Raw genomic sequence first — 57,671 nt, 5'->3', positions numbered from 1 at the left:
ACCGTGCCGAGGCCCCGGGAGCCGAGAACCAGCAGTTCCGCGTCCTCTTCCGCTGTCAGCAGGGCCGTCACGGCCGCCGTCTCGGCCCGCCGCGTCGTGACCCGCAGACCGGGGTGGCCTTCCGTGAGCCGGGACTCCGCCTCGTCCAGCAGACGCGCGGACCACTCACAGTGCGCCTCGATCGCGCCCGGCGCGGGCACTCCCATGTAGGGGACGTACAGGGAACTCACCGTGTCCGCGGCGTGGACGAGACACAGTCGCGCCCCCCGCTGCGTGGCTTCGCGAGCGGCCCAGTCGGCGGCGGCCAGGCTTTCGGGCGAGCCGTCGAGACCGACGATGATGGCGGGCATGTGCGGACCTCCTTCAGGGATGCGCCACCAGTCTGCGAGCCGCACGCCGGTCGCGGCAGGGACCGGAGGTCCCCGCCCGGGGCCGATCGGCCCCGGGCGGGCGCCGGCCTTCGGCGGGGTGGGCCGGGAGCACGGGTCCTCGACCCGCGAACACGCCGTCCGCCGAACGCGTCGGGAACGCAACGCGGTCGTCCGGCGAAGGCCGCGTCGCACCCTGCTCGGCCGCCACGGCGACGTCCTGTGCGCCCGGCGGCGCACCAGGCGGCCGGCAGGCCCGTCGACGGCGGTGGTGAGGGCGCGTGTCGAACCCACCGCCGACACGAGCGGTACCGCGCTCCGTTCCCGGAGCTCCGGTGTGGGACGCGTCCCCGTCGCGTCCCCCTCTCCGTGTCCTGGAGGTGGCGGAAAGGACCCGCCCGAGGTGAATGAGCGGCTGTCGCAGGCCGTGGACCGCGCAATCAGGAGCCGCGAGAAGCGCGTGGAGTCGTTGCCGCCCGGGAAGCAGGGACGGCTGACGGCACCGCTGACGCGTCGGCGTCCGTCCCGCGCCCCGTCTCGGCCCCCACGGCCTCGGCGGCGGTCGCCGTGCGCCTGCGGAGCTACTCCTTGCGCGCCGGCACCCGCCATGTCAGCGCGGTGCCGCCGCCCTGGGGGCTGCCCAGTTCCAGCCGGCCGCCCAACTGCTCCGCGCGCTCGGCCATGTTGCGCAGCCCGCTGCGCCGGCCGCCGGCGGGAATGCCGGCGCCGTTGTCCGTGACCGACAGCCGTACCTGGCGCCCGTCGGTGGCCAGCAGTACGTCGGCGCGGTTTGCGTGAGCGTGCCGGGCGATGTTGGTCAGGGCCTCGGAGAGCACCGCCACCACGTGATCGGCGATGTCCTTGGGCACGTCGGTGTCCAGCAGGCCCTCCATCCGCACGCTGGGGGCGAAGCCGAGGACCGCAGCGGCCTGTCCGACCACCCGTACGGCCCGCGCCCGCAGCCCGGCCTCGCCCGTGCCCTCGCGGGTACGCAGGCCGAAGATCGTCGATCTGATGATCTTGATCGTCTCGTCGAGGTCGTCGACCGCGCGCACGACGCGTTCGGCGGCCTCCTCGTGCTCGATGAAACGCCCGGCGCTCTGCAGGGTCATCCCGGTGGCGAACAGCCGCTGGATGGCCAGGTCGTGGAGATCTCGCGCGATGCGGTCGCGGTCCTTGAGCACCGCGACCTCTTCGGCCTCCTCACGGCGCTCGGCCAGCTCCATGGCCAGGGCGGCCTGCCCGGCGAAGGCCTTGAGAGGATCGGTCTCCGTCGCCGTGAACGCCGGCTGGCCGATCTTGCGGGCCAGTAGGACAACCCCTCGGGGACCGGCGGGCCCGGTGCCGATGGGCACGGCCACGGCCGGGCCGAGCCCTTCGAAGCGCGGCGGCTCGGGCGAGATCCGCTCGTCTCCGCCGACGTCGGCGCTGGAGACCGGCGAGGCGCCGGAGAAGGCCAGCCCCATCAGACTGTTCTGCAGGGGCAGGACGAGGCCCCGGTGCGCCTCCGCGTCCATGCCGACCGCGATCTCCACAACGAGCGACCCGGTGTCCTGCATGGGCAGGGCGACCGCCGTCAAGGCCGATCCGGTGATCTCGCCGGCCCGCTCGGCGATCAGAGCGAGGACCTCCGTACGGTCACGGCCGGACATCAGGCTGTGGGTGATCTCCGCGTTCGCCCGCAACCAGCGCTCCCGCAGCCGGGACTCCTCGTAGAGCCGGGCGTTGTCGATCGCGACCCCGGCCGCCACGGCGAGCGTCTGCGTGACCGAGACGTCCTCCTCGTCGAACTGTGCGCCACCCCGCTTCTCGGTCAGGTACAGGTTGCCGAAGACATGATCGCGCACCCGGATCGGGACGCCGAGGAAGGTGTTCATCGGCGGGTGGTGCGCCGGGAAGCCGTACGAGGCCGGATGCTCGGAGATCTTCGCCAGGCGCAACGGCTCCGGGTGCCTGATCAGCTCGCCCAGGATGCCGTGGCCCTCCGGGTACGGGCCGATCTCGGCGATCTGCTCCGCGCTGACGCCGACCGTGTGGAAGGCGGACAGCCGCCGGCCGTCCGGACCGATCACGCCGAGCGCGGCGTACTCCGCGTCGACGAGCGAGGCGGCGGCCTCCACGATGCTGTGCAGGGCCTGCTCCAGATCCAGCTCCCTGCCGACCGACAGCACCGCCTCCAGCAGGCTGTGCACCCGGTCCCGGGTTCCGCGGGCCGCGTCCAGCCGCGCCTGCAGCTCCTCCAGCAGCTCGTCCAGCCGCAGCTGAGGCAGCCGTCCACGGGCCTCCTCGGGGCTTCCCACCTGCGTCCCTCCAGATCCCGACGCTCGGACGCCCACTGGTCCGTTCAGGTGTCACGTTAGTCTCCGGCCGGAGAGCGCGGTAGCGGATCTGTCGGAGTGGCCGGGGCTTTTCGCCTGCCGCGCGGCCGAATGACGGGAACCGGCGAGCCCGGGGCTCGCCGCTTCGAGGCTCCGGGGCTTCGAGGCTCCGGGCTCCGGTGCCGAGGCCGTGCGCAGCCGCCGGTCGGGAATGGACCGGCTCATTCGAACGCGGGAGGGGCGGCAAGGGTCGCCCGGCCGTCGCGACCGCGCCGTCCGGCCCCGATCTGCCGGGGCCCGGAGGGCCGATGCGCCCGAGACACGGGGCCTGTCGGCCCTGCTTCGGCCCGACGGCCCCGACGTGCGGCCCCTCGCCTGCTACACAGAGGACGTCACCCAGACGCCACGGCCCGAAGCGGCGCGGGTCGACTCACCCTTCACCCCTTCATGTCCCTACCCGGGAGGTTCCATGCTGTCCGCGGAATCCGCCGCCCTCGTACGGGCCACCCTGCCCGCCGTGGCCGGAGCGCTCGACGAGATCACGGCCCGCTTCTACGCCACCATGTTCCGCGACCGACCGGAACTGCTCGACGGCATGTTCAACCGCGGCAACCAGGCCAGCGGCGCCCAACGCCGGGCGCTGGCCGGGTCGATCGCCGGATTCGCCGGCGCGCTGCTGGAGAATCCCACGGCCCGCCCGGACGCGCTGCTGTCCCGCATCGCCCATAAGCACGCCGCCGTCGGCGTCACCGACGACCAGTACACGATCGTGCACAAGTACCTGTTCGGCGCGATCGCCGAGGTCCTCGGCGACGCGGTCACGGCCGAGGTGGCGGCGGCCTGGGACGAGGTCTACTGGCTGATGGCCGGCGCCCTGATCAGCCGTGAGGCCCTTCTCTACCAGGACGCCGGCGTTCAGCCCGGCGGGATCTGGCGGCCCTGGACGGTCGTCGAACGCCACGTCGAGACTTCCGACGTGGTGTCCTTCGTGCTCCGTCCGGCCGACGGCGAACCGGCGCCGCGGGCCCGGGCGGGTCAGTACGTGAGCGTCCGCGTGGCCGTGGCCGACGGCACGCACCAACTGCGCCAGTACAGCCTGTCCTCGGCGCCGGGCGGCGACCGGCGACGCCTCACCGTGAAGCGGATCGCGGGTGACGCCGACGGCCCCGACGGCGAGGTCTCCACCCTGCTGCACGACAACGTCCGCGACGGGGACGAGCTGTTGCTGTCCGCCCCGTTCGGCGACGTCTTCCTCGACGACCCGGCCGCCGCCACCCCGCTGGTGCTCGTCTCGGCGGGCATCGGCTGCACACCCATGACGGGCATACTGGCCCACCTCGCGGCCTGCGGCTCGCCCCGCCCGGTGCTGGTCCTGCACGCCGACCGCTCCCCCGTCGACCACGCCCTGCGGTCCGAGACGCACGACCTGGTCGCGCAACTGCCGCAAGCCCGCGCCGTCTTCTGGTACGAGCACCCGGGCGCCCAGGAACCCGACGCCCGCACCGGCCTGATGGACCTGGGCGGCGTCGAACTCCCCGACGACGCCACCGTGTTCCTGTGCGGGCCGCTGCCCTTCATGCGGGACGTGCGCGGCAGGCTGCTGAACGCCGGGGTTCCCGCACAGCGCATCCGCTACGAGGTCTTCGGTCCCGACCTGTGGCTGCCCGACAGCACGGCCTGAGCCGTGAACACCGGCCCGGTCGGCGGCGGTCCGCCGACCGGGCCGCCTTGCGCGGGCCGCCCGGCCCCGTCCGGTGACCGACGGCAGGACCGGTGCGGCTTCGTTCCGGTCGGGGACGGCGTACAGCACGCGCAGGGCGACGCCGTGCCGTGCGGCCTCCGCGGCTGCCTGGTCCAAGGCCGCACCGAGATCACGGAGCCGTCCACCCCGTCGGTGATGTGTCGTGACGTCAGGGCCGTCCCTTCCCCTTCGTCGCACGCGCCGGGACCCTGCCCGGTGGAGGCGCCGCGTGTGCGGTGGACACCGGCGTCAGGAACGACGTTCCTGCGCACCCCAAAGCCACAGGCACCCGCCGAACGGGCCGGCCCTGACGCTGCGGCCCTCGCCTCAGCGCCCGCTCAGCCGGGACGAACGCACCACCCCGGTGCCTGCGGGCCGCGCGGGCCGGGTACCGACGGTCCCCGGCCCGTGCGGGAAGGTACGCGGCCTCAGACCGTGATGCGGCGCCCCGTGACGGCGTACGGTTCGACGCGTACCCAGACGTCACGCCGGCCGCCGGCCCACGGCGTGCTGTGCGCCCGGCGCGCGAGCAGTCGCGCCTCGTCCGGATCGGTCACCCGGCGGCCGTGGCCGCGCACCAGCACGCTCCAACCCTGGCTGAAGGCGTCGTCGATGCGGTCGATCTCAAAGGCGACGGGGCAGCCGGCGGCGAGGGAGGGGGTGGCGCCCTGCGCGGTCCGGAAGACGATCGTGCCGTCGATGACGCTGTAGTTGACGGGGACGATCACCGGCCCGTGTTCCGTGGGAACGGCGAGCCTTCCGACGCCGTGGGTGGAGAGCAGGTCGCCGCACTCGGTTCTGCTCAGCTCGGTGAACACGGGCGAGTGCCCGGCGAGTCCGGGGCCGGGCGTGAGGTCGGCGTCCCCTCCGGTGAGCGACGAGAGCGTCGTCTCCAGGGCTGCCGCGAGTCGGAGCAGCGTGCCGTGGCCGGGCGAGGCGTCGGGGTGCTCCTCCAGGTGCCGCAGGTAGCCGGGGGCCATGCCCGCCCGGTCGGCCGTCTCCTCGCGTGTCAGGTTCAGCTGGGTGCGGCGGGTGGCGAGCCGGCGGCCCAGATCGCCCGCCGGCGTGCCCTCCGGCGCCTTCGCCGTGTGCTGTTCGGTCATGACCTCTCACGTCCTCTCGTCAGGCCGCCGGGACGGCGACCTCCTCGTGCGACGGCTCGCCGAGGACCACCTTGAGCGCGCCGGTGCCGGCGGCCCGGGCGAAGACGTCGTAGGCCTCCTCCATGCGGTCCAGCGGGAAGGTGTGGGTGATCAGCTGCGCGGTGGGGAGCCGGCCCGCGGCGGCCATGCGCAGCAGGGTGGGCGTGGAACGGGTGTCGACCAGACCGGTGGTGATGGTCACGTTCTTGATCCACAGGTCTTCCAGATGCAGCGTGGCGGGTTCGCCGTGCACGCCGACGTTGGCCACATGACCCCCGGGCCGGACCATTCGGGTGCACATCTCGAAGCTCTCGGGCACACCGACGGCCTCGATGACCACGTCGGCGCCGAGCCCGTCGGTGAGATCGGCGATCAGCTGCTCGGGGTCCTCCTGGGCGTCCGCCACCGCGTCGGCGCCGAGTCGCTTGGCCGCCTCCAGCCGGGACACGGCGAGGTCGACGGCGACGATCCGCTCGGGAGCGAACAGGCGCGCCGTGGCGATCGCCGCGAGGCCGATGGGGCCCGCTCCGACGATGGCGACCGTGTCACCCGGCCGGACCTGCCCGTTCAGGACTCCCACCTCGTAGGAGGTCGGGAAGATGTCCGCGAGCAGGACGGCGTCCTTGCTCGCCACCGCGCTGGGCAGAGCGTGCACGGACAGGTCGGCGTAGGGGACGCGGACGTACTCGGCCTGGACGCCGTCGACCAGATGGCCGAGGATCCAGCCCCCGCCGCCCCGGCACTGGCCGTAGGCGCCCTCCCGGCAGTAGCGGCAGCGGCCGCACGCGCTGATGCAGGAGACCAGCACACGGTCGCCCGGACGCACGGTCCGGACGTCACTGCCGACCTCCACGATCTCGCCCACCGCCTCGTGTCCGAGGACGGTACCCGGCCGCACCTCGGGCACGTCGCCCTTGAGGATGTGCAGGTCCGTGCCGCAGACGGTGACGGCGCCCACCCGCACGATGGCGTCGGTGGGCTCCTTGATGCCGGGGTCCGGTACCTCTTCCCAGGCGGACTCCCCTGGGCCGTGGAAGACGAAGCCTTTCATGATGCCCGTCACCGTCCCTTTCCGGTCGCCGAGATGACCCAACACCTCCAGACTGCCGTTTTTCCCGTGTGGTCCGCTTGGGCCGTCCGGCCCTCATCGCCTGTCCGGTCAGCCCCCGACCCGGCCGGCGGGCGGCCGGACCGGTGGACCGGCCGCGGAACTCCGGTTCCGCCTCATGGGGGCCTGGTCCGAGCGGCTTTCCGCAAGGGCGGCATTGCCCCCGGTCCGCCCTGCGCCCCGCCCGGTCGGCCCCTGTCACGGCACGGCTTCGGCGGTCACCGCGTCGTGCCCACCGTCCTGCGTCAGGGCCCTCCTCTCAGAGCCCTCCTCTCAGGGTTGCGTCAGCGCGTCGGCGACGCCTTCGGCCCACGTCCCGATCGCCGCGAAGTCCCGGAAGTCCCCGCCCTTGCCCGAGCTCAGGATCATCCCGGCCACCCGCCCTCTCGCGCCTTCCTCCAGGCACCCGCCGAAGGTGACGTGGTCGCGGACGTCCAGCCGGTCCATGGCACGGCGCACGCCCCGTACGGGCGCGATGTCCCGCTCGGAGGCGGAGGGGTCGAGCGGACCGCTGCTGAAGAACCACACCGGACGCCGCGCGAGGGCGACGCGGTGGCGGCGGACGAACCGCCGGGCGTCCTTGTGCCAGCGCCCCGCGTAGAGCGCGCCGCCGACCACTACGGCGTCGAAGCCGTCCACCCCCGTCACGGACCGGGCCGGCGCCGTCTCGACGCGCAGTCCGGCCCCGCGCAGGATGTCGGCGACGGCCTCGGCGATCTGCGCCGTGGATCCGTTCGTCGTTCCGTAGGCGATCAGCACGGTGTCGGTCATGGTGATGCGCCTCCTTTCACGGTCGGCTCACAGTCGGCGCGGCCGGTCGTCGGCCACGCCGTGCCTCGCACCCGGGTCGGGAACGGTCGCCGGGACGCGGACGACGTCCGTGGTCATCACGGCGGCGACCTTGTCGTGTCCCGCGGCGGTTCCCTCCTCAGCGCGGGCGGACCAGGCAGGGGCTCCGGGGGCGGGGCGGCAGCAGTCGGATGCGTGCGTCGAGCGCGGTGGCGCCCGCCGGTGTGCCAGGACGGGGTCGAAGTCGGCTTCGGCGAGTTGCCGCAGGTCGCCTCCAAGTCTTGACACACCTCGATCATCCTGCGCGGCGGAGGAAGAGCTCATGGGCTGTCCGGGGGCCGTTCCGGGCCGTTCGGCCTCGGACCGCCGCCGACCGGCCCCGTCCGCGCCGTGACCGTGGGCGGTCGCAACGCGTCAGTCGTCCGCCACGGGGGCCGTCAGGTCCAGGAGGCGGTTGGTGCGGCCCCACTCGTTGTCGTACCGGCCGAAGACCTTGGCCAGGGTGCCGTTGACCCCCTTCATACGGTCAGTGGCGGGAAGAGCGGCGGGTCAGCTGTTCCAGGTCCAGTCGGCGACCTCGGGCAGGTCGGTGCCGTGTTCGCGGATCCAGGCCTCGTGCCGGGTGCGTGCGTCGGCCATGTACTGGCGTATGGTGGCGCGGACCGCGAGTCCGGGGACGCGGTCGATGACGTCCATCACGAGGCGGTAGCGGTCGAGGTCGTTGCGGACGACCATGTCGAACGGTGTGGTCGTCGTGCCGGACTCCTTGTAGCCGCGTACGTGCTCGACGCCGGTCTGCCGCAGCCGGGCGCGCTCCGCGGCCACCCGCACGATGTCCTCGGCCCCGGGACGAACGGCGGGTTCGGCTTGACCGGCCAGTCTCCGTGGGCCGCGTGGATGTCGGTGTGGCACAGCCCCGACGCCTCCACCCGGACGCGGATCTGGCCGGGCCCGGGCTGCGGGTCGGGGCGTTCCTCGATGACCAGGGGCTCACCGAACGCTCGTACCACCGCTGCTTTCATGGTTCTCTTCTCCTCGCGCGCGACGGGAGCGCACCGGGACGGGTCAGCCGTGGGGGACGACGGCGACGGGGGCGGCGCCGTGGTGCAGCACGGCGTGCGTGACATGACCGATGTGGGCGCCCAGAGGGTTGCGGCGGATCCGCCGGCCCACGACCACGAGGGAGGCCCCGCGGGCGGCGTCCACGACGTGGACGGCCGCGCTGCCGCAGCGGGACTCCTCGACGACCTCCACGTCCGGGAACTTGCGCCGCCAGGGCCCCACGGCCTCGGCCAGGGCCCGGGCGTCGGCGAGGGCCAGGGACTCGTGCAGCGCGGGGTCGGCTGGCGTGCCGTAGGCGTAGTAGGGCGGCGGGTTCCAGCCATGGACGATCCGCAGGGTCGTCGCCCGGCGCCTGGCTGCGTCGAAGGCGAACTCGATGAGCGTCTCGTCCGAATGCTCGATGTCGAGTCCCAGGACCACGGGGAGGAAGGGTGTCGCGGCGGAAGGAACGCCGACCGGGTCCGGCTCGTGCTCGTCGGCGGCCCCCTCCAGTGCCCGCACCAGCACGACGGGACGATCCGCGTGCGCCATGACGGACAGACCGACCGAGCCGACCAGGAACCCGCCGAGACCACCGAGACCGCGCGAGCCGAGAACCAGCAGTTCGGCGCTCCTCGCCGCCTCGGCCAGCGCCTCGGCCGGATGACCGGACACCTGCTCGGTGCGCACCTCGACGCCGGGGTGGCGCAGCGTGAGACCTTGCGCGGCCTCCCGGGGGATCCGCTCGGTCCAGTGCTGGTGGGTCTCGGGTCCAAGGAACGGCGCCTGAGCCATGGGCTCCGGGACCGGTTCCCACACGTGGACGATCTTCAGGGGCAGGCCGCGCAGCTTCGCTTCGCGGGCCGCCCATTCCGCGGCGGCCCGGCTTTCCTGCGAGCCGTCGAGACCTACGGTGATGGTGCGGAGCATGATCTCCACCTCCTGGGGCGAGGGATCCGATTCGAGCGTCGTCTTCGGAAGCTTCCTCGTGCAGGGGCCACTGGTCCCGGATTCGGGCCGAGCGACCCCCGCGCGGCTCGGCGCGGCGGGCCAGATGACGGGCACCCGCGTCGGCGTTGTCAGCGAAGCCAGCTGTGGTCGCGGACGGCGGGCAGCCCGGCCCAGAGGCGACCCGCGCCCAGGGTGTCGCCGGCGGCGGCAGCGGCCACGACGATCAGGGCGACGGCGTAGACCAGGTGGTAGTCGACGAGCGGGTTCGTCGACATGCTCGCCGAGCCGTCGGAGAGGTGCTTGGCCGGCGGCCACTCGGCGACCCACATCAGCGCCATCATCGCGGTCCCGGCGACGGCGGCGATCCGCAGCGCGACTCCCGCGATCAGGGCGAGGCCGATCGCGAGCAGACCCGTCATGAACAGCCAGTTCGCCCACGGGTCGCCGGCCCATGAGTGGAAGGTGGACTTCATCGGCCCGACGGCGACGGACCCGAGGAAACCCTTCGTCGGGGAGCCTCCGTCGATCCAGCCCTTGCCGGAGGGGGTGGCGTAGCCGAGGCCGAAGGCCTTGTCGAGGAAGGCCCACAGGAAGACGAAGCCGGTGAGCAGACGCAGGGACGCGAAGGCGTAGGCCCGTGCGGTGTGCGTGTCGGCGCGCTCCGACACGCCGGGCCCGGAGGCGGGGGCAGTCCGGTTCCTGCGCAACGAGGCCAGGTGGAAGCCGGCACTCCGGTGCGGGTGCTCGTGAACGGCCATGGTGGGGGTTCCCTTCGAGGACGGTCGGGTCGTTGCCTGACGCGACTTACTCTGGTCCCGCGCACAGGCCGGCGCCGGATGCCGAAGGTCTGCGCCGGTGGGGCCGAACGTCCCTGTGTGCACGGGCCGTTGGGCTCGATCCGGCGCTGCGGACGCACCGGACCCGGCCAAAGGTCTCGGCAGCCGTGGGTGGCGCGATCCGCGTACGGCGGTCCCGACGTCGTCGGGGCGATCCGGGCGCCGCTGTGCTCGGCCAGGTCTTCGGCCGGGACGCCGCTCCTTCTCCGGGCGCTGAAGTCGTGGGCATTGCTGTGCTCCTTGCGCAGACCGCTGTGAACGGATCGGCGAACGATGCTTTGCTTCTGCGCCGTGCCGGATCGAGGCAGCGGCCACTCGGGCCCGCCGGGGCTCCCGGAGGTCCTGGCCCGGACGGGCGGTGCAGCCCCGACTCGCCTCAGAGACGGGCGAGGTGACTGACGGGTGGTGGTCGCACGCCTCGGCACGGCGTGTCCGATTCGGCCGATCGATGCCGAGTGGCCCGGTCACTGGACCACATGGCCCATGGTCCTCGCCGAGGGCCGAGCGCACGCTGGCACTGCACGTTCGAAGCCCGCAAGGGAGGCATGTCATGCTCGCCACTTCCACCCCCGACATGGTGCGCTCGCTGTCCGCCGAACACCGCGAGCGGCTCATGCGCTTCGCCCGCGAGGTCTCCGTCCCCCAGGGAACGCGACTGTTCGAAGAGGGCGAACGCGCCGACCGCTTCTGGATCATCCGCACCGGCATGATCGAACTCGACATGCATGTGCCGGGCCGTCGGGCCGCCGTCATCGAGCGCCTCGGCCACAACGAACTGGTCGGCTGGTCCTGGCTGGTCCCGCCGCACGCCTGGCAGATGGGCGCCGAGGCGATGACACCGGTCCGGGCCTACGAGTTCGACGCCACGGCCGTGCGGGCCATGTGCCACGACGACCCGGCCCTGGGTCACGAGGTCGGTCAGTGGGTGGGCCGCATCCTCGCCCACCGTCTGCGCTCCGCCAGGACCCGCCTCCTCGACCTGTACGCCCCGCACGGCGCCGGCGGCCTCATCTGAGCCGACCGATGCCGACGGACACCGAAGGAGAGGCCATGCACGGCGCCCCGCACATCGTCAGCGATGTCATGACCCCCACGGTCGCCGCCATCGGCCGCGGAGCGGCCTTCAAGGAGATCGTGCAGCTGATGCAGGACCGGAACGTCAGCGCCCTGCCCGTCATCGAGGGCGAGGGCCGGGTCGTCGGTGTCGTCTCCGAAGCGGATCTCCTGCCCAAGGAGGAGTTCCGCGACAGTGACCCCGACCGGTACACCCAGCTGCGCCGTCTGCCCGACCTGGCGAAGGCCGGGGCCGTGACCGCGGGGGAACTCATGACCTCCCCCGCCGTCACCGTGCACCCGGACGCCACGCTCGCCCAGGCTGCCCGGACCATGGCCCGCGCCCGGGTCAAGCGGCTTCCGGTGGTGGACTCCGCGGGCCTGCTGCAAGGCGTCGTCAGCCGGGCCGACCTGCTCAAGGTCTTCCTGCGCACCGACGACGAGATCGCCGAGGAGGTTCGGCGCGAGGTCGTGTCGTACCTCTTCCCCACCCCGGACTCGCGCGTACGCGTGGAGGTACTGGACGGCGTCGTGAACCTCGTCGGCCAGGTCCGGGACACCGCCCTGGTGCCGGTGGCGGCACGGCTGGTCCGCGCGGTGGAAGGGGTCGTGGACGTGGCGTTCGACCTCAACCGGATGCCGCCCTCGCAGGAGTAGGGCCGGTCGGCCCTGGTGCATTCGGCCCCGGCGCGTGATGATCGGACTCACGGGCAGGTAGCAGTCTGTCCTCCACCGGGGAACGAGGGGTCACCATGCCGGAGCAGCCGCGCGCCTTCAGCGAACAGAACCCGATCCGGGTGTTCCTGCTGGACGACCACGAGGTCGTCCGCCGTGGCCTGGCCGACCTCCTCGAGGCCGAACCGGACATCTCGGTGATCGGCGACGCGGGCACCGTCGACCACGCCCTCGCCCGGGGTCCCGCGCTGCGCCCCGACGTCGCCGTCCTCGACGTGCGGCTTCCGGACGGCGACGGCATCTCGGTCTGCCGGGAGCTGCGCAGCCAGATGCCGGAACTGGCCTGTCTGATGCTGACCTCGTTCGACGACGAGGAAGCCCTGCTCGACGCGATCATGGCAGGTGCCTCGGGCTACGTCCTCAAGCAGATCAAGGGCTCCGACCTCGTCTCGGCGGTGCGCACGGTGGCGTCCGGCCAGTCGATGCTGGACCCCGCGACCACCGCCCGCCTGATGCGTTCACTGCGGGCCGACCCGGCCGACACCCCCGCCGTGCCGTCAGAGCTGGCGAGCCTGTCACCGCGCGAGAGGGACATCCTGGCCCTCATCGGCGAGGGGCTCACCAACCGCGAGATCGGCAAGAAGCTCTACCTTTCCGAGAAGACCGTCAAGAACCACATCTCCCGCCTCCTGGCCAAACTGGGCGTGCAACGCCGGGTCCAGGCCGCGGTCATCGTCTCCCACCTGGAGCAGCCGCAGGCGGGCGAACACCGGACCGGGTGACGACGGGAAGTCCCGGCGAAGTCCGGCGGTCGGGCTGGGAGCCCTGCTCTCCGGCACCATGACGGCCGCCGAGCCCGGGGAGAAAGTGAACCCCCCGGGCACGCGGGGCCCATCCACGAGGGCCCGGCATGCCCACCACCGTGACCATGGCGAGCGGCCCGACGAGGCCGACCACACGCCGGCGCGCGCGGAAACGGCGGGCCCCTCCCCCGCAGCGCCGTCATGACGAGGCGGCGCAGGCCGCCGTGGCGGCTGGGACGCCGTGTAGGTGGGACGCCGTGTAGGTGGGACGCCGTGTAGGTGGGACGCCGTGGCGGGCGTGGCGGACGGGATGCCAGAGGGTGTGGAAGAGATCAGTCAGGACCAGGGTCCTGCCTGCCCGGCCGGGCGGACCCTTCCTCGTTCAGCTCCAGTGTGCAGGTCTCGCCCGGAGCGACGGTGACGGCCCGGTCGGGGAGTACGACACGGATGGACGACTCCTCCGAGTCGGGTACGCCGACCCGCAGACGTCCGCTCCGGCGCCGGACGGAAACGCCCCAGTGGCCGCGGTAGCGCAGCGAGAAGCCGTACTCGGAGAGCGCCGGCAGCGGCACCGGGTCGAGCCACAGGGCGCCTTCGCGCGTCTCCAGTCCCGTCAGGCCCCGCTGGACCAGGTCGAGGGTTCCGGCCATGGCTCCGAGATGAATGCCCTCCCCGGTCGTGCCGCCCTGGATGTCGGCGATGTCGGCCTCCAGCGCCTCCTGGATGTACCGCCAGGCGTCGGCTCGTCTGGCCCTGGCGAGGACGAGGCCGTGGACCAGCCCGCTGAGCGTGGAGCCGTGGCTGGTGCGCCGGAGGTAGTAGTCGACGGTCCTGCGCCAGACCTCGTCGTCCAGGTCGTACCCGAGACGCCGGAACAGGCCCCGTAGCTCGGCCGGTGAGAAGAGGTAGCCGAGCATCAGGACGTCGGCCTGCTTCGACGCCTTGTAGCGGTTGACCGTGTCGTTCTCCGCCTCCAGGATCCGGTCCAGTCGCCGGATGTCGTCGTACCGCTCCCGGTAGGCGTCCCAGTCCAGCTCGGCGAGCTCGCCGTAGCCCGCGAACTGGCTGATGACGCCCTCGTGGAACGGCACCGTCAGCCGCCGGGAGACGTCCTCCCACCTCGGGAGCTCATCGCCGTCCAGCCTGATGCGGCCGAGCAGTTCGTCCCTGCGCCACACGGGCAGGCGCCCCACGAGATCCAGGGCGCGCGCGAGGACCCAGGCGGCCATGACGTTGGTGTACGCGTTGTCGTCCAGGCCCGGCAGGGCGGCGCCGGGGTAGGAGTCGTGGTATTCGTCGGGGCCGACGACACCGCGGATGCGGTACCGGCCCGTGGCGGGGTCCTGGACCGCGATATCCGCCCAGAAACGGGCGATCTGCAAGAGCATCTCAGCGCCCTTGGTGTGCAGGAACTCGGCGTCTCCGGTTGCCTCGCAGTACTGCCACACGTTGTAGGCGACGGCCGAGCCCACGTGGTGCTGGAGCCGGGAGTGGTCCGGCAGCCAGCGCCCGGAGCGGGGGTTGAGATGCCGTTCCTGGGTCTCCTCACGGCCGTCGCTGCCGCTCTGCCACGGGTACATCGCGCCACGCCGGCCGACCGCGGCGGCAGACCGGCAGGCCCGTGTCAGACGCCGGTAGCGGTAGTTCAGCAGCTCTCGGGAGACTTCCGGGAAGTGCAGGTTGAGGTAGGGCAGGACGAACAGCTCGTCCCAGAAGACGTGGCCCCGGTACGCCTCGCCGTGCAGTCCCCGGGCCGGGACTCCCACGTCCAGGTCCGCGGTGTGCGGCGACAGCGTCTGCAGGACGTGGAAGAGGTGGAGGCGCAGGACGCGGCCGGCCCTGCCGGGCACCTCGATCTCCGCTCGCCGCCACAGCCGCTCCCAGGCCGCGGCATGACAGCTCAGCAGGGCCGGGAAGTCCCCCGCCGTGGACACCCGGTCGAGCGCTGCCTCGAGCGGGTCGCTGATGGCGGCGTCGCGTGAGGTGTGCAGTGCCACGGTCTTGTCCACGGTCACGGGGCGGCCCGGCACCACCGGGACCGCCAGGCGGTGCACGGCGCGGTGGCGGGCGGTCCCGACCTGCGACGAAGCGGGCGACGGTCCGCCGACGACCGTCCGGGCGGCCAGGGCGACGCCGACGTCCGAGGACCTGGTCCGGCAGGTCAGCCAGATCGTCCGGGGCTCCCGCGCCCCTGTGTGCACGCGGGTGACATGGCGGTTTTCGAGGGCGCGGTACCGGTGCACGTTGCCGTTGATCACTTCGGCGTCGAGGCCGGACTCGATCTCGATCTGGCCGGACCAGTTCTCGGCCGTGAACACCGTCCGCAGGGCTGCCAGATGAGGATCGGCCATGTGCACGATTCGGACCTGCTCGACGCCCAGCACGCGCCCCGCGTCGTCGCGGAACCGGAAGGTGCGCGTCAGCGTGGCCCGGCGCAGGTCCAGAACGTGCCGGTGGCCGGTCGGCCGACGGGTGTCGGGGGCGAACCACGGGCCCGCCGTCCCGTCGGCGGGGCGGAGGCGGAATCTCAGGAGGAGCCAGTTCGGGAGGTTCACCAGGTCCTCGTTGACCACCCGGCGTCCTGCCACGGTCGACTCCAGGCGGTCGTAGACCCCGGCGGCGTAGGTGGCCGGGTAGTGGGTCAGGCCCGCCCGGCACTCGGGCACCGCGCCGCGCGTGGCGAAGTAGCCGTTGCCGAGGGTGCACAGGGCTTCGCGCAACTGCTCGGCGGCGGGGTCGTACCCCTCGTACTCCCACGTCCAGTCCGACATCTCTCGCCTCGCCCTCTCCCCCACAGCGCGGGCTGAGGTTCAGGTGCACTGCGGGACGACGGCCACGGGGCATCACGGGGCGCCGGGGCGGCTCGTCCACGCGTGCGGCCTCGTCGACCGCCCGGTCCGCGGCCTCCAGGCCGGAACGGCCCATCGACACCCACCACCAGCGGGATCTCCCTTCTCCCCACCGCCTTCTTGCCCGAGGCCCGCGAAACCTCCTGTGAATACCGTCGCACCGCCCTGGAGCCGTCGCGACACGTGGGCCAGCTCGTCGTCGGCCGCAGCACCGCCCCTCAGGCGTCCCGATCGCCGTTCGTCCCCGTCGGATCGGCACCGGTGGAGGCCGGTCGGCACATGCGCGTCCTCCGCGCCGGGCGGAGAGTGGAGAGAGGAACGCACGCGAAATCAGGAGACGGAAGCCATGTGGCACCGCGACGGTGGGCGACTTCATGTCCACATCGGTCCCCCGGGTGAACCGGGACACCGGCTTCGAGGAGATCGCCAGGCAACTTGCCGAATACGACATCACCGCCGTACCCGTCTTCGACAGCGAGCGCGGCGTGGGCGCGGTCTCCGAGGCGGACCCGCTGCGCAAGGAGGCCGCACACCTGAACCCCGCCGGCCTGGTGCCGGCGGCCCCGCACGCGAAGCCCCTTCCCGCGAAGAGGCGGAGGCGACGACGACCGAAGGGCTGCTGAACAGCCCCGCCGTGACCGCAAAGGCCCAGTGGACGGCGGTGGAGGCGACGGCCGACTCGACACCCCGCTCCGGGCCGACCCCCTGAGCAAGAATCGGAGTTGATCGCCATGAGCCCTTCGGTCGCCAAGCCCGACAGTCCGGTCCGGGTCACCGCCCGGCTCGACGCACCGCTCTCCCGCTGGCTGTGGCTGGTGAAGTGGATCCTGGTCATTCCGCACTGCGTGGTGCTGTTCTTCCTCTGGATCGCCTTCACCGTCGTCACCGTGATCGCCTTCTTCTCCATCCTGTTCACCGAGCGCTACCCCCGCGCCCTCTTCGACTTCAACCTGGGCGTGCTGCGGTGGAGTTGGCGAGTCGCCTACTACTCCTACGGCGCACTGGCCACCGACCGCTACCCGCCCTTCAGCCTGGGCGAGGAGCCGGACTACCCCGCACGCCTGGACATCGCGTATCCCGAGCGTCTCTCGCGGGGCCTGGTCCTGGTGAAGTGGTGGCTGCTGGCCATCCCGCAGTACATCGTCGTCAGCTTCTTCGTCGGAGGCCGGCACCTCGGCTGGTGGACGGGCGGACTCGTGGACGTGCTCGCCCTGATCGCCGCCGTCGTCCTCGCCTTCACGGAGAAGTACCCGCGGGACCTCTTCGACCTGGTCACGGGCCTGAACCGATGGGTGCTGCGCGTCGCCGCCTACGCCACCCTGATGACGGACGTCTATCCGCCGTTCCGTCTCGACATGGGAGGCGCCGAACCCGACGACCCCCGGCCGCCGCGATGACGCACTGCCGTTCCACCGCACTCTCGCGGCGCGCCTTCACGCCACGCCGCCACCCACGGACCTGACACCCCGACACGTTCCATGGCACGGCATGGCGGCGTGGCACCGCCTATCCCTTCGGGCTTCGCGGGTCGAGGGACGGGTGGGCGACCGTACCCGCGCCTGCCGAAGCCCTCGGCGATTCGAGGACCGAAGTCCTCCGCGAGGACGCGAGGACGCGAGGACGCCGACGCGGTCGGGTGAGGACCGGGTAGACCGGCAGGTGGGCGGAGCGAAGGACCGGGTCGTCGAGGCGGAGGCGCTCGACGAGTTCAAGGGCGTTGAGGGCTTCTCGCAGGACGGGGGCGGCGCCTCCCGGGCCTTGTCGGGGGCGGCGGCCGATGGCGACCTGGCCGCCGTCGTGGCGACGTGGGCCTGTTCGGCGAAGTAGGTGAGGCCTTCGTCCTGGTGGCCGGGGGCGATGCGCGGCAACCGGCCGTTTTCGGCGGTGAGCAAGATGCTGCGGTCACCGAAGGGGGAGATGAGCGCCTGTTCCACCTGCCGCGGCACCGGGTCGCCCTCGTCGTAGGAGGCTGGGGCCCGTGCGACGGCGACAGCGTTGGCGTGGAAGAGGCGCAGGCCGAAGCGTTCGGCGGGTTCGGCGCGTTCAGCGAGGCGGCCGAGGTGGCTGCGGGTGGAGCGAGGATCCTCCCGAGACAGCTCTCCAGACCGATGCCGTCCTTGTGTCCCCGACCGCACCATGGAGACATGAGCGCAGCGACCCTCACCCACGCCCCCGCACGGGGCCGTCCGCCCGGTGCCACGGCCCCGTCGACGTCCGGCAGCCACCGCCACCGCCTCGGCGGCACCCTGCGGGCGATACGCCTCTTGGCGGGCGCCAGGCTGGCGGCAAGACGAAGTCCCTGCTCATGAGCCGAACTGTCCCGGGTCGCTGCCGTGGTCGACGCGTTGAGCCGCGCCCTGTTCTGCCCGCTACGCGCCAGGAGCCCGCGGGGTTCCTCCCGGTGCTCGCGCTGTGCGACCGGGTCGGGGACGGGCGCGGCGACCAACAACGGCCTTGGGTGTAGGGGTGTCGGGGGCGTAGCGGTCGCCTGCCCGGCGGCTCCGGTGTCGACGATCTCACCGCCTCGGCTCACACCTCAGGCCTGCTCACCGTGTCCGGACCAGCGATTTCCGCTCCGCCCACAGGGGGCACCCCGTTCTTCGCCACCGCGTCTGCTGCGATCGCAGTAGGCGCAAGTGTCTGCGAACGGCGAATGACGAGAGGCCGGAGAACTGCGAGCGTGAGAGTGGGCCGTGATCACCGGCCCGGTCGCATGGCATTTTCTGGAAAGGCACGTCGATGTCCCCTCTCGCCCGCTGGTGTCACAGGCACCGGCTCGCCGTCGTCCTGGCCTGGGTGGGCCTGTTGCTCGCCCTGGGGGCCGGGGTCGGCGCCGCCGGCAGCGCCTTCGGCAACAGCCCGACCTCGCAGGACACCGACTCGGCCAGGGCCACGGCCCTGCTGCAGCAGGCCTCCGACAGCGCCGCGGGCAAGAGCGGCCGAGTGGTCTGGCAGGTGGACGGCGGCGAGGTCACCGAGCCCGCCGCCGAGAAGGCGATGACCGGCACGCTCAACGGTATCGCCGACGCACCGGGCGTCGCCGCGGTGACCAGCCCCTACACCCCTGTCGGCAAGGGACAGATCAGCAAGGACGGCAGGACCGCCTACGCGACGGTCGCGTTCGACCAGGACGTCTCGGACGCCCAGATCGACCACGTGGAGGCACTCGCCACCGAACCGGAGACGGGGAGCCTGCACATCGCCCTCAACGGGCAGGCGTTCACCGTCAACCCGGAGCCGAACGCGCTCGCCGACGCCATGGGCATCGTCCTCGCCTTCATCGTGCTGCTCTTCGTCTTCCGGGCTGTCTGGGTGGCGGCGCTCCCCATCATCACGGCCATCATCGGAGTCGGCACCTCCGCGGTCACGGTGATGCTGCTCAGCCACCTCATCACGCTCTCCGACACCACGCTGACCCTCGGCTCACTGATCGGCCTGGGCGTGGGCATCGACTACGCCCTGTTCATCGTCAACCGCCACCGCGCCAACCTGATGTCGGGCATGAGCGTCGCCGAGTCGGTCGCCAAGTCCCTCAACACCTCCGGCCGGGCCGTGGTCTTCGCCGGACTCACCGTCGTCGTCGCGCTGCTCGGCATGCTCACCCTGAACGTGGGCATCATCAACGGCATGGCCATCGGCGCCGCCGTCACCGTGGTGCTGACCGTCCTGGCCGCCATCACCCTGCTGCCGGCGATGCTCGGCCTGATCGGTCCACGCGTCCTCAGCCGCAAGGAGCGCCGCGAGACGGCCGGCGGGACACAGCCGCGTTCCTCGGGCCGCGCCGGGGCGTGGGGCCGGTGGGCCGAGCGGGTGCAGGCCAGGCCCAAGACCCTGGGTCTCGTCGCTCTCGCCGTGCTGACGGCGCTCGCGTTCCCGACGCTCTCCCTGCGCCTCGGCGCGTCCGACGACGGCAACCTGCCCACGTCCTCGACGAACCGTCAGGCGTACGACATGATCGCCGACGGCTTCGGCCCCGGCTTCAACGGCCCGCTCGTCCTGGCCGTCCAGGCACCCACCGCCGCCGACAAGGCAGCCGAGGCGAAGCTGGTCACCGCGCTCGGAAAGGTCGACGGTGTCGCCAGTGCCAACGCCGCGCCCATGAAGGACGGGCAAACCGTCGGAGTGGTCTCCGTCGTCCCGACGACCTCCCCACAGTCCGAAGCCACCTCCGACCTGATCCACCACCTGCGTGACGACGTGATCCCGCAAGCCGAGCAGGGCACGTCGATGAAGGTCTACGTGGGCGGTGTCACCGCGAGCAACGACGACTTCGCGTCGGTCCTGATGGGCAAGCTGCCCTTCTTCGTGCTGGTGATCGCCGCGCTCGGCTTCCTCCTGCTGACCGTCGCCTTCCGCAGCCTGCTCATCCCGGCGGTCGGCGCCGTGCTCAACATCCTCAGCATCGGAGTGGCGTTCGGCGCGATCGTGGTCGTCTTCCAGTACGGCTTCGGCGCCGGACTGCTCGGACTCGGCGCCGGCGGACCGATCGAGTCGTTCGTGCCGATCCTGGTCGTCGGCATCATGTTCGGCCTGTCCATGGACTACCAGGTCTTCCTCGTCAGCCGGATGCGCGAGGAGTGGGCCCACACCGGTGACAGCCACCGCGCGGTCCGGGTCGGGCAGGCCGAGACCGGCAAGGTCATCGCCGTGGCCGCCACCATCATGGTCTGCGTCTTCGGCTCCTTCGTGTTCGGCGGCATGCGGGTGATCTCCGAGTTCGGGGTCAGCCTCGCGGTGGCGGTCGCCGCGGACGCCCTGCTGATCCGCATGATGGTCGTCCCCGCCCTCATGCACCTGTGCGGGAAGGCCAACTGGTGGCTGCCCCGCAGTCTCGACAAGGCACTGCCCAACGTGTCCGTGGAAGGCCCTGCCGACCAGCCGGCGCAGCCGCACGCGGTGCCGGAACGCACCACCGCCGGCCTGGCCAACTGACGGTCGGCACGACGGACCGGCTTCCCGCGCGCGGGTCGGCGAAATACGGGATGACCCCGGGGTCCGCCGGCCTGCGCTCCTTAGAGTGAGGGAATGGAACTGCCCATGGTGTGGCGACAGTGGCTGGCTCGTCATGACCGGATCAGAGACGCGCTGCCCGCCGTTCCGCTGATCGTGATCGCCGTGGCGGCGACCGCCGTCGGCCCGTCCCACTGGCACGAGCCACGGTGGGACGAGGTGGTGTGGACGGCGCTGACGTGCGTGCCGCTGGCCTTCCGGAGTCGCCGGCCCCTGGGCGTCGCCCTCTTCACCCTGGCAGGCGACCTCACACTGATGGCCGTCGCCTCACGCATCTCGCCGACACCGGGGGCGAGTCTCGTCGCCCTGTACACCCTCGCCCTCCTCGGCAACCGGCGCACCGCGTGGATCGTCGGTTCCTTGGCGGCCGTGGCGATCACTGGTGTCTACGCCGCGACCCACGCGCAGTCCGTGGTGGGGGGTCCCGGCCTGCTGCGGTTCGACCTCGCGATCGCGGCCACCGCGCTCGGCCGCACCGTCCTCAACCGCCGCCAGAACCTCGCGGCGGCCAGGGAACGCGTGGAACACGCCGAACGCACGCGGGAGGAAGAAGCCCGGCGCCGGGTCACGGAGGAACGCGTGCGCATCGCGCGCGACCTGCACGACGTGGTCACCCACCACATCACCCTGGTCAACGCCCAGGCTGGGGTGGCCCACCACCTCATGCGCGCCAACCCGGAACAGGCCTACGCGGCGCTGGCCCACATCAAGGACAACAGCCGCGCCGCGCTCGACGAACTGCGCGCCACCGTCGGTCTGCTGCGTCAGCCCGACGACGCGCCCGGCTCGCGTGCCCCCATCGCGACCCTGGCCGATCTCGATGCCCTGGTCAGCGGGTTCCGGGCGAGCGGGATGCCCGTGTCGGTGGCCCGCACCGGCGATCCGTCGCCAATGGCACCCGCGACCGAGCTGACCGCCTACCGGATCATCCAGGAAGCACTCACCAACACGCACAAGCACGCCTCCGCGACCCGGACCGCGGTGGTGCTGGACTACGGGGTGCACGCGCTCCGGATCACCGTCACCGACGACGGGCGGCCAGGCGCGCCCAAGGGCGCGGGAACCGGCCACGGGCTGATCGGGATGCGCGAACGGGCCACCGCCATCGGCGGTACCGTGACCGCTGGGCCGCGGCCCGAGGGGGGCTTCCAGGTCGTCGCCGACCTGCCGCTCTCGCTCGCCCCCGCCGCTGTCTGACCCCACGTGAGAAAAGATCACCCATGGCCATTCGCGTCCTGCTCGCCGACGACCAGGCTCTGCTCCGGGGCACGTTCCGGCTCCTCATCGACGCACAGCCCGACATGGAGGTCGTCGGGGAGGCCTCCAACGGGCGGGAGGCGGTGCGGCTGGCCCGGTCCGAGCGTGCCGATGTCGTGGTCATGGACATCCGGATGCCCGAGCTGGACGGCATCGAGGCCACCCGGCTGATCGCCCAGGACGAGGACCTGGCCGGAGTCAAGGTCCTCGTCCTGACCACCTTCGAGGAGGACGACCTCGTCGTAGAGGCCCTCCGAGCCGGCGCGAGCGGCTTCCTGGGCAAAGGGGTCGAACCGGCGCACCTTCTCGACGCCGTCCGGCTCGTGGCCGCCGGCGAGGCGTTGCTCTCCCCCGCAGCCACCAGGGGCCTCATCGCCCGCGTCCTGGCCCACCCTGCCCCCGGTGACCTCGTCGACCCCCGCAGGCTGGCCACTCTGACTCCCCGGGAACAGGAAGTGCTGACCCTGGTGGGCTCCGGCCTGGCCAACGACGAGATCGCCGAACGCCTCTTCGTCACCCCGGTCACCGTCAAGACCCACGCCAACCGGGCCATGGCCAAGCTCGGCGCCCGCGACCGGGCTCAGCTGGTCGTCATCGCCTACGAGACCGGCTTGGTGCGCGCGGGAGAACGACGGGGCTGAGGTGCGGTGCGGGCATGGCCGACGGCCTGCCCGCACCGCGCGCACGCGGGCCGGTCCGCCGCCGACCACCCGCCCGCCGGCCTCACTTCTGCTGCGCGGCGGCGAGCGCCGCCTCGGCCTTCTTGCGATGGACGGGGAGTTCCCGTAGCGCGTGACGAGGTGCCTGCTGTGGTGTGAGGTCTCAGGACTCGGTTGACACTTGTGACTCATCAGATCCTTGACAGGCTCAAGACTTGCTGGACATGACCGGCAGCCAAGGTGCAAAGCCGGTCGGCTGAGCCGGTGGCAGCGTTGTGGTGGACGAGATCAGGGCCCGTCCGGGTCGTCCGCGTTGGTCCGGAAGCGCGCGAGTTCCAGGAATCTGGGCAGCCCTTGGCCGCGAACCTACGTGCAGGTTGTGATTTCGTCGTCTTGTCGGAGCGGGTTCCGGAGCCTACGGCTGTTCTTCTCGGCCAGCCTGGGCGCGATTCGGCTGGCGGCTCCCGCGACCAGCGGCTGGAGGGGTGCGCGGCCGTAGTCGCTCGCCCTGCGGTCCGAACATGATCAGGTACTCGACCGGACCGCCGGGGCTGGCGTTCGCCACCCCGTGCGGGGTGCGGGTGTCGAACTCGGCGACGTCCCCGGCGGCCAGGACGAGGTCTTGGTCGCCGAGCGCGAGCCACAGCCGCCCGTACAGGACGCACAGCCACTCGTGGCCGTCGTGGGAGACCTGCCGCGGCCGCGCGGGCGGACCCTCGACAGTGGGCAGGACGTGCTTGTGGGCGTGCAGGCCGCCGACGTACCGGGTGAGCGGCACCACCGCCTTGTCGTCGCCGAAGCTCAGCGGCGCCGCGGTGCGCGGCTCGGCCGCGGGGGCGGGTGCGGTGCCGGCCAGCTCGTCCAGGGAGACGCCGTACTCCTTCGCCAGCTGCAGCACCACCTCCAGGGTGGGCTTGCGCCGTCCGGTCTCGATCCGCGACAGCGTGCTCGGCGAGATACCGGTCGCACAGCTGACACCGGTGAGCGTGGCACCGCGGTGCTCGCGTGCGGCCCGCAGCCGGGGCCCCATCGCCGCCAGCGTGTCGGCCACGTCGTCGACTGCCACCGTTCCTGCTCCTTCCGGTCGCGCCAGTCCATCCCCCTGTCCTGCGAGTTTGCCAGAATGGCAACGCTAATCGCGTCGGGCGGCCCTCGCGCCGCATGATCGACGAGCAGCCGCGTCCGCCCCGCGAACCGAGGAGAAGCCCATGCAGTCCGAGCCGTCCGCCGAGCTCCGCCACCGCACCATCGAGTGCCCGGCCGGACGCCTGCACCTGGTCGAGCAGGGGGCCGGCCCGCTGGTTCTGCTCGTGCACGGGTTCCCCGAGTCCTGGTACTCCTGGCGCCGCCAGCTCCCCGCCCTCGCCGCGGCCGGGTACCGGGCGGTGGCGATCGACGTGCGCGGCTACGGCCGCTCTTCCAAGCCGGCGACGACCGACGCCTACCGGATGCTCGACCTGGTGGAGGACAACGTCGCCGTCGTGCGCGCACTCGGCGAGCAGACGGCGGTGGTCGTCGGCCACGACTGGGGCTCCAACATCGCCGCCGCCTCCGCCCTGCTCCACCCCGAGGTCTTCCGCGCCGTCGGCCTGCTGAGCGTCCCCTACGCGCCGCCCGGCGGCCCCCGCCCCACCGACATCTTCGGCCAGATCGGCGGCCCCGAGCAGGAGTTCTACGTCTCCTACTTCCAGGAGCCCGGCCGCGCCGAAGCGGAGATCGAGCCCGACGTCCGGGGCTGGCTCGCCGGCTTCTACGCGGCTCTGTCGGCCGACACCATGCCCGCCCAGGGCGAACCCGACCCGCACTTCGTCGCCCACGGCGGCCGGCTGAGCGACCGCTTCCCCGCCGGCACCCTCCCTGGCTGGCTGGGCGAGGACGACCTCGACGTGTACGCCGGGGAGTTCGAGCGCACCGGCCTGACCGGCGCCCTGAACCGCTACCGCACCATGGACCGCGACTGGGAGGACCTCGCCCCGCACCGCGGTGCCCCGATCAAGCAGCCCTCCCTGTTCATCGGCGGCGCCCTGGACGCCTCCACCACCTGGTTGGCCGACGCCATCGAGGCTTACCCCACCACGCTCCCCGGCCTGTCCGCCTCTCATCTCCTGGACGGCTGTGGCCACTGGATCCAGCAGGAGCGCCCCGAGGAGGTCAACCGTCTGCTGACCGACTGGCTCGCCACCCTCCAGGGCTGAATCAGGCGGGCTACCTGGACCTGTACGAAGCGATCCCCGCCCGGCACCACCGCGAACGCGCTGTACGCGAACTACGCGACGTTGTGGCCGGCTGACGACTACGGCTCCCACAGTGGAAGGGCAAGCCCGGTCCCCTCGCAGTGAAGCACCGGCCGCCACCTGGTGTGTTGCAGACGCCGATGGTGCAAGCAGCGTTCTGGAAGTGCCGGGTGAGGCCGATGGTGTGCTCCGCGTGGATCGGGAGTTCCTGTCGTCTGCCGAGCGTGACGTCCAGCGCGACGTCGGGGGCGGGCGAACTGGGTGTAAGTGAGGCTGACGGTCAGGGTCTGGAGGAACTGGCCGGGGAGGTCGCGTGATGACCCAGAGTCCGCAGCCCAGTGGCGTCGGTCTGGCCCGCGTCGCACTGCGCGCCGCCAAGGCGGCAGCGCAGAAGAACGGCGGCGGCCGTACGGCGCAGCCCAAGCCGCGTACGACCCGGGTGGTCCGGCGCGACGGACGCGAGCCCTGCGCTTTTGGTGTGGTCGGGTAGCGCTGTAGTCGGCCCGTCCGGCCAGGCGGGCGGGCGCGCAGCTGGAGGCCCGCGCAGGAGAGCCTGGTCATCCAGGGGCCGGCCGTCGCTGGACTTCGGGTACCGGCTCGAATCCTTTGAGTTCCAGCTCCTCGACGGCGTCGCCCTCGAGCTTCGTGACGGCCTTGGCCAGTAGCCCCTGTGGTGGCCAGTGCCATGGACCCTCGGCAGTCGCCGGCCGGGACCCGCCATCCGTTCACGTGACCTCTGGGACATCGGCTTCCAGAACGCGCGGACCCCTCGCACGCCGGGCCGGGGCAGAGCGATGCCACCCCAGGGCTCCTGGAACTCCACGGCCCAGAAGCGCTCGCGCCGTCGTCCGACTGCGGAACCGGATCGGCCGGTATCAGCGGCGCGATCCGGTCCCACACTCTCATCAGTGATCGCTTGCCGGACAGGTCCGTCCGATCAACTGACCACCTATTGAAGAGACACGCTCCAGACTCAGCTCTTGATGTCGACAACCTTCAGGTTGGTCGGGTAGCCGCCACCGCAGTTGAGCGTCGCCGCCTTCTCCATACCGCGGGTGCGGTAGCCGGGGTCTCCCTTGTAGGGGCCGTGCGTGCTGCCCGGGCCGGCGCACATGGCCTGGACGTTCCAGGTGCCGCTGCCCGACGTGCAGAAGCCCACGGCCGTGTGGATGTTGGTGTGCGAGACGTACGCCGTGCAGCCGGACGGACCGCCGGGTGCGGCCTGGGCCGCCCCCGTGGCGCCGAGTATCATGCCTGCGGCCAGGAGGCCCGACGCCGACGTGGTGGTTACGAACTTCTTGAGTGTGCTGGTCATGCACCCTCCCCGTTTCGAATGGATCTTCCAACCCGCGCGAAGCTAGTCCAGTACGAGGATGGGCCGCGTCATGCCCAGGGATGACTAAGACAGGGCACCTGATGGTGTACGGCCGTCGCCGCTCGCCGCAACTGTGGCAGTCGACAACTGACGAACAGCCGTCACTACTTCAATGTCCGCGGGTGTTGAGCAGAGCCGGATGGACAGTGCACTCCGTTCTTCACGTCCCTGCATACCTCCCGCGGTGGGAAGTCGTGGCGGGCCGCCATGGAGGCGGATCATCTGGCTCTCCACCAGTGGCGCCGCCGGGATGAGACCGGGCCCAACGTTGAGGGCAGTACCTGGAACCACGAAGTGTCGTGCTCAATCAGTTCTACGCGTGGGCTGTCCGGCAGCGCTACGTCGCGGCGGCCCCGATCCCGCACCGCGCCCAACCGTCCCGCGCCGATGGGGTCGGCTCTCCGGTCCTTCGCCCCGTCCACGGTTCCGGCGACCTATACGCACGACGAGAACGGCGAACGCATCGAGTGGACGCCGCCGGCGACCTGCCGCCTCTGGCCGGACGGGACTTCGGGGCTACGGCCCGGACGGACTGCCCTCGAACCGGTTCCGCGGCCGGTGGGCAGCCCGCAACGCGACCTCGGTGGGTTCCTCCGCTCCGGGCCGCCGGCACGGCGGCCCCGCGCGCCTCTATAGGGCGAGAGCATGTGCGTGCGCTTGGTCGAGCAGGTCTCGCAGCCTTGAGGTGGTGGGTGCGACGGCGGTGGCGAGCAGCGCGGGGCCGCCTGCCAGAGGGGCGAGGACGGCGCATCCGTCCTTGGTGCCTTCGCCGCCGAGCAGGACGGGGTCTTCTCGGACGTCGAGGCGCGGGTCCACGATGAGGAGCTGGCCGACGGCGCGGTACCCGTTCAGGACGGCCGGGCCGTCCCAGCCGGGTTCCGGGGCTCCGTAGGCGGTGTGCTGGTCGAGGAGAGGGCGTCCTGCGCGGTGGACCAGGATCCGGGTGACGAGGTGGCCGGGTTCCTCGCCGGCCCGGCCCAGGAGCTGTTCTTCTCGCAGCACCAGGCGGGAGGTGGCGGCGAGTTCGACGGCGTACGTCTGGCGCAGGTTGCTGCCGGCCGCGCTGATCAGGTGCTGCGGCAGCCAGCGCAGACGGGCGTGCTCTCCGACGGTGAGGCGCACGTCGTAGGTGGCTGCGTCGGTGGTGGGGCCGCGCAGGGCAAGTGTGGCGGCGGCTGTGGTGATCTCCAGTTCGGCCCGGTCCTCGGCGGTGATGTCGAGGGTGAGCCGGTCGCCGCCCAAGGGGGCGCTCATCGCACTGATGATCCCCACGGTGGCGGCGTTGCTGGCGGTGCGCAGGCGCCGCAGGTGGAAGGGGCCGTCGCTGTGCAGTTGCGGGAGGGTGGTGACGCGTCCGTTGTGGACGGCGCGGATGCGGGCCGTGGCCCGTAAGCCGTCGGGGTGCCCGGCGGGCACCCCGACACCGGTCGGGGGCACATCGGGCTCGGACGTTGCCCGGGCGGCGGCGAGTTGGGAAGCAGGGCTCATGCGGCTGCCTCGGCGCGCCATCGGGTGAGGTGGGCGGTGACCCAGTCGGCGACCTCGCGGATTCCGTCGTCGCGGGTGAGGCTGGTGAAGATGACGGGCAGGTCGCCGCGCTGTCGTTTGGCGTCGATGGCCATGGTGTCCAGGTCGGCGCCGACGTGCGGGGCGAGGTCGGTCTTGTTGATGATGAGGAGGTCGGCGGTGGTGATGCCGGGGCCGCCCTTGCGGGGGATGTCGTCGCCGCTGGCTACGTCGATGACGAAGATCTGCACATCGACGAGGCCCCTGGAGAAGGTGGCGGTCAGGTTGTCACCTCCGGACTCGATGAGCACGAGGTCCAGCGGGTGGAGGGTCGCCTCCAGGTGTTCGACGGCTTCAAGGTTGGCGGAGATGTCGTCGCGGATCGCGGTATGGGGGCAGGCGCCGGTCTCCACAGCGGCGATCCGCTCGGGCGGCAGGACGGCTTCGCGCCGCAGGAACTCGGCGTCCTCGCGGGTGTAGATGTCGTTGGTGACGACGGCGATGGGCCAGCGGTCGCGCAGAGTGCGGCACAGCGCGGCGACGGTCGCGGTCTTGCCGGAGCCGACGGGACCGCCCAGGCCGACGCGTAGTGCGCGGCGGCTGCCGTCAGGCCGGCTCGCCGAGACGCTGGGGGTGTGCTGGTGAGGCAGGGAGTGGTCGAGGTGCATGGCAGCTCCGTTCTGTCTTGGTTGTCGGAAGGCTGGTCAGGAGGCGAAGAGTCGGGCGGTCCAGGCGGCGTGCTGCTCGCCGGTGATGTCCAGCAGGGGCGAGGAGGCCGACGGCAGAACATTGAGGCCCTCGGTCAGAGCGTGGGTCGCGGCGTCGGCCGCAGCGTGTGCGACGTCGTCGGTTTCGGGGCCGAGTCGGGCCAGCAGCCCGGAGGCGTCGAGCGGGTCGAGGCTGAGGAGGCGCACCGCCGCGGTGGCCGGGCCGCCGATGCTCTCGTATGCGGCGGCGTAGGCGGCGTCCAGCGGGGTGAGCCCGGCGGCCCGCGCGGCCAGGCCCAGCACGAGGGGCTGGTGGGCGCCCTGGGGACGTGCGGCGGCCAGGTGGTCGAGTGCGTCGGAGGGGAAGGTGGCGCGGGCGGCGCGCATCATCTGTCGGCCGAGCCTGCGGGCGACAATGCGCAGTGCGGGGGCGGGGGTTCGTGCGTCGGCGGCGGCATCGAGCAGCAACGGGTCGTATCCGGCTGCCGCTGCGGCGGCCAGGGCGGCCGTCGTCAGACCGGTGGTGTGCAGGCGCCCGCGGCAGAACGCCTCCAGGCTGTCGGTGTCATGGACGGCCTTGTGGGCGACGGCGGCCTCGACGCCGCCGGAGTGGGCGTGCCCGCCGGCGGGGAGGCGGCCGTCGGCCAGCAGGAGCAGGGCTGCACGGCTCATGGGCGAGCGACTGCCTTTCACAGATCGGATGGCCTTGTGGAGGTCCGGGCAGGCGCCCAGCGTCCGGGCGGGCGCAGGGCCCGCCCGGGCCTGGCCGTCGCGGCGGCGACCGGCGGCCGGGCGAGGTCAGGGTCCGCCCAGGGCCCGGCCGTGGCGGCGGGGGCCGGCGGCCGGGCGAGTGCCGGATTCAGAAGAGGAAGTACCGCTGTGCCAAGGGGACTTCGGTGACGTAGGAGCGCGGCACCGTGGCACCGTTGATTTCGGTGCGGGCGTCGCTGGTGGTCGCACCGCCGATGGTGACCTCGAAGCTGTTGTGGTCGACTTCCAGGCTGTTGGGAACGGTGTCGTTCAGTCTCATGTCGCCCTTCGTGACGTTCCGAGTGCTGGTGATGTCCACGAAGTCCTTGTCGAGACCGAGCCCCGGGTTGCTGCTGGTGCCGTCTCCGTTCAGGTTGTCCGCCACGCCGGGAGCCACGAAGTTCACCGAGTTACGACCCGGGGAGCGGCCGGTGGAGCCCCAGACCGCCCGGGGCAGGTAGGGCTGCGGCGTGGTGATCGACGCGTTGGCGTCACCGACCTGTGCGTAGGCGAGCTGGCCGCCCTTGAGGAGCATGTGCGGTTTGACGCCGAAGAACTTCGGCTCCCACAGCACCAGGTCGGCGAGCTTGCCGGTCTCCACGGATCCGGTGTGACGGTCGATGCCGTGGGTGATCGCGGGATTGATCGTGTACTTGGCGACGTAGCGGCGTGCGCGGAAGTTGTCGTTGGGCTGGAGTTGCTGGTCGTTGAAGGAGTGGCCTGTGTCGTCGGTGATGGTGCGGACCTTCGCGGCTTCGAGGTCTTCCTTCAGGGGGCCGTAGCGGCACTTCATGACGTGGGCGGTCTGCCAGGTACGCATGATCATCTCGCCGATGCGGCCCATCGCCTGGGCGTCGGAGGACATCATCGAGATGGCGCCCATGTCGTGCAGGAGGTCCTCCGCGGCCATGGTGGACGGGCGGATCCGGGAGTCGGCGAAGGCCATGTCCGCCGGGATCTCCGGGTTGAGGTGATGGCACACGATCATCATGTCGACGTGCTCTTTGACCGTGTTCACCGTCAGCGGGCGGGTCGGGTTGGTCGAGGCCGGCAGGACGTTGGGGTCCTTGACCAGCTCGATCATGTCGGGCGCGTGACCGCCGCCGGCGCCCTCCACGTGGAAGATGTGGAGGGAACGCGCCTTCTTCGCCGTGAACTTCCCGTCGGCGTCCCTGGCGTCGCCGGTGAAGGCCGCACGCGTGCTCTCCAGGAAGCCCGACTCGTTCAGTGAGTCGGCATGCAGGGCGAGTTGGACACCGCGCTCTTCACAGACGTCCAGGGCCCGGTCGATCACCGCAGGGGTGGCGCCCCAGTCCTCGTGGACCTTGAAGCCGCAGACACCGGCGTCCACCTGCGCGTTGAGCTCGTGCTTGTTCATCGTGCTGCCCTTGCCGAGCAGGCCGATGTTGACCGGGAACCCGTCCAGCGCCTCGAAGAGGCGCCTGATATGCCACGCGCCCGGGGTCACGGTGGTGGCCGTACTGCCCTCGGCCGGGCCGGTGCCGCCGCCGATCAGGGTGGTCACGCCCGAGGCCAGCGCCTCACGGATCTCCTCGGGGCAGATGAAGTGAACATGGGTGTCCACACCGCCCGCGGTGAGGATCCGCCCGTTGCCGGAGATGACCTCGGTGCTCGGACCGACCACGAAACTCACCGGCGTCACCGCAACCGGCACCGCGTTGCCAGCCGTCGTCCGGTCCGGCGTCTCGAACCTGTTGCTCGGGATCGGATCCATCGTCTCCGGGTTGTACGCCTTGCCGATGGCCGCGATCCTGCCGTCGCGGACGCCGATGTCGGCCTTGACCACGCCCCACCAGTCGAGGATCAGCGCGCCGGTGACGACGGTGTCCACCGGCCTGTGTCCCGTGGCGTCGCCTTTGCTGTTTCTGCCGTCCCTGGCAAGGTGCGACATCCCCATCGACTCGCGGACCACCTTGCCGCCGCCGAAGATCATCTCATTGCCGCTGTACGACGGACCGCCGCTCCAGTCCGCCTCGATCTCCAGCGTCAGGTCGGTGTCGGCGAGGCGGACCCGGTCCCGCGTGGTCGGCCCGTACAAGGCGGTGTACTCCGCCCGCGTCAGCTCATTGCCCGGCTTCGGCCCGCCCTTCCCACACTCCGGCACCTGGCCGCGGCCTTGTTCCTGCGGATGGCTCATCGGACGGTCCCCTCGCGCAGTCCCTGGATTTTGGCGAGATCACCGGTGGCACTGCCGCCAGCGGTGACCTCGCCCTGGATCTGCACCAGTTCCACGCAGCACTCGTCGCCCGGTTCGAAACGCACGGACGTGCCCGCGGCGATGTTGAGCCGCCGGCCCCTCGCCGCGTCACAGTTCCACAGACTGCGGTCCCGGGGGACGACCTGACCGGCGGGGACCTCGACACTGACGACCTTCAGCCCCGGGTTGACCTCGGCGAAGTGGTAGTGGGAGCCGACCTGGACGGGACGGTCCGACTCGTTCCTCACCCTGATCTTCGTCTTGCCCGGCCCCGGCAAAGTGGTCGCCTCCGTCTGGAGACTGACGCCCTGCGTGTCCCCGTCGAGGTGCACGTTGAAGCGGATCGCGTCGTACCGGCGGGCCATCTCCTCGTCCTCGTCGCAGCCCGGGGACGCGTCGCCTCTGTCGCCGCAGTCGACCGGCCCCTGCGACGTGCGGGGCGGCCGGGGGTGCTCCACCTTGCCCGGACAGACGCCGGACCCCTCTGCCGCGGCCTCCGGGATGGGGTCGTGGATGGTGACCAGCTTCGTACCGTCCGGGAACGTCGCCTCCACCTGAACGTTCCTGATCATCTCCGGGACGCCGTCCATCACCTCAGCCCGGCTGATCAGATGCCGGCCCGAGTCCATGACGTCGCTGACCGTCTTCCCGGCACGCGCCTGCTCGAAGACGTGCACCGTCAACAGCGCCATCGCCTCTGGATAGTTCAAAAGCAGCCCCAAATCGCGGCGCCGCTGCGCCACATCGGCAGCCACATGGATCAGCAGCCGCTCCTGCTCATGCGGAGTCAAATGCACGAGGACTCGTTTCTCTCGTTCGGATCGTGCGCGCGTCCGGACACAGCCCGCTCACGCACAACCTCCCCGGACGGCACGGGCGCTCTACGAGCATCAGCGGGCAAAGGGGCGGCGAAACGATTAACCGGCGGCTGCTCCACACCATCTGGTGAATTCACAGAGCACGCCGTTTTGCCCCCACGAGAAGGGAAAGGCCCCGGCGGAGCCGCGTCAGCGTCCACGGGACGGACACCGGCAAGAAGCCTGGCCGAGAAGCGTCATCACATGACTGGGCAGGACAAAAGGCGCCTTGAGGCTGCGCTTTCACGCGGGAGTGGGGTGTGCGGTGAGCCAGTCCTGGAGTTCGCGGTGCCGGAACTGGTAGGCCACGCCGGAGATCCGCAGATGTCCTGCCTCGTAAGCCCAGTTCAGGAAAGTGCCGAGGCGCCAGGGCAATCCGCCCCGGATACAGAGCAGGAAGACCAGGTAGCGGCGGCCGGCCCCAGCGAGCCAATACAGCCCGAACGCGAGCCCGTTTGCTGGCCCGCCTCCCGGCCGGTCGGCGGGCCCGAGCCCGACCGCGATCCCGCCAGCGAGCCCGAACGCGAGACCGCCAACCGGCCCGACCACGCGCGTCGCCACGAGCTCTGGCGAGAGGTCCCCGAAAGGGCCGCCGCCAAAAGCCCTTCAGCATGAATCGTGCCGGTTCAATGGCTCCGCCTGCCTGACCGGCGCTACGAGTTCGCCGGGCGGCTCCTGGCCCGTTCCGTGGAGGAATACTGCGGCAGCCGGCGCGGCGGTGCGGGGAGTGCTGCACCGCAAGGCCGCAGAGCTCGGCGCGCAGTTGGGCGAGCCGGACGGCACAGACCCTGTTCGGTCTGCTGGAAGAGTACGGGTTCGGTTGGGTCCTGCCGCCTGATCATCACTGCCGACAGGACCGGACCTCCCCGACGTCAGCGGCGCGTGCTGCCCCTGACTGCGGGGATGCGACCAGCCCCGCCGCGCTGGTGCAGTTCGATGGCCAGCGGTGTGGCGGTGAACATCGACGAATAGGTGCCCACCACGAGGCCGATGAGGAGGGCGAGAGCGAAGTCGGTCAGGGTGTCACCGCCGAGGACGGCGAGTGCGGTGAGGATGAAGACGGCGCCCATGCCGGTGTTGACGGTGCGGGGCAGGGTCTGCAGGAGTGCCTGGTTGGCGACGCGGGCGAAGGGCGCCTTGCGGTCACGCCGGCCCAGTTCCCTGATCCGGTCGAAGACGACGACGGAGTCGTTGACGGAGTAGCCGATGACGGTCAGCAGCGCGGCCAGGAAGACCCCGTCGACGGGCTTGCCGAGCCAGGCGAAGATGCCGACGAGGATCACGACGTCATGGGCGAGGGCGGCGACAGCGGAGGTGCCCAGCAGCCAGCGGAAGCGTGCCGCGAGATAGATGAGCTGGGCGCCGAGGGCGACGACGAGGGCGATGAGAGCGCCGTGGCGCAGTTCTTTGCCGAGGCTGGGCCCGATGGCTTCGTCGCGTATTTTGTCGGCTCGTGGCGCCAGGTCGGTGACGGTGTCGGTGATGGCCGCCGCTTGGGTGTTGCTCAGGTGCTGGGTGCGGACGGTGAGCTGGTTGTCGCCCGAGGTCTGGACGACGGCCCGGGGGAACCCGGCGTCGGCGAGCGCGCTGCGGGCCCGGTCGGCGTCGACGGGGGTCGTCGTGGTGTATTCGATGAGGCGGCCACCGGTGAATTCGACGCCGAAGTCGAGGCCGCGCACGGCGATCCCGGCGGCGGCCAGGACGAGGGCGGCGGCCGAGGTGGCCAGCCATCGGCGCGGGTGGCGCAGAAGGTTCGGTCTGCTGCGGCTGAGGCGGTCGCGGACGGTGCCGGTGTGGGCGATGCCGGTGAGGTGGGGGCGGCGGCGCAAGGCGGGGCGGGCGACCGCGTAGTCGGCCAGGGCACGGGTGATGACCAGGGCGCTGACCATGGAGGCGAGGACGCCGATGCCCAGCGTGACGCCGAACCCGCGCACGGGCCCGGAGGCGAGGAAGAACAGCAGGCCGGCGCCGATCAAGGTGGTGATGTTGGAGTCGGCGATCGCGCTGAATGCCCGGCGGAATCCGGCGGTCAGGGACGACCGCGGGGTGGGGCGGTGGCGGGAGGCGTACTCCTCGCGTGCGCGTTCGAAGACGAGCACGTTGGCGTCGACCGCCATGCCGATGGCCAGCACGAAACCGGCGAGGCCCGGCAGGGTGAGGGTGGCGCCGAGGGCGGCGAGGGCGGCGTAGGAGATGAGGCCGTAGCAGGCCAGGGCCGCGGTCGCCAGAGCGCCCAGGATCCGGTAGACGGCGATGATGAACAACGACGTCAAAGCCGTGCCGACGACAGCGGCCCAGGCGCTGGCCGTAATGGCCTGCGCGCCCAGGGTGGGGCCGACGGTGCGCTGTTCGACGGTGTCGACCGGCACCGGCAGGGCGCCGCCGTTGATGAGCAGGGCCAGTTCCTTGGCCTCGCTGTCGTCGAAGGTTCCCGTGATCTGGGTGGAGCCGCCGCTGATGCCGGAACGACAGGCGACGGACGGGTCGACCTGCGGCGAAGAGATGATCTTGTCGTCCAGGACGATGGCGACCCGGCGGGCCGGATCCCCGGGCGCGTGGCAGGCGGCCTCGCCGGTCAGGCGGGCCCACCCCTTTTCGCCCGATCCCCTGAAGTCGACGGTGACGTGCCATCCGGCGGCGCCCTGCTGGTCGAAGCGGGCGGCTGCCTTCTCGACGTCCTTGCCGGTCAGTGAAGCTGCTTGAAGGCGAAGGTACTGGCCGGATTCGTCGGCCACCACCTGCTCGCGCGGCCGTTTGTGAAGTGGATCCGATACGTCGTCGGCGCCGGCTGCCGTGCCGAGGACCTGGTGGAAGGTGAGCTGAGCGGTGCGGCCGAGCACCTCGGCCGCCTTGCGGGGATCCTGCAGGCCGGGCAGCTCGACGACGATCCGGTCGCTGCCGGAGCGGGCGATGGTGGGTTCGGCGACACCGAGCGCGTCGATACGGCCGCGCAGCACCTCCACCGTGCGGTCCGTGGCCTCGCCGTCGGCGTCGGCGGCGGGGCGGGTTTCCAGCACGATCTGGGTGCCGCCCCGCAGATCGAGTCCGAGGTGGACGGGCACGGTGAGGGCGACGTACAGGGACAGGGCGACCGCAGCGAGGGCGATCAGCCCTCTGATGTGCGGGGATCGGTTCACAGCGGGCCTCCGGCAGGCACACCGCGGCCAGGACAGTGGCCGCGGCCGAGAAGGGAGAAGAGGTGAAGGTTCAGATGCCGGAGAGCGCAGGTGGTGCCCTCACCCCGTATCGGTGTGCCGGTTGCTCCGATGCGGGCGGGCCTATCGCCGGGGGCGGGGGCAGTGCGAGCCGGAACGGGTTGGCCCCCGTGCCTGGCAACGCAGCCGGGGTGGAGACCGGCGGAGCATGACGCTGGCCGGCGCCGTCCCGATGGCTTCGAACGGAGACGGTGAAGACGGCAGGGTCCGCTCTGTCTGCGTACAGCTCGCTGTGCGCCGGGGCGGCCTCGGCGGCGGCCACCGCGCCCTTCGATAGGCGGGGGTGCTGGCTGCCCAGGGCAGACGATCCGAGCAGGGTGGCGAGAACGGCGAGCAGGATGGTCCACACCGCGACCGAGCCACATCCACCCGTGCGCGCGACGGTGTGCGTGAAGCGGGCCATCCCCACTCCCTTCCGATTGGTGGCGGCCCGCCGACAGCGGTCCGCAGCCTCAAGGCCCCGACCGGGGAGCGGGCAGCCGGAGCCCTCAGGAGTCGGCGGGGTCAGGCTTGGATGAGGCCGGCGCGGATGGCGTAGCGGGTGAGTTCCAGTCGGTCACGCAGGCCGAGCTTGTGCAGCAGGTTCTCCCGGTGCCGGTGGACGGTCTTGATGCTGATGACGAGCATCTCGGCGATCTCCTTGGACGAGTGCCCCTCCGCCACGAGTTTGAGGACCTCCTCCTCGCGCGGGGTCAGCACCTGATCGGGCGGCTCCTCGCCGTGGCGGACCCGGTCGAGGTAGTTGCGGATGAGCGCGGTGACCGCCCCCGGATAGAGGAAGGGCTCGTCGCGCATCGCGGCGCGGCATGCGGCCACCAGGTCGCGGTCGGCCACGGACTTGAGCACATATCCGCTGGCGCCGGCCTTCAGCGCCTGGAAGAAATACTGCTCGTTGTCGTGCATCGTCAGCATCAGCACCCGCACGCCGGGCTTGAGCGCGAGAAGTTCCCGGGTGGCCTGCAGACCGGTCATCCGGGGCATGGCGATGTCCATCACCGCGAGATCGACCTCCTGGGTGCGGGCCAGTTCGATGGCCTGCGCGCCGTCCCCGGCCTCGGCGACGACCTCCAGATCCGGCTCCCGGTCGAGGATGAGCCGCACCCCGCGGCGTACCAGCGCGTGATCGTCGGCGAGGAGGATACGGATGACGGATGTGTGCGGCGTGGTCATGGCTGCTTCCTGAGGGGCGCGGTGAGTCGGACCGTCGTACCGGCCTGCGGCTGGGAGGTGACATCCAGAGTGGCCCCGATCAGCAGGGCACGCTCGCGCATTCCGCGCATTCCCGCTCCTTCGCGGGCCGCCCCGGTGCCGCGGCCGTCGTCGACGACGGCCAGCTCGACCGCCTCGCCGGTGTGGCGCAGGCTCACCTCCACCTGGCCGGCCTCGGCGTGACGGGCCGCGTTGGTCAGGGCCTCCTGGGCGACGCGGTACAGCACCAGCTCTGTCTGAGGGTCCAGCGCGGGCAGGCCGATCTCGAAACGACGCACCACCCGCAGCCCTACGTGGGTGGCGAACTCGCCGGTCAGCGAGGTCAGCGCGCTGACCAGACCGAGGTCCTCGAGTACGCCCGGCCGGAGCCGACGCACCAGGCGCCGTACCTCGTCCAGGCTGCCCCGGGTGATCTCCTGTACTTGCCGCAGGTCACCGCGCAGAGGCTCGTCCGCGTCGTCGGCGGCCCGCTCCAGCGACAGCAGAATCGCGGTCATGCTCTGGCCCACCTCGTCGTGCAGTTCCTGGGCGATGCGGCGCCGCTCGGCTTCCTGCGCGAACAGGGCGCGGGCGCTGCTGGACGCCCGTTCGTGTTCGAGGCGCTCGAGCATGGCGTTGAAGGTGCGGATCAGTTCGGCGGTCTCACCGCCTCCCCCTTCCGGCAGTCGTTGCCCGGGGCGCAGCAGATCGACGGTGGCCATCAGCCGGGTGAGCCGGCCGAGCGGAGCCAGTCCGATCCGTAGCAGGGCCGCGTTGGCGACCAGCATGACGACCAGGCCGGACACGAGGATGATCGCCTCCGTCAGGACCACCGGCACGGAGACGGTCACCGGTGCCCACAGCAGCAGCGCGGTGGCGCTTCCCAGTACCACCGCGTTGAGCGCGAAGATCCGCCAGAACAGGGACACCGACTGACACCTTTCTCCGTGTGACACGGCACTGTCTCCACTGTCGGTCACCGCGCACCCCGAGCGTGAGCTGCGTCCAGCCGGTACTGACCGGTCCGCTGTCCATGCTGCCCGCTGCCGGCCGACGCGGCCATGGGCTCCAATGCCCATTTCCCGCGCCCGGCCTGCCCACGCCGCGATGGGCCACGGGCCATCCCACAGATGGGTATCGCGCCCGATGGGCTTTGCGCCGCGTCGCGGCCACGGTAGAGGCAGGAACCAGCCCCCTGACTCTCCCCCCTCCTGGCCCCAACGGCTGCCCGCCCGGCCCATCCCACCTCACGTGGAAAGAAGGAATCGCCATGTCACTCGATACGCCCCAGACCGAAGCCGGCTCCGAACGGCTGACGGCGCACGAGGCCCTGCAGCGCCTCGAACACGAACGGGCCTCCCGACTCACTCAGCTGCGGGCCATCGGCGAGGCTCGAGCTGACGCGGACGAACAGGTGATGCCCACGCAGAAGGAAACCATCCAGCGTGTCCTCGCCGAGGTCGAGGCCGCCTTCGCCCGCGTCCAAGACGGCAGCTACGGCATCTGCCGCCACTGCACCAGGCCGATTCCGGTCGAACGCCTGGAAATCCTGCCCTACACCCCGTTCTGTGTCCCCTGCCAGCGCAACGCCGTCTGACAACCACCCGTCCGACCTCCCTCTCCCGCCCTGCCCAGGGGGTGACTTGGTGAACCACCAGATCATCGACGACCGCAACACCGACCTGTCGACTGAGGACTTCGCCGCACTGCGCGAGAACCTGCACGAACAGCGCCTGTTCCGCCAGGAACAGCTGCACCAGCTCTCCACCGCCGCCACGTCCCGCGCCGACGCGTTCCGCGACCGGCAAGCCGCCTCCCAGATCGAGGTCCGCGTCACACTCGCCGCCTCCGCACGCATGGTCCTGGCCGACGTCGAAGCGGCGCTCACACGGATGGACCAGGGCCGTTACGGCACCTGCCGCCTGTGCCGCAGCCCCATCGCCCGCGAGCGGCTGATGATCGTGCCGCAGGCCCGCTACTGCGCCCCCTGCCAACAGGTCAGAGAGGCCGACCGATGACCACCGCCCCCAGCCCTCGTCCCACGACCGCCCGGCACCGTCCGTGGCCCTGGTGCCGACAGTGCACGGGCATCGCCCTCGATCTCGGCAGCGCCCGAACCCGCGCCTGGATGTCCGGACGGCGCATGATCCTCGACGTGCCCACGGTGACCGTCCCGGGCACCGGTGCCGTGTATCCCGTCCAGCGCGGGGCGATCGTCGACACTCCCGGAACGGCGCGGATGCTCGACCGTCTGCTCGGCCACCGTCTGCCCCGCTTCGGCCGCCCGCTGCTCATCCTGACCACGCCCGTCCTGGGCGGAATCACCTACCGGGCCGAAGCCCGCACCGCAGTGGACGTCCTGCATCCGGGCACCGTGCTGACCGTCCCCACCGCCCGTGCGGTGGCGGTGGCAGCGGACGCCGACCTGGCCCGTCCTCTGCTCGTCGTCGACATCGGCGCCCACCTCACTGAGGTCACGCTCCTCACCGACGGCGCGGTGACCGACGCCCGCCACACCGCCCTGGGCACCAGCGACCTGGACAGCCTCACCCCGCCCGCGCAGATCGCCGACGCGGTCGTCGCCATGGTGACCGCCATGACCAACCAGGACCGCACCTCCCAGACACGCGATGCCCTCCAGCGGGGTGCACTCCTCGCCGGCGGGGGCGCGCTACGACCCGATATCACGTACCCCCTCAGCCGCCGGCTCCGCGCCCCCGCCCTGTCCCTCCCCTCTCCCCACACCGCCGCAGTCCGCGGCGCCGCGAAACTCCTCCAAGCCGCCCACGCCCACCCTTCCACCACCACGCAGCACCACTGACCCACCACCTCGGCAAGCGCCCGGCCAGGTGCCACGTTCATGCGGAAGGAGACACCGTGGCCCGCGTCAATCCCCCGGCAAACCCTCCCGACGAACTCCCGCACACGCTGCTGTGGCGGTGGCGGCGCAATCCCCTGCGCCGTCGCACCGATCTTGCAGAGGGGTTGATCGCCGTCGGCCTGTTCCTGGCTGTGCTGGCCGCCACCCCCGCCGCCATGTTCCTCATCGGCGACACCGCCTACCGCCATCACAAGGAGACCGCCCGGCACCAGGCCGCCACCCGGCACCACACCACCGCCGTACTGGTCCACGATGCCCCCCGCCATCCAGAGCCGGGATCGTACGAGGCGAAGAAGACCCTGTACCCGGCCACCGTTCGCTTCACCGACCCCCACGGCCACACCCGCACTGCGAAGACCGACGTCGAACCCGCCCTGGCCGCCGGCAGCACCGTCCACGTATGGGTGAACGACGAAGGAAAGATCACCGATCCGCCCTTGACCACGGAACAGGTCCGCAACCGCACCATGCTCTATGCCGTTCTCGCCGCCCTGGCCGTCCCGCTCCTCGGCGCTGCCGCCTACAGCTACGCCAACCGCAGGCTGGAGCAGCACAACGTCGCCCAGTGGGACGCGGCCTGGGCCGATGTCGCCCCTCGGTGGACTACGTCTCGCTGATCCGCTGATCCGCTGACCCACTGACCCACTGATCCGCCACCACGGTCCCCGTCAGCGGGTGCGAATCCCATCGGCAGTCGCGCGCGGTCGCCATCAGCCTGTTTTCACCGCCCCAGGGAATCGACCAACGGTCGCGCTCAACCTCCTCAGGCTCAAGGCAATGGTCACGGTTCACGACGCGAGTCACCGACCGATCACCCCATGTCAGATCTCAAGCACGGTCTCGGAGATGGCACGACAACCGGTTTCTCCCGGCTTGGTGCCGCGCCCGATCGGCCTCGGCGAACCCCACGCTGAACTGCCTGAATAACCCCAGCCGGAATATCCCGATCTTGTGGAAGTGCGGACAGCTACCCTGTCGCGCATGGGGATACGACAGCGAACGTGGCGGAACGTGGACGGCGAGCGTATCGAGGGCACGTGGCGGCACGCCTTCATCCGCAACGGCGGGACCTACTTCCTCACCGACCTGCTGATCTACGCCGACGGAATGGTCGACTGCTGGGGTCTGGAGACCCTGGAGGGCTTCGCCGGCAAGCTCGCCTCCGGATGGGTCGCCACCGACCTGCCCGAAGGCGCCTGGGCATCTGCTCACCACCTCGCCTCGTGGAAGTTCACCGAGCCGAACAGCCAGCTGACGCCTGAGATGCTGCTCGGCGAGGTCCGCGACGAGATCTACCGGCTCAACGGCCGTCCGGACTCCACCGGCCGCTGCCTCGCCGCCGTCGATGCCTTCCGAGAACAGCCGACCGAGGCCAACCGGACCACCGTTCGTGAAGCTTACGAAGCCATCCCGGAACACCTGCGGAGATACGCCCTGGGCGACATGGACCGCAAGGACTTCCCCCTCCAGGTGATCGCGACCGGCCCCGGGAACCAGATCGAGCTGTGGAACGGAAACACCGTCGATGTCACCGACGAGATGCACTCCTCCGCCTTGGACTACTTCGCGCAGCGCGAGCACTCGCGGAAGCAGTACGAGACGAAGACACCCGCCGACGGTCCGACTGAACCAGTCGAGAGCAGCGTCCATCTCAACCAGGCGGTCTTCCCGCGCGGCTGGCCCGAGAACCCGGGCACCCTCGTACTGCGCAATGAGTTCCCCGCGCCAATCGTCCTGGGCAACCGAACCTATCCCACCGTTGCGCATGCCTACTGGGCGCTGGCGGTCGCCGACGAAGAACGACAGGCTGAGATCCTTGGCGCGGAAACACCGTATGACGCGCAGAAACTCGCTGAGAATTCCACCGTGCGCAACGACTGGCCCCAGGTTCGAGTCGCCGTCATGACACGCTTGCTGCGCGCGAAGTTCGAGCAACATCCCGAGTTCGCCGAGACGCTGATGGCCACAGGCACCACCCGACTGATTTACACCGAGCTCGGATCGACCTTTTGGGGTCAACACGGGCTCGAAGGACGGAACTGGATGGGCCGACTGCTGGAGCTTTCCCGCTCAGAACTCGTCGCCGCCAAGCTGAACGTCCTGCAATGATCGACCGGATCAGCCAGGCGCAGATCGGACGGCGGAGATCTCCACCCTCTCCCGGCCGGGACGGTGGTCGAGCCGCGGACGCCGGCAGCGCCGCCACCGACACGAGGACGCCGGCGGCGAGCGCGGCGCCGGCCAGACGGTGGGCGGTGACAGAAGCAGAAGCGGGAAGTCCCCAGATGGTGCGGGCACCCTCCCCCGCCAGTGTTCAGGGCCGTCGGGATGCCGGTGTGGTGTGCGGGCGGCGGCCGGACTGACCGCGCACACACACTCTGTCCGCCGCCCGCCGCGCATCGAGGGAAAAAGGGCTTGTGTCACGTGTTGCACGAGTCTTGGCGACTCTCACCTGTAACAGCCATGTCTTTGGTGGATGCGCGAGGTTGATGGCTTGATGCCCCAATACCCCTTGAGGGGCCGCGGCTTCGCGCCTGTCCGCCACGGCACGCCACCCCACCATGCGACAAGCCGTCACCCGAAAGCGGGTAACAGCCACCCACCCGCCGCCCGACCGGGCGGCCGCCCGCGCTGCGCCTGACGTGTTGGACAGTCACACCCCCTGGGCGACCGACTCCATCTCCTCGGCGGATGCCGGTACGGCCGGGCTGGTGCACCCGCTCGCGCCACGTCTGTCCTGTCGGTCATGAGCCCCCGCCTGCCCCCGCCAGGCCGAACGGCCACCCTGCGCCTCTGACCCTTCGGCACCGTCCTGGTCCTGGGACGACGCCCCCACGGCGAACCGCGCCAGAACTGCAGGCTTTGCGCTCAGCGACGGATTCAGGGCTGTCCTGGGCGCAGGTGATGCCGCATTGGACGGTGATCTGGATCACGACTGCTGGACCTCAACCCTGCTTGAGGAAGCAGGCTGTTGCACACAGCAGGGCGGTCGCAGAGGCGGTCCTGCAACTCACTCACCAGTTGATCCGCCGACGAAGTCTCCGCGGGTTGTGCGACCGTCCCGGTCGCCCGGCCGCGGACACTGAGCTCAGGAGAACCGTCATGGCCACGCTGTTGCACATCGACACCTCTCTCAACCGCGAGAACTCGCACTCTCGCGCTGTGACCGCCGCGTTCCGCGCGGCATGGGAGAACGAGCACCGGCAGAGCACGGTGATCTACCGTGACCTCGACGCCGAACCGATACCCCATCTGCAGGCAGCCGCCTACTACGCCGGCTACACCCCAGTCACGGATCAGTCCCCCGAGGAACAGGCCGCCTTTGCTCTGCGCGCCAGGCTGATCGAAGAGGCCGAGGCCGCGGACGCGATCTTGCTCGGTGCCCCGATGTACAACTACTCGATCCCCTCGACGCTGAAGGCCTGGCTCGACCACGTTTTCGCCGTAGGCCGCACCGCGATGACCGAGAAGCCCTCGCTCGCAGGCAAGCCTGTCGTCGTCGTGACCAGCCGTGGCGGGTCGTACCAGCAGGGCACACCCCAGCATGGCAACGACTATGTGCAGAGCTATCTGCGGCAGGCCCTCGGCACCGGTCTCGGCCTGGACGTCACCTTCATCGTCCCCGAGCTGACCCTCGCCCCGACCGTCCCCGCAATGGCCGACCTGGTTCCGCTCTTCGAGGCCTCCCGCGCTGAGGCCCTCACGGCCGCCCAGTCCCGTGCCAAGGAATTGCTGATGCGTCTGGCCGCATAGCACCACCGCCTCCTGAGGAGGGGATGTGCAGTTCCCGCAGTACGGGCTCGACCCCCAGGTGCGGGTGCTCGTCGAGGAGCACTCTCACCTGGGCCGGGTCGGGTCGAGCTGCGCGGCGAAAAAAGCCGAGGCCGTCCGCAGGACCTCGTTCGCCCGGCGCAGGTCCCGCACTTCGCGCCGCAGCTGAGCGAGCTCGTTCTACTCTTCGGTGGTGAGCAGGTCGTCCCGCTCGCCGGCGTCGGTCTCGGCCTCGGCCTGCCGGATCCAGTTCCGCAGGGCTTCGTGATGCACGCCGTTCCTCGGCCATGCGGCGGATCATGGGCTTCGGCTCGGCTGTCCGGTACATCCGCACCGCACGCCAGCGGGTACTTCCTCGTGGCAGGCATCGTCCGGGCTCCGCTCACAAGACCTACGGCAGTCCCGGGAACGAGGCCCCAGGGAGACTGGATCGCTGAGCACCGCGGGCGCCTGGAACAGGTCCGGCCGGCCTGGCCCCGCGAAGTCATCGAGACGGCCCCGGGAGCTTACGAGTGGAGCCCCAACCTGATCCAGGAGTACGGGCAGGAGCTCGGCGGTCCGAGGTACGTACGGGCGCCTCCACGCCGTCACCCTCACATTCAAGCGTGCCGAGAGCCACTCCAAATGCGGAGCCCCACGGCCTCATCAGCTGGAGAGTGTCCCTCGCATGCCCCATGTGGCGGGGAAGAACGAGCAACCTTCCGGTCGGGTGATCTTCCGGCCGTATGCGCATGAGGACAGGGCCTCCTGGTAGCTCGGGGGTGCGACCCCATTCCGAGCGGTTCCCGGAGGCCCTGCCCTCCTTGGTCGTGCTGTGCGCGGCCTGTGATCATCCGCAGGAAGGATGTAAGGCGCATCCATGATCGATGACGATGACCGGACGAAGTCCGCACACGAGGAAGGGAACACCCTTTGCGCATCCTCCGAATCGTCGGAACCGTCGTGGGCACCACGCTTCTGCTGACCGCCACGGCACCGGTCGCACAGGCGGACGCCAGACCGACCACGAAGGCGTCCGAATCACCCTTAAGCGGCGGGACATTGGACCCCGAGGCGCTCGGCGCCGGCCTCCGCGCCGCCCATGACGCGGGCATGTACGGCGTCTACTCCTCCGTACGAGACGGCGCCCAGCGGTGGACCGGCGCGGCCGGCGTCGCAGACATGGACACCCGGCGCCCGGCCCGGCCGGGCATGCTCCACCGAGTGGGCAGCGTCAGCAAGGCCTTCACCTCCGTCGCCCTCCTCCAGCAAGTGGAACAGGACCACGTCCGACTCGACGCGCCCATCGGCGACTACCTCCCCGACCTGGTCCCGGGCGAGCGTGGCCGTGAGATCACCGTCCGCATGCTCTTGAACCACACGAGCGGCATCGGCGACTACGTTATCGGCGCCTTCCCCTCCCTCGCCCACGGCTCGACTTCCAGCCTCGACGAGGAGCGGTTCCGCTCCATACGCCCGGAGCAACTGGTCCGCCTCGGGCTGGCGGCCACGACCACCGGTGAGCCCGGCGAAAAGTGGTCGTACTCCAACACCAACTACGTCATCGCCGGGCTGCTCCTGGAGAAGGTCACCGGCCAGGACGCCGAGGCATATATCACCCGCCACGTCATTGCCCGGGCCGGACTGCACCACACGTCGTTCCCGCGCTCCCCCTACATCCAGGGCCCACACCCCCGTATGTACGAGTCGTTCTACGGGCTCATCGACCCGCCGCGCGACTACAGCGACTACGACATGTCCTGGGCGTACACCGCCGGTGCGATCGTCTCCACCACCGACGACCTCAACCGCTTCTACCGCTCCCTGCTCGGCGGCAAGCTGATCGGCCCGGCCGCGTTGCAGGAGATGCAGCGAACGGTCCCAGCCGGCGCCATGGACTACGGCCTGGGGATCTACACCATCGACATCCCCGGCTGCGGCCGTTTCTGGGGACACGACGGTGCCGTCTTCGGCGCCGGCACCATCGCCCTCTCCAGCCCTGACGGCAAACACCAGGTCGCCATGGGCTGGAACCTCATGAAGTACCAACGTCTCACCTCCGACGGCTCCGGCTTCGAACCGAGCCCGATCGACGACGCCCTTAACGAGCAGGTCGTCCGCGCACTGTGCCCGGCGGGCACGTGGTCCCCGGCACCCGGCTACCGCTCGGTGACGGAGCCGGCCCGGACGATACTGCCCGGCGTGGACCTGGCGCCCACGGCGTGGGCTACGGCCCTGCGCTGAGACGAGGCACCTGACCCGCTGCACGCCGAGGTCACTGTCCAGCGCCACCGCACCAGCCCGCTGGCTGCCGCAGTTGCCGGGCTGCGGCTGCGGCTGCGGCTGCGGCTGCGGCTGCGGCTGCCAGAGCCTGGGCCGAGACATGCGGAGCGTCGAGGCGGGTCCGGCCGATCATCCGGCGGTCGGGCCCGCTTCACGCGAACCGTTGCCTGGCGGTCCGGATACCGTCCGGCTCAACCCTTCGCGATGTCGTTCACGACGATCACTACCTGGACAGGCCAGCTCCTTGGTTCAGAGAACCGATGCCTTTACGGTGAGCGTCGGAGCGGCCACTTTCGGCCAACGTGGAAATCTGGACGCGTTGGACACTGAACAGCGTCTCTGACGCGCGACCGTTTCTGGGGGGAAGACGGATGCTCGACAACCTGAAACGGCTGCACGCTCTGGTCGGGTCCCCATCGCCGGCGACTCTCGCCCGGCCCGCTCAGACCGAAGGATCAGCGACGTCGAGATCCACCTTCGGCAACCTGCTGAACGGCAGGCCCACGCGGCTCGAAACGGTAGAGGCGTTCGTCCAGGCCCGTACCCGGCATGCCCGCACCCGCCGTCCCTCCATCACCCCCGACCCCATGGCGGACCGTCGTTGAATGCCAGACACTGGCTGGCATCAAGCGCGCCGTGGGTCGGGCCGGGCGCAGTGGACACAGGTGGTCGCTGCCGGACGGATCTCGAGGCGTTCGGGCGGGATCGTGTCGCCACAGACTTCGCACTGCCCGTACTCGCCCCGTTCGAGTCGTTCCACTGCCCGGTCCAGTTCTTCCAGGTGCTGGCGCGCCTGCCCTATCAGGGCGACCACGTGAGCTCGCTCGAAGGCGGTGGTGCCACCTTCGGGGTCGTGCTCGTCGTCTACCGCGACCAAGGCGTTCGACGCGACAATCCCGTCGAAGTCGCGGCTCAGTGCAGCCGCCCGAGCCAGGGTGTCCGCGCGGTCGGCCGCGAGGCGGGCGCGGGCGGTCGAGAAGGAGGACGAGCCGGACTCGTCATGGCCCTGCTGGGATACGTGGCCCATGCTGCGACAACGCTGATTCATGATTCCCGATTCCCCCTCCGCACCGCGCTGCTCTTCACCTTCGGGAGGTGGCCCTGGGGGCGTCGCTTCCTGTTGCAGGAACTGCTCCCTCAGCAGGAGCTGTGGGCGCTGGCGACTCCCCGTCGCCGCCACCGCCTGCCCGGCGTGGCATGGCGTGGCCGCATCTCCCCCAGTGTCATGGTGATCACCGTAGTGGGAGACGGGAGCGTGGGACGGGGCTGGGGACGGCCGCCTGGTGAGGTCTGTTCGTCGGGGAAGAGCCGCCGCGCCATCTCGATCACGAAGGCTGAGGGCCTGAACGCGACGGGCGGCGGAGCACCCGGGAGAGCGCTTCCGCCGGTCCGTTGCCGGCAGATGGCCGCCTTCAGGCAGGGGGCGTGCCGTCGACCACGTATCCGCGCCGCTTGTCCACCACGTTGCGCAGCGGCCGGCCCTTGATGTGCCGGGTGAGGTTGTCGAGGAACACCTCGAGGAGCGCCTCCCGCTCGCCGGTGGTCTCGCCCGCCGTGTGCGGGGAGATCATCACGCCGGGCATGTTCCACAGGGGAGATTCAGCGGGCAGCGGTTCCTGTGCGAACACGTCCAGGGCCGCGCCGGCGAGCCGTCCGGCGGCGAGGTGGTCGACCAGCGCCTCCTCGTCGACGAGTCCGCCACGGCCTACGTTGATCAGCCGCGCGCCCGGCTTCATGGCGGCGAGCACGGGGGCGTCGACCATGCCCCGGGTGTCCTGGGTGAGGGGGGCGGACAGGACGACGTAGTCGGCATCCGTCAGGGCGGAGCGCAAGGTCGTCGCACCGTGGACCGTGCCGAAGTCGGGATCGTCCGCGCGGGCCTTGCGGCCCGCACCGCTCACCCGCATCCCGACGGCGCGCAGCAGCCGGGCGATGGCCCGGCCGATCGGCCCCGTCCCCCAGACCAGCACCGTGCGTCCGGTGATGCCGTCACCGGGGCGCGGACGCCACTCGCGGCGCCGCTGGTGCTCCCAGGTGCCGGGGAAGTCATTGGCCAGGGCGAGTATCAGGCCGAGGACGTACTCGGCGGTCGGCTGCTCGTAGACCCCGCGGGCGTTGGTCAGGACGACGCGCGGCTCGTCCACCAGGGCGGGGAACAGGAACGAGTCCACGCCCGCGGAGGACGCGTGAACCCAGCGGGGCGCCTTCTGCGGATCGTCGGGCCACGCCTCCCGGATGGCGGGGGTGATGGTCACCCAGGCCAGGAGGACGTCGGCGCCGGGGAGGAGGTAGGGCAGTTCCTCCTCGGTGGCGTAGACGGTGTCCGCGAGGCTTTCGATGCGGGCGGTGGCGGGGGGCCGGTTGCCGCGGTAGAGGACCACGAGTCGGTCGCGCATGTCAGGCTCCGACGGGAACGGCCAGGTACTTGTACTCCAGGAACTCGTCGATGCCGACGCGCCCGCCTTCGCGGCCGAGGCCTGACTGCTTGACGCCGCCGAAGGGCGCGGCGGGGTTGGAGACCAGTCCGGTGTTGATACCGATCATGCCGCTCTCCAGGCGTTCGGCGACCCGCAGGGCCCGGTCGAGGTTCTGGGTGAACAGGTAGGCGGCCAGGCCGAATTCGGTGTCGTTGGCGGCGGTGACGGCCTCGTCCTCGGTCTCGAAGGTACGGATCGCGGCGACCGGGCCGAAGATCTCGGTGTCGATGATCGCGGAGTCGGGGGTGATACCGGTGAGGACGGTGGGCGGGTAGAAGCAGCCCGGCCCTTCGGGGAGATCACCGCCGGTCAGAACGGCGGCACCGCGCTTGACGGCGTCCTGCACCAGGTCGTGTGCCTTGCTGCGGCCGGCGACGTCGATGAGGGGGCCGACATCCGTGCCCGGTTCGGTGCCGGGCCCGACGGTGAGGGCGGCCATGCGGGCGGCGAGCCGGGAGGCGAACTCCTCGGCGACGGAGGTGTGGACGAAGATGCGGTTGGCGGCGCAGCAGGACTCGCCCATGTTGCGCATCTTGGCGACCATGGTGCCCTCGACGGCCACGTCGAGGTCGGCGTCGTCGAAGACGACGGAGCTGTCCGACATCGGCCTGCGCCGTGTGCTGTACGCCCTGCGAGAAGACCCTCGTGTCCAGGAGTACACCGAACGGCAGCTCCGGCGCCTCATCGACCAGGACGCTCAGCACGGCACCGAGTTGCTGGCCACCCTGCGCCACTACCTTGAAGCGGCCGGCAACAAGACGACGGCCGCCCGCCGGGGCGGCCTCTCCCGCGAGACCATGTACCAACGCCTGCGCACCATCGAGCGCCTCCTCGACCGTGACCTCGAATCGGGCGATCAGCGCACGGAGCTTCACGTGGCACTCACAGCACTCGATGTCCTGCGCGCCGGCTGACGCGGACTCCCCGTTGCCCGACATGCCGCGCAAGTACCGGGGCGGAACACACCGACGGCGCCCCGGTCCAGCTTCCCCGGTCCAGCTCCCCGGTCCAGCTGTGGACCTGTTGCGGCGGCACCAAGCAGAGGCCGAACCCCGACTGATTCCGCCTCCTGTCCGGGCCGGGCATGCGCCCCGGCCCGGACACGGCGAAAAATCCGACGGGAACGCAACCCCTTGTCAGGGTCATGTCCCTCTTCTACAGTCCCGGATACGGAGTATGGGAGCGCTCCCACGGTGAGGGTGCTCCAGCGCTCGCTCCGAGAGGAGTCCCTCAAGAACGTCACGGCGCCCCGTCACGAAGAAGGCGGATCCCCCCATGCAGCTTCTTTCGATCCACCGCTCGCCCGCCCGACAGCGCATTGCCGTGTTGCTGGCAGCGCTCTGCTGTGCCGCGTTACCCGTCGCGGCCGCGGCCGACCGGCCGCCCGTGGCGAGCGCCGCCGCCACCGAGGTCCTGGGCAACGCGACCCACTTCGACGGGCTCGGGAGCCCCTACGGCGGCTGTGGTCTGCCGCAGCGCGAACTGGACAGCCAGGACTTCGTGGCGCTCAACGTGTTCAACACGCCCGGCGACTACTCGGGCTCCTACCCGCGCCCGGTGCCGGATTCGAGGGAACCGATCAAGGGCGCCTTCGACAACGGCCGCAACTGCGGCCGCTGGGTCAAGGTCACCATCGGGGACTACTGCTCCGGCACCAATGACGGCGCCCCTGGCCAGCCCTTCTGCCGTAACGGCTCCTGGGTGGCCGACAGGTACAACGGGGCCACCCTGACCATGCTCGTCGCGGACAGCTGTGCCGATTCCAACGCCTGGTGCCGGGACGACCCGAACCACCTCGACCTGGCGACCGATTCCCTCAACCGCTTCCGGATCGGCGGCACCTCCGTGGGGGCGATGTACCCGGACCGCTGGAACAACCGTCACGTCTCCTGGAGCTTCGTCCCCGCCCCGGACTACAGCGGCGACATCCGTATCGGCTTTCTCAGGGGAGCCCAGCGGTACTGGCCCGCCATCGCCGTCTCCCATTTGCCCAACGGCGTCCACGGCATCCAGTACCTGGCGAACGGGGCCTGGACCGACGCCACCATGAACAGCGACATGGGGCAGTCCTATGTCATCGGCGCGACGGCCTCCGGCGGAAGCGACTTCACCCTACGGATCCGCGACGCCGCCGACGCCTGGCTGGGCGGCGGCCGTACGTACTCCTTCTCGCTGCCGTCGGGCTGCGCGGGAGGCTGCTCGCAGGACTACACCGCCGTCCCCTACACCACTGACACCGCTGGAGGGACACCTCCTCCCACTCCCGCGCCCAGCCCTTCCGGCGACACCGCCTGCACGGCGCAGTGGAAGCCGACCGGCTCATGGCAGGGCGGGTACCAGGCCGACGTCACGGTCACCAACACCGGGTCCCGGCCGGTCACCGGCTGGTCGGTGCACCACACCCTGCCGGGCGGTGTGACCGTGGTGAACCGCTGGAACGCGGTGGTGGATCCGTCCCGCCCCGCCACCACCGTGCACAACGCCTCCTACAACGGCTCCCTGGCGCCGGGCGCGTCGACGACCTGGGGAATGACGCTCGACGGCGACGACCGAGACCTCGGCACACTCGCCTGCACCGCGTCCTGACTCCCGCGAGAGAGTGATCATGGCCATGACTTCATTACGGGTGCGTCGCCACCGGCTCCCTCTGTGGGCTTTGGTTCTGACCGTGGTGGCGGTTGCCCTTCCCGCCATCGCGATGTCGCGCGCGCAGGGCGCGGCGACGGGCTGCACGGTCACGTACACCACCAACGAGTGGTCCGGCGGCTTCACCGCCCAGATCCGCGTCACGAATCTCGGCGCCGCCCTGAACGGCTGGCGGCTGGAGTGGGCCTACGGCGGCGACCAGCAGGTCACGTCCGCCTGGAACGCGCAGGTCACCCAGTCGGGCAGCGCGGTGAGTGCCGTGAACGCCGCGCACAATGCCGTGCTCGCCGCCGGCGGGTCCGTGGACTTCGGCCTCCAGGGCACCTGGCGCACCGCCGACCCCGCCCCCACCGCCTTTGCCCTCAACGGCGCTCCGTGCGACGGAACCGCGACTCCCACGCCGACGCCGACGCCGACGCCCACGCCGACGCCGACGGCGACGTCCACGGCGCCGGCCGAATGCGCCGGGGCCGGGGCGACGATCTGCTCCGACTTCGAGGACCAGACCGGCACCGTGCCCTCGGGCGCCTGGCAGACCACGGCACCCGACTGCCAGGGAACGGGGAAGGTCAGCGTCGACACGTCCGTCGCCTACAGCGGCACCAGGTCGCTGCGCGTCGACGGCGGCGCCGGCTACTGCAACCACGTCTTCGCGGCCTCCACCCGCGATCTGTCCTCCGTCGGGCCCGTGGTGTACGTGCGGATGCGGGTCCGGCACACCACCGCCCTGCCCAACAACCACGTCACTTTCGTGTCCATGCCGGACGCCTCACAGGGCGGCAAGGCGCTGCGCGTCGGCGGGCAGAACGGCGCGCTGCAGTGGAACCGCGAGAGCGACGACGCCACGCTGCCGGAACAGAGCCCGGCGGGAGTGGCGCTCAGCACCCCGCTGGCGACCGGCCGGTGGCTGTGCCTGCGGTACCAGATCGACACCACCGCCCCGTCCATGCGCACCTGGGTCGACGACCAGGAGATCGCCGGACTGCGCGTGGACGGGGTGGCGACCCAGAACGTCGACGGGCAGTGGCTCGCCCGCAGGACCCCTCCCCGCCCCACCGGCCTGCGCCTGGGCTGGGAGAGCTACGGCACCGGGGACGACACCCTCTGGTTCGACGACGTGGCCCTGGGCTCCTCACCGATCGGCTGCTGACGCCCGCACGGAATGTTCCGAGGCAACAGGACGTGAACGCGCGACAGTTGTCGATTTCCTGATCCGTACGGCGCGCAGCACCCGCCTGGTGGACCGGTCAGCCGCAGGCCCTCGGCCTGGGCCCGGCTCACCCGTCCGTCGATCAGATGGGCATCGAGCTCATCGATCCCTTACGCAACAAGGAGATCAAAGGAGATCAGGTGAAACGTCGTCACACCTTGATAGCCGCCGGCGCCGCCGGTGCACTGATCCTGGGTGGCCTTGCCATCGCCACCCTGCCCGCATCGGCAGCCGCCACCGGCTGCTCGGTCGCCTACAAGGTGCAGAGCCAATGGCCGGGAGGGTTCACCGCGGACCTGGCCATCACCAATCTCGGCTCCCCCGTACGAGGGTGGACCGCGACGTTCGACTTCCCGGACTCCGACCAGAAGGTCACCAACGGCTGGAGTGCCACCTGGGCGCAGTCCGGAAGCCACGTGTCCGCCACCAGCCTCGACTGGAACGGGACGCTGGACACGGGCGGGTCGGCGTCCATCGGGTTCAACGGTGCGTGGAAGGGGGCAAATCCGCAACCCGCATCGGTTGCGCTCAACGGCGTGATCTGTACCGGCTCGGTGACATCCCCGACCCCCAGCCCCACCGCCACTGCGACCGGCGGTCCCAGTGGTCCGGCCCCGGAGCTGAAGGTTTCCGGCAACAAGATCGTCACCGCGAGCGGCAAGCCGTACCGACTGCTGGGCGTGGACCGTTCCAGCGGTGAATACGCTTGTGTTCAGGACAAGGGGCTGTGGGACGGCGGCCCGGTCGACCAGGCTTCCGTCGACGCGATGAAGACCTGGAACATCCACGCGGTACGTGTGCCGTTGAACGAGGAATGCTGGCTCGGCCTCAACGGCTCGCCCAAGGGGACCGCCTACCAGCAAGGCGTCGAAGATTACGTCAACCTGCTGGTCGCCAACGGCATCACGCCGATCCTCGACCTGCACTGGACGCGGGGCGCCTATACCGACGGGCCGGACTGGCACTGCAAGGACGCCACCGCGACCTGCCAGAAACCCATGCCGGACGCGCAGTACGCCCCCCAGTTCTGGACCGGTGTCGCCAACGCCTTCAAGGGCAATGACGCCGTCGTCCTCGATCTGTTCAACGAGCCGTACCCGGAGATCGCCGCCGGCTGGGACAAGACCGTCGGCTGGCAGTGCTGGCGCGACGGCGGCACCTGCACGGGCCTCCCGTACGAGACGGCCGGCATGCAGGACCTGGTCGACGCGGTCCGGGCCACCGGCGCGACCAACGTCCTCATGCTGGGGGGCCTCGAGTGGGCCAACGACATGCGCGAGTGGCTGACGCACATGCCGAACGACCCGCTGAACAACCTCGCCGCGTCATGGCATGCGTACAGCTTCAACGCCTGTGCGACAGTGTCCTGCTGGGACAGCCAAGTCGCGCCGCTCGCCCAGCATGTGCCGGTCGTCATCGGGGAGTTCGGCCAGGACGACTGCGGCTTCGACTACATGCAGCAGTTGGCTGACTGGGCCGACGCGCACAGCATGAGTTATCTCGCGTGGACCTGGAACCCCTGGGGCTGCAGCAGTGGCGGCGTGCTCATCAAGGACTGGGCGGGCACCCCGGAACCCGGCGTCGGAGAGGGTCTGAAGGCCCACCTGATCAGCCAAGACCCCTACTCGATCCCATAGCCGAGTCCCCAGGTTCTCGCCCGGGCCGTCGACGGCGCACCGGCCGGTGCGGAGATCGTGCCGGTCGGTGTCTGCCTGCGCCCCGTCGGTGACCTGGTCGGGTGCGATAGCGAGGACGCCGCCGGACGCGTGGATCTCGCCGGAGGCGGTGGCGGCGACGGTGACGGACGGCCCCGGCGCCGATGCGCAGGTCGACGCCGAGGCGGCTCAGGGTGCGCACCCGCAGCACCTCCCCCAGCTTGCCGGGCGTCGGTGCCGTGGTAGCGCAGGGCGCCCTTCAGTTCCATCAGAGCCGCGGCGGCAGCACCCGTACGACCGGCGACAAGCCCGCCATCTCCTCCAGGACCTGCCGGTAGGCCTCCTCCTGGCAGCCGGTCGGGGCGGCGGACATGCATCACCGTGCCCTGCCCCGCTGACCTCGCAGCGTGTGCAGGCGCTCCAGATCGGGCGGCAGGTCATCGAACACGGCAGCGGAGCGGCCGCAAGGCCCATGGCCGACCGGACCGCGGAGCCCGCTCATGAGCAAGAACGATCACCGTGGACCCCACCCCCGAACAGATCCGCGCCGCTGTAGTTGCATCTGGCCGCGCTGGGCGGTGCCGACGTGTTTCGCATCCCGATGCCGTGGCCCGTGAGATCACCGGCAACGTGGTGCGGCGCCTCCGCTCCCATGAGCCGCTCCAGTCGGACCGACTCCTGCCGCAGCCCCGCTCCGCCGCCGGAGCGGAGCGGGCCGGTAGGGCCCGGCGGGAGGGTCGGCGGCAGATGCCGCCTGTGGGAGGCGTTCGTGACGGGCGCCGCCTGCGGGCGGGGCGGCCGACTTCAGGTCCCGGTTGTCGGAGCGGCGGTGAGGGCGCCGACTCGGTGGTGTTCGTGATCAGCCAGTTCGGACAGGGCGAGGGCCCCGCAGGCAGTGGCCAGGGACTGGACCTGTTCCAGTTGGGCGAGTCCCTCGGCATGGCGGCCGGACGCGGACAGCGCGGTGCCGGCCGTCAGCCTGGCCATGGCCTCGTTGAGGGGCATACCGGCCGCACGGAACGCGTCAGCGGCCCGGCACGCGGTCGGACCCGCCGACGGACTCTGCCGGGCGAGCTGTACGTCGGCGCGGGCCAGCAACGCGAACCCGCGCCGACCGGGCGGCCCGTCAGGGTCTGCGCAGGCGGCGGCTGCGCGGTCGGCCCACGTTTCGGCGCCCGCCACGTCACCGAGGGCCAGTTCGGCGGCAGCCAGCAGCCGGAACCACATCGGACGGACCGGGGCTTCGAATCCCAGGAGGTGCGGGCCGCCGCCCGCCTCGATCACCTTGCGGACACAGCCGTCCGGGTCGCCGTTGAGCAGCAGCGTGTGGCCGAGCATCCCGACGATCGCCGACCGGCGCGCGCCCGGTGCGGGCCCGGCCAGAGCGAGCGACTCCTCGCAGATCTTCTGTGCGCCGGCGAAGTCCCCCCGCCACATCGAGACCGCTGCTCGCACCACCTCGGCCAAGGAACGCGGCTCGCCGCTGCCGACAAGGGATGCCGCCTCCAGGGCGTCATCGGCGTAAGCCGCCGCCTCGTCCAGGCGTCCCAGCCACATGAGGGCATAGGCGGAGGCGGCGAACAGATCGGCGAGCACCAGGCTCTGACCGGTGCGGCGGGACAGTTCCAGGCCTCGCCCGAGATGGCCGAGTGCGGAGTCGTAGCGTTCGTGGAGCATCTCGGTCCAGCCCGTCATGACGAGCGCGTCCAACTGGCCGGCCAGTCTCTGATCGTCGGTGCCGTCGAGCGCTTCCGCCACCAGGTCGAGGTAGCCGGTCGACCGGGCGTCGCCGGCGCCGGCGTGGGCCAGTGCCAGAAGAGCGCGGACCGCCGTGGTCTGCGCGGAGTCGCCGGTACGTGCCGCCGAGCGCAAGGCGCGGTGGCCCCAGTCGACGGCCGTCGAGAAGTCGTTCGTCCGAAGCGCCACCACCGCGACCCCCAGCTGGAGAGCGGCGGTTTCGGGCAGCGTTCGGCCGTCGTGGTCCGCCAGCTCCCGGAGCAGCAGGGCCGTGGCCTCTTCGTACCGGCCGAGCGCCCACTCCATGGTGGCTCGGAGGGCTGCCACCCTGGCCCGCCGCCCTCGCGCTCGCGCGGGCAGGAGGGAGGCCGCTGTGCGCAGGGTGTCGCGGCTTTCCCGCAGCCGTCCGGCCATCCCGAGCGCATCGGCCTGCTGGAGCCACAGTTCGGGCCGCAGTCGGCTCTGCTCGCCGAGCAGCCGCAAGGCTTCCTGTGTCCAGTGCGCGGCAGTGGCCGGTGCAATGGTCATCACCTGACGGGCGGCCCGTACGAGTACGTCAACGGCGTGTTCGTCTCCTGTGCGCGCCGAACGCTCGAGGTGCGACGCCTGGGCGGTCAGCGGTGCGCCGAGCAGCGCCAGTCCGTCCGCAGCCCGCGCGTGGGCCTCGATCCGCCAGCCGGCGCCCGCCCCCTGGTACACCGCTGCCCGCACCAGCGGATGACGGAACACGAACTGACGCGTGGCGCCGACCTGGCGTAGCAGGTCCCGCTCCGCGATCTCGTCCAGGGCGACGAAGGCCCGTGTCTCGTCGGTCTGCGCCACGAGTGCCACCATGCCGGCTTCGAAGGAGTCGCCGAGTACCGCGGCCGCCTGCGCACAGACCCTCGCGGTGTCCGACAGGCCTGCGAGCTCCTCCAGCAGTGCGGCACGCACCGACGGCGGCAGATCGTCGGCGACGGGCGCCGAGACGGCCGGCGCCGCCAACGGGGTTCCGTTCCCTGCGCTTCGGGCCAGGGCCTCCAGGTAGAACGGATTGCCACCGCTGGCTTCGTACAGCCGTCGGAAACGCCAGTGATCCACCCTGGCCCCGCACAGCTCCGCTCCCTCCGCCGGAGACAGCGGACCCAGCTCCACCCTGGCCGCTCGGCCCTCCGCTGCCGCCCTGGCCAGCGCCGCGGCCAGTCGTGGCGGGGCCTGCCGGGGCCGGTAGGCGAGGGCGAGGAGCAGCGGTGTCCTCGGCGGGTGCCGTACCAGATGGTCGATCAGCTCGGCGGTAGCGCCGTCCGTCCACTGCAGGTCGTCCAGACTGAGCACCAGCCCGCCGGCCGCACTCAAGGTCTCCAGCAGTGTCCGCACCGCCCGGTGCAACCAGTACCGTTCCCCTGTCACCGGCTCCGGCCCGGCCGGGAAGCGATCACAGAGGGCGGGGAAGACCGTACTCAGCAGGGCCAACGCGGCGGACGACGGTCCGCCATGCCGGAGCCGGTCGAAGTCCACACCGGCGAGGTGGTCGTCCAAGGCGTCCACGAACGCACCGTACGGAGCCCGGTCGAACTCCACGCTGCGTCCGGCCAGGGTCACGAAGCCGCGCCGGCCCGCGCGCTCGCCGAGTTCGCCGAGCAGCCGTGTCTTTCCGATGCCCGGCTCCCCGACCACCTCGATCACCCGTGGCGCACCGGCCAGGGCATCCTCGACGGCGGCGTCGAGGACCGCCAACTCGGTTGCTCTCCCGATCAGATGACCGACCGCCCGGTTTCGCCGCGGGGCCGGCGGCCGGGGCAGGGTGTCGCCGCCGCGCGCGGCGGACGCCGGGGCGGGCAGAGCTGACGGGTGCGGCGCGGGGGCCGGTGGGGATCGCGGAGCACGACCGGCGGCGAGGCCGGCGGCCGGGAGGTTCAGTGCGGGATCACAGGTGAGGATCTGCTGATGCAGTCGTTTCAGGGGGAGGCTGGGGTCACAGCCGAGTTCGTCGGCCAGCAGGAGCCGGGTCCGCCCGTAGTGAGCGAGGGCATCGGCCGGCCGACCGCAGCGGTACAGGGCGAGGATGTACTGGCCGGCCAGTCGTTCGTCCAGTGGGTGCGCCTCGACCTGGGCGGATAATCCGGCCAGCAGCCCGGCGTGCCCACCGCGGTTGAGCCGGACGTCGGTGTGGTCCAGTTCGGCGGCTATGCGTTCCTGGTCCAGGGCGTCACGGAGGGCGTTGACCCAAGGGGTGTCCAGACCCGTGAAGGCAGCGCCCTGCCAGAGACCAAGTGCCTGTTGGAACAGGGCCGCCGCCTGCTCGTCCCGCTCGTCGCGCACGGCCGCGCGGGCCCGCGCGGCCACGTCGTGGAATCGGTGCAGATCCACTGCGCTCGCCTCGACGTCGAGGACGTAGCCACC

At 71.0% G+C, this 57,671-nt stretch carries 46 protein-coding genes and 7 pseudogenes (2 of these 53 cut by a window edge); 24 read left to right on the top strand and 29 right to left on the bottom strand.

All coding sequences use genetic code 11. The features are described 5' to 3' along the window. Both OG802_RS34205 and OG802_RS34200 read right to left on the bottom strand, forming a co-directional pair. Window positions 1-350: the beginning of a universal stress protein gene (locus tag OG802_RS34205; protein WP_329416736.1), read on the bottom strand. 571 nt of this gene lie to the left of the window's left edge; the window shows 350 of its 921 coding nt (coding positions 1-350); it begins with the start codon at window positions 348-350; the stop codon falls past the left edge of the window. Window positions 351-949: 599 nt separating this feature from the next. Next, the gene (locus OG802_RS34200; protein ID WP_329416735.1) at window positions 950-2,668 is read right to left on the bottom strand and encodes a sensor histidine kinase; all 1,719 of its coding nucleotides are present in this window, start codon (window positions 2,666-2,668) and stop codon (window positions 950-952) included. Window positions 2,669-3,155: 487 nt separating this feature from the next. Between OG802_RS34200 and OG802_RS34195 the strand changes: the two genes are divergently transcribed. Further along, window positions 3,156-4,367 carry a globin domain-containing protein gene (locus tag OG802_RS34195; RefSeq protein ID WP_329416733.1) on the top strand — a complete coding sequence of 404 codons (1,212 nt, stop codon included), beginning with the start codon at window positions 3,156-3,158 and terminating at the stop codon, window positions 4,365-4,367. Window positions 4,368-4,855: 488 nt separating this feature from the next. Here OG802_RS34195 and OG802_RS34190 read toward each other — a convergent pair whose 3' ends face one another. From OG802_RS34190 to OG802_RS34150, 9 genes and pseudogenes are all read right to left on the bottom strand, one after another. Further along, entirely contained in the window at window positions 4,856-5,530 is a 675-nt protein-coding gene (locus tag OG802_RS34190) for a helix-turn-helix domain-containing protein (RefSeq protein ID WP_329416731.1), read from the bottom strand. A 19-nt stretch (window positions 5,531-5,549) separates the two neighbouring features. Further along, window positions 5,550-6,620: a zinc-dependent alcohol dehydrogenase family protein gene (locus OG802_RS34185; protein WP_329416730.1), complete on the bottom strand. Its 1,071-nt coding sequence runs from the start codon at window positions 6,618-6,620 to the stop codon at window positions 5,550-5,552. A 330-nt stretch (window positions 6,621-6,950) separates the two neighbouring features. Further along, window positions 6,951-7,448 (bottom strand): flavodoxin domain-containing protein, encoded by a 498-nt coding sequence (locus OG802_RS34180; RefSeq protein WP_329416729.1) that lies wholly within the window; start codon window positions 7,446-7,448, stop codon window positions 6,951-6,953. Window positions 7,449-7,475: 27 nt separating this feature from the next. Next, window positions 7,476-7,754 carry a hypothetical protein gene (locus tag OG802_RS34175; RefSeq protein ID WP_329416728.1) on the bottom strand — a complete coding sequence of 93 codons (279 nt, stop codon included), beginning with the start codon at window positions 7,752-7,754 and terminating at the stop codon, window positions 7,476-7,478. Between the two features lie 126 nt (window positions 7,755-7,880). Beyond that, window positions 7,881-7,976: pseudogene (locus OG802_RS34170) on the bottom strand (aldehyde dehydrogenase); the annotation flags it as partial. Between the two features lie 39 nt (window positions 7,977-8,015). Continuing rightward, window positions 8,016-8,249 (bottom strand): annotated as a pseudogene (locus OG802_RS34165) (hypothetical protein); the annotation flags it as partial. A gap of 59 nt (window positions 8,250-8,308) precedes the next feature. Beyond that, window positions 8,309-8,488 (bottom strand): annotated as a pseudogene (locus OG802_RS34160) (alcohol dehydrogenase catalytic domain-containing protein); the annotation flags it as partial. 43 nt (window positions 8,489-8,531) lie between these two features. Continuing rightward, window positions 8,532-9,437 carry a universal stress protein gene (locus OG802_RS34155; RefSeq protein WP_329416727.1) on the bottom strand — a complete coding sequence of 302 codons (906 nt, stop codon included), beginning with the start codon at window positions 9,435-9,437 and terminating at the stop codon, window positions 8,532-8,534. 149 nt (window positions 9,438-9,586) lie between these two features. Continuing rightward, entirely contained in the window at window positions 9,587-10,216 is a 630-nt protein-coding gene (locus OG802_RS34150) for a hypothetical protein (protein ID WP_329416726.1), read from the bottom strand. Between the two features lie 628 nt (window positions 10,217-10,844). On the opposite strand from OG802_RS34150, the gene OG802_RS34145 reads away from it, so the two are divergent. From OG802_RS34145 to OG802_RS34135, 3 genes are all read left to right on the top strand, one after another. Continuing rightward, window positions 10,845-11,309: a Crp/Fnr family transcriptional regulator gene (locus OG802_RS34145; protein ID WP_329416725.1), complete on the top strand. Its 465-nt coding sequence runs from the start codon at window positions 10,845-10,847 to the stop codon at window positions 11,307-11,309. Between the two features lie 35 nt (window positions 11,310-11,344). Continuing rightward, window positions 11,345-12,004, top strand: coding sequence for a CBS domain-containing protein (locus OG802_RS34140; RefSeq protein WP_329416723.1), 660 nt, complete (start codon window positions 11,345-11,347; stop codon window positions 12,002-12,004). A gap of 95 nt (window positions 12,005-12,099) precedes the next feature. After that, window positions 12,100-12,804, top strand: coding sequence for a response regulator transcription factor (locus OG802_RS34135; RefSeq protein ID WP_329416721.1), 705 nt, complete (start codon window positions 12,100-12,102; stop codon window positions 12,802-12,804). 353 nt (window positions 12,805-13,157) lie between these two features. Here OG802_RS34135 and OG802_RS34130 read toward each other — a convergent pair whose 3' ends face one another. Beyond that, on the bottom strand, window positions 13,158-15,596 hold the full coding sequence (locus tag OG802_RS34130) for a glycoside hydrolase family 65 protein (protein ID WP_329416720.1): 2,439 nt from the start codon (window positions 15,594-15,596) through the stop codon (window positions 13,158-13,160). Window positions 15,597-16,048: 452 nt separating this feature from the next. On the opposite strand from OG802_RS34130, the gene OG802_RS34125 reads away from it, so the two are divergent. Both OG802_RS34125 and OG802_RS34120 read left to right on the top strand, forming a co-directional pair. Beyond that, window positions 16,049-16,297 (top strand): CBS domain-containing protein, encoded by a 249-nt coding sequence (locus OG802_RS34125; protein WP_329416719.1) that lies wholly within the window; start codon window positions 16,049-16,051, stop codon window positions 16,295-16,297. Window positions 16,298-16,405: 108 nt separating this feature from the next. Next, the gene (locus OG802_RS34120) at window positions 16,406-17,071 is read left to right on the top strand and encodes a DUF4389 domain-containing protein (RefSeq protein ID WP_329416718.1); all 666 of its coding nucleotides are present in this window, start codon (window positions 16,406-16,408) and stop codon (window positions 17,069-17,071) included. 226 nt (window positions 17,072-17,297) lie between these two features. Here OG802_RS34120 and OG802_RS34115 read toward each other — a convergent pair. Next, a pseudogene (locus OG802_RS34115) lies at window positions 17,298-17,743 on the bottom strand (PucR family transcriptional regulator); the annotation flags it as partial. Between the two features lie 670 nt (window positions 17,744-18,413). On the opposite strand from OG802_RS34115, the gene OG802_RS34110 reads away from it, so the two are divergent. The 3 genes from OG802_RS34110 (at window position 18,414) to OG802_RS34100 (ending at window position 22,582) form a co-directional block, all read left to right on the top strand. Next, complete coding sequence (locus OG802_RS34110; RefSeq protein ID WP_329416717.1) at window positions 18,414-20,606, top strand: MMPL family transporter; 2,193 nt, start codon at window positions 18,414-18,416, stop codon at window positions 20,604-20,606. Between the two features lie 93 nt (window positions 20,607-20,699). Then, window positions 20,700-21,881 (top strand): sensor histidine kinase, encoded by a 1,182-nt coding sequence (locus tag OG802_RS34105; protein ID WP_329416715.1) that lies wholly within the window; start codon window positions 20,700-20,702, stop codon window positions 21,879-21,881. 23 nt (window positions 21,882-21,904) lie between these two features. After that, window positions 21,905-22,582 carry a response regulator transcription factor gene (locus OG802_RS34100; RefSeq protein ID WP_329416714.1) on the top strand — a complete coding sequence of 226 codons (678 nt, stop codon included), beginning with the start codon at window positions 21,905-21,907 and terminating at the stop codon, window positions 22,580-22,582. Window positions 22,583-23,015: 433 nt separating this feature from the next. On the opposite strand, the gene OG802_RS34095 is transcribed toward OG802_RS34100, so the two are convergent. Beyond that, complete coding sequence (locus OG802_RS34095) at window positions 23,016-23,666, bottom strand: helix-turn-helix domain-containing protein (RefSeq protein ID WP_329416713.1); 651 nt, start codon at window positions 23,664-23,666, stop codon at window positions 23,016-23,018. A 142-nt stretch (window positions 23,667-23,808) separates the two neighbouring features. Here OG802_RS34095 and OG802_RS34090 point away from each other — a divergent pair, with 142 nt between their 5' ends. Further along, entirely contained in the window at window positions 23,809-24,795 is a 987-nt protein-coding gene (locus OG802_RS34090; RefSeq protein WP_329416712.1) for an alpha/beta fold hydrolase, read from the top strand. A gap of 355 nt (window positions 24,796-25,150) precedes the next feature. Further along, the gene (locus OG802_RS34085) at window positions 25,151-25,324 is read left to right on the top strand and encodes a hypothetical protein (RefSeq protein WP_329416711.1); all 174 of its coding nucleotides are present in this window, start codon (window positions 25,151-25,153) and stop codon (window positions 25,322-25,324) included. A gap of 483 nt (window positions 25,325-25,807) precedes the next feature. Here the strand turns inward: OG802_RS34085 and OG802_RS34080 are convergent, their stop codons facing one another. The 11 genes and pseudogenes from OG802_RS34080 to OG802_RS34030 all read right to left on the bottom strand — a co-directional run bounded on the left by OG802_RS34080 (window position 25,808) and on the right by OG802_RS34030 (window position 37,579). Then, the gene (locus tag OG802_RS34080) at window positions 25,808-26,149 is read right to left on the bottom strand and encodes a hypothetical protein (RefSeq protein WP_329416710.1); all 342 of its coding nucleotides are present in this window, start codon (window positions 26,147-26,149) and stop codon (window positions 25,808-25,810) included. A gap of 690 nt (window positions 26,150-26,839) precedes the next feature. Continuing rightward, entirely contained in the window at window positions 26,840-27,697 is an 858-nt protein-coding gene (locus OG802_RS34075; protein ID WP_329416709.1) for an urease accessory protein UreD, read from the bottom strand. Then, window positions 27,694-28,383 (bottom strand): urease accessory protein UreG, encoded by a 690-nt coding sequence (ureG, locus tag OG802_RS34070; RefSeq protein ID WP_329416708.1) that lies wholly within the window; start codon window positions 28,381-28,383, stop codon window positions 27,694-27,696. The genes OG802_RS34075 and ureG overlap by 4 nt, the downstream gene beginning before the upstream one ends. 36 nt (window positions 28,384-28,419) lie before the next feature. Then, on the bottom strand, window positions 28,420-29,094 hold the full coding sequence (locus OG802_RS34065) for an urease accessory protein UreF (RefSeq protein WP_329416706.1): 675 nt from the start codon (window positions 29,092-29,094) through the stop codon (window positions 28,420-28,422). A gap of 187 nt (window positions 29,095-29,281) precedes the next feature. After that, a complete protein-coding gene (locus OG802_RS34060; RefSeq protein ID WP_329416705.1) occupies window positions 29,282-31,330 on the bottom strand; it encodes an urease subunit alpha in 2,049 nt (682 codons plus the stop codon). Beyond that, window positions 31,327-31,755: an urease subunit beta gene (locus OG802_RS34055; RefSeq protein ID WP_329417624.1), complete on the bottom strand. Its 429-nt coding sequence runs from the start codon at window positions 31,753-31,755 to the stop codon at window positions 31,327-31,329. The genes OG802_RS34060 and OG802_RS34055 overlap by 4 nt, the downstream gene beginning before the upstream one ends. A 135-nt stretch (window positions 31,756-31,890) precedes the next feature. Continuing rightward, window positions 31,891-32,187, bottom strand: a pseudogene (locus OG802_RS34050) (urease subunit gamma); the annotation flags it as partial. 303 nt (window positions 32,188-32,490) lie between these two features. After that, window positions 32,491-32,808, bottom strand: coding sequence for a hypothetical protein (locus OG802_RS34045; protein WP_329416704.1), 318 nt, complete (start codon window positions 32,806-32,808; stop codon window positions 32,491-32,493). 311 nt (window positions 32,809-33,119) lie between these two features. Beyond that, on the bottom strand, window positions 33,120-35,384 hold the full coding sequence (secD, locus tag OG802_RS34040; protein WP_329416703.1) for a protein translocase subunit SecD: 2,265 nt from the start codon (window positions 35,382-35,384) through the stop codon (window positions 33,120-33,122). A gap of 582 nt (window positions 35,385-35,966) precedes the next feature. Further along, a complete protein-coding gene (locus tag OG802_RS34035) occupies window positions 35,967-36,632 on the bottom strand; it encodes a response regulator transcription factor (protein ID WP_329416702.1) in 666 nt (221 codons plus the stop codon). After that, a complete protein-coding gene (locus OG802_RS34030; protein ID WP_329416701.1) occupies window positions 36,629-37,579 on the bottom strand; it encodes a HAMP domain-containing sensor histidine kinase in 951 nt (316 codons plus the stop codon). The genes OG802_RS34035 and OG802_RS34030 overlap by 4 nt, the downstream gene beginning before the upstream one ends. A gap of 341 nt (window positions 37,580-37,920) precedes the next feature. On the opposite strand from OG802_RS34030, the gene OG802_RS34025 reads away from it, so the two are divergent. From OG802_RS34025 to OG802_RS33985, 9 genes are all read left to right on the top strand, one after another. Further along, complete coding sequence (locus tag OG802_RS34025; RefSeq protein ID WP_329416699.1) at window positions 37,921-38,247, top strand: TraR/DksA C4-type zinc finger protein; 327 nt, start codon at window positions 37,921-37,923, stop codon at window positions 38,245-38,247. A 46-nt stretch (window positions 38,248-38,293) separates the two neighbouring features. After that, window positions 38,294-38,668: a TraR/DksA family transcriptional regulator gene (locus OG802_RS34020; RefSeq protein WP_329416698.1), complete on the top strand. Its 375-nt coding sequence runs from the start codon at window positions 38,294-38,296 to the stop codon at window positions 38,666-38,668. Continuing rightward, entirely contained in the window at window positions 38,665-39,471 is an 807-nt protein-coding gene (locus tag OG802_RS34015) for a hypothetical protein (RefSeq protein WP_329416697.1), read from the top strand. Before OG802_RS34020 ends, OG802_RS34015 begins: the two co-directional genes overlap by 4 nt. 56 nt (window positions 39,472-39,527) lie before the next feature. Next, complete coding sequence (locus tag OG802_RS34010; protein WP_329416696.1) at window positions 39,528-40,148, top strand: Rv1733c family protein; 621 nt, start codon at window positions 39,528-39,530, stop codon at window positions 40,146-40,148. A 364-nt stretch (window positions 40,149-40,512) separates the two neighbouring features. Continuing rightward, a complete protein-coding gene (locus OG802_RS34005) occupies window positions 40,513-41,640 on the top strand; it encodes an NADAR family protein (RefSeq protein WP_443055420.1) in 1,128 nt (375 codons plus the stop codon). Between the two features lie 993 nt (window positions 41,641-42,633). Beyond that, window positions 42,634-43,284, top strand: a complete 651-nt coding sequence (locus OG802_RS34000) for an FMN-dependent NADH-azoreductase (protein WP_329416693.1) — start codon at window positions 42,634-42,636, stop codon at window positions 43,282-43,284. Between the two features lie 25 nt (window positions 43,285-43,309). Next, window positions 43,310-43,471 carry a hypothetical protein gene (locus tag OG802_RS36065; RefSeq protein WP_443055475.1) on the top strand — a complete coding sequence of 54 codons (162 nt, stop codon included), beginning with the start codon at window positions 43,310-43,312 and terminating at the stop codon, window positions 43,469-43,471. Window positions 43,472-44,214: 743 nt separating this feature from the next. Beyond that, window positions 44,215-45,525 (top strand): serine hydrolase domain-containing protein, encoded by a 1,311-nt coding sequence (locus OG802_RS33990; protein ID WP_329416691.1) that lies wholly within the window; start codon window positions 44,215-44,217, stop codon window positions 45,523-45,525. Between the two features lie 410 nt (window positions 45,526-45,935). Continuing rightward, window positions 45,936-46,169, top strand: a complete 234-nt coding sequence (locus OG802_RS33985) for a hypothetical protein (RefSeq protein ID WP_329416690.1) — start codon at window positions 45,936-45,938, stop codon at window positions 46,167-46,169. A gap of 20 nt (window positions 46,170-46,189) precedes the next feature. Here the strand turns inward: OG802_RS33985 and OG802_RS33980 are convergent, their stop codons facing one another. The 3 genes and pseudogenes from OG802_RS33980 to OG802_RS33970 all read right to left on the bottom strand — a co-directional run. After that, complete coding sequence (locus tag OG802_RS33980; protein ID WP_329417621.1) at window positions 46,190-46,591, bottom strand: TraR/DksA family transcriptional regulator; 402 nt, start codon at window positions 46,589-46,591, stop codon at window positions 46,190-46,192. A 385-nt stretch (window positions 46,592-46,976) separates the two neighbouring features. Further along, window positions 46,977-47,960: a D-2-hydroxyacid dehydrogenase gene (locus OG802_RS33975; RefSeq protein WP_329416688.1), complete on the bottom strand. Its 984-nt coding sequence runs from the start codon at window positions 47,958-47,960 to the stop codon at window positions 46,977-46,979. A gap of 1 nt (window position 47,961) precedes the next feature. Next, a pseudogene (locus OG802_RS33970) lies at window positions 47,962-48,630 on the bottom strand (aldehyde dehydrogenase family protein); the annotation flags it as partial. Between the two features lies 1 nt (window position 48,631). Here OG802_RS33970 and OG802_RS33965 point away from each other — a divergent pair. The 4 genes and pseudogenes from OG802_RS33965 to OG802_RS33950 form a co-directional block, all read left to right on the top strand. Continuing rightward, a pseudogene (locus OG802_RS33965) lies at window positions 48,632-48,955 on the top strand (PucR family transcriptional regulator); the annotation flags it as partial. Window positions 48,956-49,316: 361 nt separating this feature from the next. Beyond that, window positions 49,317-50,627: a cellulose binding domain-containing protein gene (locus OG802_RS33960; protein ID WP_329416687.1), complete on the top strand. Its 1,311-nt coding sequence runs from the start codon at window positions 49,317-49,319 to the stop codon at window positions 50,625-50,627. A gap of 25 nt (window positions 50,628-50,652) precedes the next feature. Beyond that, window positions 50,653-51,837, top strand: coding sequence for a cellulose-binding domain-containing protein (locus tag OG802_RS33955; RefSeq protein WP_443055473.1), 1,185 nt, complete (start codon window positions 50,653-50,655; stop codon window positions 51,835-51,837). Window positions 51,838-51,983: 146 nt separating this feature from the next. Further along, the gene (locus OG802_RS33950) at window positions 51,984-53,534 is read left to right on the top strand and encodes a cellulase family glycosylhydrolase (protein ID WP_329416686.1); all 1,551 of its coding nucleotides are present in this window, start codon (window positions 51,984-51,986) and stop codon (window positions 53,532-53,534) included. A gap of 822 nt (window positions 53,535-54,356) precedes the next feature. Here the strand turns inward: OG802_RS33950 and OG802_RS33945 are convergent. Next, window positions 54,357-57,671, bottom strand: the 3' portion of a protein-coding gene (locus tag OG802_RS33945; RefSeq protein WP_329416685.1) for a BTAD domain-containing putative transcriptional regulator. The gene runs 261 nt beyond the window's last position; 3,315 of the gene's 3,576 nt are visible here — the last part of the coding sequence; the start codon falls outside the window, past its right edge — the gene reads right to left on this strand; its stop codon occupies window positions 54,357-54,359.

This window comes from Streptomyces sp. NBC_00704 (assembly GCF_036226605.1).
Classification (GTDB): domain Bacteria; phylum Actinomycetota; class Actinomycetes; order Streptomycetales; family Streptomycetaceae; genus Streptomyces.
Note: the sequence above shows the minus strand (reverse complement) of the source record. Positions and strands in the feature narration are given on the sequence as shown.

Coding starts and splice junctions, on each gene's coding strand:
- OG802_RS34195 (WP_329416733.1), top strand. CDS start 3,156: ATGCTGTCCGCGGAATCCGCCGCCCTCGTACGGGCCACCCTGCCCGCC.
- OG802_RS34190 (WP_329416731.1), bottom strand. CDS start 5,530: ATGACCGAACAGCACACGGCGAAGGCGCCGGAGGGCACGCCGGCGGGC.
- OG802_RS34185 (WP_329416730.1), bottom strand. CDS start 6,620: ATGAAAGGCTTCGTCTTCCACGGCCCAGGGGAGTCCGCCTGGGAAGAG.
- OG802_RS34180 (WP_329416729.1), bottom strand. CDS start 7,448: ATGACCGACACCGTGCTGATCGCCTACGGAACGACGAACGGATCCACG.
- OG802_RS34155 (WP_329416727.1), bottom strand. CDS start 9,437: ATGCTCCGCACCATCACCGTAGGTCTCGACGGCTCGCAGGAAAGCCGG.
- OG802_RS34150 (WP_329416726.1), bottom strand. CDS start 10,216: ATGGCCGTTCACGAGCACCCGCACCGGAGTGCCGGCTTCCACCTGGCC.
- OG802_RS34145 (WP_329416725.1), top strand. CDS start 10,845: ATGCTCGCCACTTCCACCCCCGACATGGTGCGCTCGCTGTCCGCCGAA.
- OG802_RS34140 (WP_329416723.1), top strand. CDS start 11,345: ATGCACGGCGCCCCGCACATCGTCAGCGATGTCATGACCCCCACGGTC.
- OG802_RS34135 (WP_329416721.1), top strand. CDS start 12,100: ATGCCGGAGCAGCCGCGCGCCTTCAGCGAACAGAACCCGATCCGGGTG.
- OG802_RS34130 (WP_329416720.1), bottom strand. CDS start 15,596: ATGTCGGACTGGACGTGGGAGTACGAGGGGTACGACCCCGCCGCCGAG.
- OG802_RS34125 (WP_329416719.1), top strand. CDS start 16,049: ATGTCCACATCGGTCCCCCGGGTGAACCGGGACACCGGCTTCGAGGAG.
- OG802_RS34120 (WP_329416718.1), top strand. CDS start 16,406: ATGAGCCCTTCGGTCGCCAAGCCCGACAGTCCGGTCCGGGTCACCGCC.
- OG802_RS34110 (WP_329416717.1), top strand. CDS start 18,414: ATGTCCCCTCTCGCCCGCTGGTGTCACAGGCACCGGCTCGCCGTCGTC.
- OG802_RS34105 (WP_329416715.1), top strand. CDS start 20,700: ATGGAACTGCCCATGGTGTGGCGACAGTGGCTGGCTCGTCATGACCGG.
- OG802_RS34100 (WP_329416714.1), top strand. CDS start 21,905: ATGGCCATTCGCGTCCTGCTCGCCGACGACCAGGCTCTGCTCCGGGGC.
- OG802_RS34090 (WP_329416712.1), top strand. CDS start 23,809: ATGCAGTCCGAGCCGTCCGCCGAGCTCCGCCACCGCACCATCGAGTGC.
- OG802_RS34085 (WP_329416711.1), top strand. CDS start 25,151: ATGACCCAGAGTCCGCAGCCCAGTGGCGTCGGTCTGGCCCGCGTCGCA.
- OG802_RS34080 (WP_329416710.1), bottom strand. CDS start 26,149: ATGACCAGCACACTCAAGAAGTTCGTAACCACCACGTCGGCGTCGGGC.
- OG802_RS34075 (WP_329416709.1), bottom strand. CDS start 27,697: ATGAGCCCTGCTTCCCAACTCGCCGCCGCCCGGGCAACGTCCGAGCCC.
- ureG (WP_329416708.1), bottom strand. CDS start 28,383: ATGCACCTCGACCACTCCCTGCCTCACCAGCACACCCCCAGCGTCTCG.
- OG802_RS34065 (WP_329416706.1), bottom strand. CDS start 29,094: ATGAGCCGTGCAGCCCTGCTCCTGCTGGCCGACGGCCGCCTCCCCGCC.
- OG802_RS34060 (WP_329416705.1), bottom strand. CDS start 31,330: ATGAGCCATCCGCAGGAACAAGGCCGCGGCCAGGTGCCGGAGTGTGGG.
- OG802_RS34055 (WP_329417624.1), bottom strand. CDS start 31,755: ATGGCCCGCCGGTACGACGCGATCCGCTTCAACGTGCACCTCGACGGG.
- OG802_RS34035 (WP_329416702.1), bottom strand. CDS start 36,632: ATGACCACGCCGCACACATCCGTCATCCGTATCCTCCTCGCCGACGAT.
- OG802_RS34025 (WP_329416699.1), top strand. CDS start 37,921: ATGTCACTCGATACGCCCCAGACCGAAGCCGGCTCCGAACGGCTGACG.
- OG802_RS34015 (WP_329416697.1), top strand. CDS start 38,665: ATGACCACCGCCCCCAGCCCTCGTCCCACGACCGCCCGGCACCGTCCG.
- OG802_RS34005 (WP_443055420.1), top strand. CDS start 40,513: ATGGGGATACGACAGCGAACGTGGCGGAACGTGGACGGCGAGCGTATC.
- OG802_RS34000 (WP_329416693.1), top strand. CDS start 42,634: ATGGCCACGCTGTTGCACATCGACACCTCTCTCAACCGCGAGAACTCG.
- OG802_RS33985 (WP_329416690.1), top strand. CDS start 45,936: ATGCTCGACAACCTGAAACGGCTGCACGCTCTGGTCGGGTCCCCATCG.
- OG802_RS33980 (WP_329417621.1), bottom strand. CDS start 46,591: ATGGGCCACGTATCCCAGCAGGGCCATGACGAGTCCGGCTCGTCCTCC.
- OG802_RS33975 (WP_329416688.1), bottom strand. CDS start 47,960: ATGCGCGACCGACTCGTGGTCCTCTACCGCGGCAACCGGCCCCCCGCC.
- OG802_RS33960 (WP_329416687.1), top strand. CDS start 49,317: ATGCAGCTTCTTTCGATCCACCGCTCGCCCGCCCGACAGCGCATTGCC.
- OG802_RS33955 (WP_443055473.1), top strand. CDS start 50,653: ATGACTTCATTACGGGTGCGTCGCCACCGGCTCCCTCTGTGGGCTTTG.
- OG802_RS33950 (WP_329416686.1), top strand. CDS start 51,984: ATGGGCATCGAGCTCATCGATCCCTTACGCAACAAGGAGATCAAAGGA.